The organism is Bacteroides sp. ET71 (assembly GCF_023336905.1).
GTDB lineage: Bacteria > Bacteroidota > Bacteroidia > Bacteroidales > Bacteroidaceae > Bacteroides.
The window spans coordinates 1-51,046 of sequence record NZ_JAMBLS010000024.1; the positions used below are offsets into that span (position 1 = coordinate 1).

31 protein-coding genes and 1 pseudogene are annotated in these 51,046 nt (G+C 48.6%); 23 read left to right on the forward strand and 9 right to left on the reverse strand.

Going from position 1 to position 51,046, the window contains the following annotated elements:
* The first annotated feature begins 1,002 nt into the window (after nt 1–1,002).
* From M3090_RS11670 to M3090_RS11730, 12 genes are all read left to right on the forward strand, one after another.
* Complete coding sequence (locus tag M3090_RS11670) at nt 1,003–2,214, forward strand: ROK family transcriptional regulator (protein WP_249056421.1); 1,212 nt, start codon at nt 1,003–1,005, stop codon at nt 2,212–2,214.
* Between the two features lie 345 nt (nt 2,215–2,559).
* Complete coding sequence (locus M3090_RS11675; protein ID WP_249056422.1) at nt 2,560–3,006, forward strand: YhcH/YjgK/YiaL family protein; 447 nt, start codon at nt 2,560–2,562, stop codon at nt 3,004–3,006.
* 20 nt (nt 3,007–3,026) lie between these two features.
* Nucleotides 3,027–4,265 carry an MFS transporter gene (locus M3090_RS11680; protein ID WP_249056424.1) on the forward strand — a complete coding sequence of 413 codons (1,239 nt, stop codon included), beginning with the start codon at nt 3,027–3,029 and terminating at the stop codon, nt 4,263–4,265.
* Between the two features lie 39 nt (nt 4,266–4,304).
* Nucleotides 4,305–5,222 carry a dihydrodipicolinate synthase family protein gene (locus M3090_RS11685; protein WP_249056427.1) on the forward strand — a complete coding sequence of 306 codons (918 nt, stop codon included), beginning with the start codon at nt 4,305–4,307 and terminating at the stop codon, nt 5,220–5,222.
* Between the two features lie 159 nt (nt 5,223–5,381).
* Nucleotides 5,382–6,563: an AGE family epimerase/isomerase gene (locus tag M3090_RS11690; RefSeq protein ID WP_249056430.1), complete on the forward strand. Its 1,182-nt coding sequence runs from the start codon at nt 5,382–5,384 to the stop codon at nt 6,561–6,563.
* A gap of 66 nt (nt 6,564–6,629) precedes the next feature.
* Complete coding sequence (locus tag M3090_RS11695) at nt 6,630–9,575, forward strand: SusC/RagA family TonB-linked outer membrane protein (protein ID WP_410553247.1); 2,946 nt, start codon at nt 6,630–6,632, stop codon at nt 9,573–9,575.
* Nucleotides 9,576–9,600: 25 nt separating this feature from the next.
* On the forward strand, nt 9,601–11,337 hold the full coding sequence (locus M3090_RS11700; protein ID WP_410553243.1) for a RagB/SusD family nutrient uptake outer membrane protein: 1,737 nt from the start codon (nt 9,601–9,603) through the stop codon (nt 11,335–11,337).
* Nucleotides 11,338–11,408: 71 nt separating this feature from the next.
* Complete coding sequence (locus M3090_RS11705; protein ID WP_249056481.1) at nt 11,409–13,034, forward strand: hypothetical protein; 1,626 nt, start codon at nt 11,409–11,411, stop codon at nt 13,032–13,034.
* A gap of 247 nt (nt 13,035–13,281) precedes the next feature.
* Nucleotides 13,282–14,136, forward strand: coding sequence for a DUF4469 domain-containing protein (locus tag M3090_RS11710; RefSeq protein ID WP_249056436.1), 855 nt, complete (start codon nt 13,282–13,284; stop codon nt 14,134–14,136).
* Nucleotides 14,137–14,470: 334 nt separating this feature from the next.
* Nucleotides 14,471–16,192 (forward strand): hypothetical protein, encoded by a 1,722-nt coding sequence (locus M3090_RS11715; protein WP_249056440.1) that lies wholly within the window; start codon nt 14,471–14,473, stop codon nt 16,190–16,192.
* A 21-nt stretch (nt 16,193–16,213) separates the two neighbouring features.
* Nucleotides 16,214–18,046: a PKD domain-containing protein gene (locus M3090_RS11725; protein ID WP_317239245.1), complete on the forward strand. Its 1,833-nt coding sequence runs from the start codon at nt 16,214–16,216 to the stop codon at nt 18,044–18,046.
* A gap of 106 nt (nt 18,047–18,152) precedes the next feature.
* Nucleotides 18,153–19,736 (forward strand): hypothetical protein, encoded by a 1,584-nt coding sequence (locus tag M3090_RS11730; RefSeq protein ID WP_249056443.1) that lies wholly within the window; start codon nt 18,153–18,155, stop codon nt 19,734–19,736.
* Between the two features lie 48 nt (nt 19,737–19,784).
* On the opposite strand, the gene M3090_RS11735 is transcribed toward M3090_RS11730, so the two are convergent.
* A complete protein-coding gene (locus tag M3090_RS11735; protein ID WP_249056445.1) occupies nt 19,785–21,620 on the reverse strand; it encodes a YgiQ family radical SAM protein in 1,836 nt (611 codons plus the stop codon).
* 250 nt (nt 21,621–21,870) lie between these two features.
* On the opposite strand from M3090_RS11735, the pseudogene M3090_RS11740 reads away from it, so the two are divergent.
* The 5 genes and pseudogenes from M3090_RS11740 (at nt 21,871) to M3090_RS11760 (ending at nt 24,846) form a co-directional block, all read left to right on the forward strand.
* Nucleotides 21,871–22,704 (forward strand): annotated as a pseudogene (locus M3090_RS11740) (helix-turn-helix domain-containing protein).
* A 104-nt stretch (nt 22,705–22,808) separates the two neighbouring features.
* Nucleotides 22,809–23,555 carry an SDR family NAD(P)-dependent oxidoreductase gene (locus M3090_RS11745; RefSeq protein ID WP_249056447.1) on the forward strand — a complete coding sequence of 249 codons (747 nt, stop codon included), beginning with the start codon at nt 22,809–22,811 and terminating at the stop codon, nt 23,553–23,555.
* A 38-nt stretch (nt 23,556–23,593) separates the two neighbouring features.
* Nucleotides 23,594–24,169: a DapH/DapD/GlmU-related protein gene (locus M3090_RS11750; RefSeq protein WP_249056449.1), complete on the forward strand. Its 576-nt coding sequence runs from the start codon at nt 23,594–23,596 to the stop codon at nt 24,167–24,169.
* Between the two features lie 126 nt (nt 24,170–24,295).
* A complete protein-coding gene (locus M3090_RS11755) occupies nt 24,296–24,631 on the forward strand; it encodes a hypothetical protein (protein WP_249056451.1) in 336 nt (111 codons plus the stop codon).
* The gene (locus tag M3090_RS11760; protein ID WP_249056453.1) at nt 24,628–24,846 is read left to right on the forward strand and encodes a sulfurtransferase TusA family protein; all 219 of its coding nucleotides are present in this window, start codon (nt 24,628–24,630) and stop codon (nt 24,844–24,846) included. Before M3090_RS11755 ends, M3090_RS11760 begins: the two co-directional genes overlap by 4 nt.
* Before the next feature lie 115 nt (nt 24,847–24,961).
* Here the strand turns inward: M3090_RS11760 and M3090_RS11765 are convergent, their stop codons facing one another.
* The 6 genes from M3090_RS11765 to M3090_RS11790 all read right to left on the reverse strand — a co-directional run bounded on the left by M3090_RS11765 (nt 24,962) and on the right by M3090_RS11790 (nt 36,868).
* Nucleotides 24,962–26,953 carry a glucosamine-6-phosphate deaminase gene (locus M3090_RS11765; RefSeq protein ID WP_249056455.1) on the reverse strand — a complete coding sequence of 664 codons (1,992 nt, stop codon included), beginning with the start codon at nt 26,951–26,953 and terminating at the stop codon, nt 24,962–24,964.
* 363 nt (nt 26,954–27,316) lie between these two features.
* Nucleotides 27,317–29,647: a penicillin-binding protein 1C gene (gene pbpC, locus M3090_RS11770; protein WP_249056458.1), complete on the reverse strand. Its 2,331-nt coding sequence runs from the start codon at nt 29,645–29,647 to the stop codon at nt 27,317–27,319.
* Nucleotides 29,648–29,684: 37 nt separating this feature from the next.
* A complete protein-coding gene (locus tag M3090_RS11775; protein WP_249056459.1) occupies nt 29,685–35,234 on the reverse strand; it encodes an alpha-2-macroglobulin family protein in 5,550 nt (1,849 codons plus the stop codon).
* Nucleotides 35,235–35,261: 27 nt separating this feature from the next.
* Nucleotides 35,262–36,047 carry an amidohydrolase gene (locus tag M3090_RS11780; RefSeq protein WP_249056461.1) on the reverse strand — a complete coding sequence of 262 codons (786 nt, stop codon included), beginning with the start codon at nt 36,045–36,047 and terminating at the stop codon, nt 35,262–35,264.
* Entirely contained in the window at nt 36,044–36,589 is a 546-nt protein-coding gene (locus M3090_RS11785) for a 1-acyl-sn-glycerol-3-phosphate acyltransferase (protein ID WP_249056463.1), read from the reverse strand. Before M3090_RS11785 ends, M3090_RS11780 begins: the two co-directional genes overlap by 4 nt.
* A gap of 9 nt (nt 36,590–36,598) precedes the next feature.
* On the reverse strand, nt 36,599–36,868 hold the full coding sequence (locus M3090_RS11790; RefSeq protein WP_249056465.1) for a hypothetical protein: 270 nt from the start codon (nt 36,866–36,868) through the stop codon (nt 36,599–36,601).
* Nucleotides 36,869–37,654: 786 nt separating this feature from the next.
* On the opposite strand from M3090_RS11790, the gene M3090_RS11795 reads away from it, so the two are divergent.
* From M3090_RS11795 to M3090_RS11820, 6 genes are all read left to right on the forward strand, one after another.
* Nucleotides 37,655–38,857: an efflux RND transporter periplasmic adaptor subunit gene (locus tag M3090_RS11795; protein ID WP_249056467.1), complete on the forward strand. Its 1,203-nt coding sequence runs from the start codon at nt 37,655–37,657 to the stop codon at nt 38,855–38,857.
* Nucleotides 38,854–41,964 carry an efflux RND transporter permease subunit gene (locus tag M3090_RS11800; RefSeq protein WP_249056469.1) on the forward strand — a complete coding sequence of 1,037 codons (3,111 nt, stop codon included), beginning with the start codon at nt 38,854–38,856 and terminating at the stop codon, nt 41,962–41,964. The genes M3090_RS11795 and M3090_RS11800 overlap by 4 nt, the downstream gene beginning before the upstream one ends.
* Before the next feature lie 11 nt (nt 41,965–41,975).
* Nucleotides 41,976–43,379, forward strand: coding sequence for an efflux transporter outer membrane subunit (locus M3090_RS11805; protein WP_410553245.1), 1,404 nt, complete (start codon nt 41,976–41,978; stop codon nt 43,377–43,379).
* Nucleotides 43,380–43,766: 387 nt separating this feature from the next.
* Nucleotides 43,767–44,456 (forward strand): HU family DNA-binding protein, encoded by a 690-nt coding sequence (locus M3090_RS11810; RefSeq protein ID WP_249056472.1) that lies wholly within the window; start codon nt 43,767–43,769, stop codon nt 44,454–44,456.
* A 97-nt stretch (nt 44,457–44,553) separates the two neighbouring features.
* On the forward strand, nt 44,554–46,200 hold the full coding sequence (locus M3090_RS11815) for a diphosphate--fructose-6-phosphate 1-phosphotransferase (RefSeq protein ID WP_249056474.1): 1,647 nt from the start codon (nt 44,554–44,556) through the stop codon (nt 46,198–46,200).
* A gap of 106 nt (nt 46,201–46,306) precedes the next feature.
* On the forward strand, nt 46,307–47,167 hold the full coding sequence (locus M3090_RS11820) for a glycoside hydrolase family 25 protein (RefSeq protein ID WP_410553246.1): 861 nt from the start codon (nt 46,307–46,309) through the stop codon (nt 47,165–47,167).
* A 3-nt stretch (nt 47,168–47,170) separates the two neighbouring features.
* Here the strand turns inward: M3090_RS11820 and M3090_RS11825 are convergent, their stop codons facing one another.
* Complete coding sequence (locus M3090_RS11825) at nt 47,171–48,070, reverse strand: helix-turn-helix domain-containing protein (protein ID WP_249056477.1); 900 nt, start codon at nt 48,068–48,070, stop codon at nt 47,171–47,173.
* Between the two features lie 179 nt (nt 48,071–48,249).
* A complete protein-coding gene (gene xyl3A / locus M3090_RS11830) occupies nt 48,250–50,847 on the reverse strand; it encodes a xylan 1,4-beta-xylosidase (RefSeq protein ID WP_249056479.1) in 2,598 nt (865 codons plus the stop codon).
* Nucleotides 50,848–51,046: the final 199 nt, after the last annotated feature.

Below are 51,046 nucleotides of genomic sequence, written 5' to 3' on the forward strand. Positions count from 1 at the left end.
TTCCTTATTTAACACCTCATCGGGCACTGCTTGATTCTTTTCTTTCATGAGCTTCTTCATTTTGCAAATGTATAAAATAAAAATACGAGACTCTAACTTGAATCCCGTATTTCCATTTACACAAAATATTTTATAGTGCCTTTGTAAAAAAAAACTTCCAACAAAATTGAGGCACTCTAAATGCCTAAAAAACGCCGATAATATGAAAAGGTACATTTTCTTATTTAGCCGTTTGGAACGCAACTCTCATGAACAATGGGAAGTAACTGCGCTGCGTATTATAAAGTTGTTTAGTTCCTTTTTTACCGTAAACTTTGCCGTTTATTGCTCTATCATACGTTAAACAAAGAAAGGAACATCTTTCACAGACATTCCTTTCGTGGCTCGTTCATTTTTCATACCTTTGCAATCGCAGAACCACCAATTTTGCAATCGTAAATGCCATCGTATTTTAATCAACTTAAAAACAAAGCGAATATGAAACAGAACGATTTGCAAGAACTGTCTTTACAGCATCTTTGAATAACCTTATAACTACTACTTTTAATTCAATCTTACTGGTATAGTCCAAGAAGATGACAAAAAACAGTATTATGTCCATTTAGCCAAAGAAGCAAGGATATGGAACAAATACTTTGCCATACTTCGGCATCACTATTCCTAATTTTGTTATGCTCAGGCATATTTATTTGAATTTTAGAGCCACGCCCACCGTTATCCTTATCACTTGAATACATAATCCATGCCCCGAAAAAAGCGTGGCATACCCAAACTCCGTCACGTAACTACTTCAGAGGAGGAAAGGTTTGCTGTGGCAAAATTTAGGGATTGTCGTATATAATCACCTAAAATTTTTATTAGTTACTGGTGGGCAAAGATAATGATTTAATGTTTTCGAAAAAAATCGCAGCTTCTTTCGGATGTAAATAAAGTTTTTCTCGGAAATATGTGTAGGTTCATAGATATTTTCCTAACTTTGTACAATATAACAAAACAGGATTTATGGCGCATGATTTTTTAAAGGAAATAGGACAAGGTGGCAAAAATGCTATTTTGAAGAAAAAAATCCTCACATATTATATTTATAATGGAGGCTCGACCATTGTAGATTTATCTAAAGTATTGAACCTGAGTGTGCCTACCGTTGCTAAATTTATTAATGAAATGTGTGCGGCCGGCTATATAAAAGACTATGGGAAGTTAGAGACAGATGGTGGACGTCACCCCATTTTATATGGCCTGAATCCAGAATCGGGATATTTTGTAGGTGTGGATATCAAGAAGTTTAGTGTTGACATAGGGCTTATCAATTTTAAAGGTGATATGGTTGATTTGAAAATGAGTCAGCCTTATAAGTTCGAAAATACACCAGAAGCTCTTGAGGCTTTGTGTGATTTGGTGAAGAACTTTATCCATCAAGTTAACTCGGAGGATGCAGAAAAAATCTTGAATATCTGTGTAAATATATCAGGTCGTGTAAATCCTGAGTCTGGTTATAGCTATAGTATCTTTAATTTTTCAGAAGAACCTTTGGCCGATGTCTTGAGTCGCAAGATTGGTTATCCGGTTTGCATTGATAATGATACAAGGGCTATGGCTTATGGAGAATACTTGCAGGGATGTGGCAAGGGTGAAAAAGATGTGTTGTTTATTAATCTTAGTTGGGGGCTTGGACTTGGCATTATTATTAATGGAAAGATGTATACAGGAAAATCAGGCTTTTCTGGTGAATTTGGGCACGTTAATGCTTTTGATAACGAGGTGATTTGTCATTGCGGTAAGAAAGGGTGTTTGGAGACAGAGGCATCTGGTTCTGCTTTACATCGAATCTTGATTGAACGTATTCGTCGCGGTGAACGCTCTATTCTTTCTGACCGAGTATTGAATGTGAAAAATCCTCTGACGTTGAATGAGATTATTGAAGCTGTCAATAAAGAAGATTTGTTGTGTATTGATATTTTAGAGGAAATAGGCCTTAAATTGGGGAAACATATTGCTGGATTAATCAATTTGTTTAATCCAGAATTAGTAATCATAGGAGGTACGTTGGCTCAGACTGATGAGTATATTTTGCAGCCTATTAAAATTTCAGTGCGGAAATATTCTCTCAATTTAGTTAGCAAAGATTCTATTATTGTTTTATCTAAGTTAAAAGGAAAAGCAGGTGTGATGGGGGCTTGCATGCTGGCTCGAAGTCACGTATTAGAGGGTTGATAGCAGCACTATTATATTATTTGTTTTAATAAAAGCGGGGAATCCATGTTAGAAGATGGATTCCCCGCTTTTTTTGTTCATTAATGTGAATCAGAAAAATATATTAATAATACATGATTCATAAGTATGTGATTTATTTCAAGTATACGATAAAGAATTAACATGGATGTTTGCTTTATAAATGATAGTATATAGTTACTCTTTTTGTTATCATAGCCTTATTTTGCAAGAAATATTTTATTATTTGAATTATAAAACATAAATAATTTATTATTTATTTGTTTGTTATTAAAATATAGAATATATTTGTGCCCATAAATGTATTACTTATAAAAATATGTAGAGATGGTAATTTCTGATTTGCTAAACAGTCAGCGGATAGAGTCACTTCATCCGTTATTTAAGGTCTTGTTTGACTATGTGAAGTCTCATGATTTGCTTCATATGGAACTTGGACGTGTGGTAATTGACGGGGATGACCTGTATGTGAACAATGTAGAGGCTGAAGGAGTAGATGCTGTTCGCCAGCCTTTGGAGGTACATCGGCAATATATTGATGTGCATATACTGTTGGAGGGTAAAGAGCGTATAGGCTGGAAAGCTTTGGAAGATGTAACAAATGAGACAAAGGCTTATGATGCTGAATCTGATTGCGCACTCTATGCCGAAATGGCTGATGTTTATGTAGATTTGAAGCCGGGCCAGTTTGTGATAGTTTATCCAGAAGATCCGCATGCACCGCTCATTGGACAAGGAAAAATTCGTAAACTGATAGCTAAGGTAAAATTGTAACGTTTTATAAAATATACATCATGAAAAACAGCAAGTTTTATCCTTGGGTTGTGGTGGGCCTTCTTTGGGTTGTGGCCCTATTGAATTACATGGATCGTCAAATGCTTTCTACCATGCAGGAGGCGATGAAAGCTGACATTGTCGAATTGAACAAGGCTGAGGCGTTTGGCGCGCTGATGGCCGTCTTTCTTTGGATTTACGGCTTCCTTAGTCCTGTGGCGGGTATGGTGGCCGATCGTATGAGCCGTAAGTGGCTTGTGGTGGGTAGTTTGTTCGTATGGTCATTTGTCACGTGGATGATGGGTTATGCCGATACCTTTCACCAACTCTATTGGCTTCGTGCCGTTATGGGGGTGAGCGAAGCTCTTTATATACCTTCTGCTCTTTCTTTAATTGCCGACTGGCATCCAGGTAAGTCCCGTTCACTGGCTATCGGTATCCATATGACCGGGCTTTATGTGGGGCAAGCGGTTGGCGGTTTTGGTGCAACAATTGCGGCCATGTTCTCCTGGCACTCCACCTTCCACTGGTTTGGTATTATTGGTGTGGTCTATTCATTGGTGTTGATGTTATTACTGCACGAGAATCCTAACCACGGCATCCGGGCTGAGAAACTGGCTGAAGGACCGAAAGAGAAGAAACCCTCGCTCTTTGCCGGTCTAGGCGTGTTGTTCTCCACGTGGGCTTTCTGGATAATCCTCTTTTACTTTGCCGCACCGAGTCTGCCAGGTTGGGCCATCAAAAACTGGTCGCCTACGTTGTTCTCCGAAAGCTTGGGTATTCCAATGTCACAAGCCGGTCCCATCTCTACGATTACCATTGCTGTATCTTCATTCATTGGTGTCATTATCGGCGGTATCATGAGCGACCGCTGGGTGCAGCGCAACTTGCGCGGTCGTGTCTACACGGGTGCCATTGGCTTAGGATTAATGATTCCCGCCCTGTTGTTGCTGGGTTTCGGTCATAGCTTGATAGCTGTGGTAGGCTCGGGCCTGCTGTTTGGCATCGGTTATGGCATGTTCGACACGAATAATATGCCTATCCTTTGCCAGTTTGTTTCAGCCAAATATCGTGGCACGGCCTATGGATTGATGAACATGACCGGGGTTTTTGCTGGCGCAGCGGTGACCCAGGTGCTGGGCAAATGGACCGACGGTGGCAATCTGGGCTTGGGTTTCGCCATGCTGAGCATCTTTGTGCTGGTGGCTGTGAGCTTGCAACTCTATTTCCTGCGGCCGAAAACAGATAATATGGTATAATACCAAATTTTAATAATTTACCTTTAAAAACAACTGATTATGGAAAAGATTCTTGGATTGATTGATGCGCCGTTCACCCCGTTTTACGAGAATGGCGAAGTGAATTATGAGCCTATCGAGGCCTATGCGAAAATGCTTCAGAAGAATGGTCTGAAGGGCGTTTTTATTAATGGTTCATCCGGCGAGGGCTACATGTTGACTGAAGAAGAGCGCATGAAGCTGGTCGAACGTTGGCTGGAGGTAGCTCCGGAAGGCTTCAAGGTTATTGTACATGTGGGTAGCTGCTGCGTGAAGTCCAGTCGCCTGCTGGCCGAACATGCCCAGAAGATGGGTGCCTGGGGTGTGGGTGCCATGGCTCCCCCTTTCCCGAAGATTGGCCGCATCGAGGAGTTGGTGAAGTACATCGAAGAGATTGCTGCCGGTGCTCCCGACTTACCTTTCTACTACTACCACATCCCCGCCTTCAACGGTGCCTATCTGTCGATGGTGAAGTTGCTTGAAGCTGTGGACGGACGTGTACCAAACTTCGCCGGCATCAAATATACCTTCGAAAGCATGTACGAGTACAATCAATGTCGCCTCTACAAGAATGGCAAGTATGATATGCTGCACGGTCAGGACGAGACTATCCTCCCCTGCCTGGCCATGGGCGGCGCACAAGGTGGTATCGGCGGCACGACCAATTATAATGGCCGTGAGCTGGTGGGTATCATCGAAGCTTGGAAGAGCGGCAACCTCGACCTGGCCCGCGAACGTCAGAACTTCTCGCAAGAGGTCATCAACGTCATCTGCAATTACCGCGGCAACATCGTCGCCGGCAAGCGTATCATGAAGCTCATCGGCCTGGACCTCGGCAAGAACCGCACGCCTTTCCAGAACATGACCGACGAAGAAGAGGCCTGCATGAAGGCGCAGCTCGATGCCATTGGCTTCTTCGACCGCTGCAATCGGTTCTGAGTATGAAAATGGGAGTTTAGTTGACGAGGAAACAAGTTAACGAGGCTACAAGAACAGAACTTATCCCTAGTCAATTTGTCAACCATAACGAAGCCTTGTTGACTTGTTAACTCGTTCCCTTGTCAACTATTAAATTATCAATTATAAATTCTACCCCTTATGGATATAAAGAATTACCTGCAAACCTGGGCCGCTTCCTACCGCGACGATCTGACCCGCAACATCCTGCCTTTCTGGATGGAGCATGGCTTGGACCGCGAGCATGGGGGAGTCTACACCTGTGTCAATCGCGACGGCAGCCTGATGGACGGCACCAAGTCCGTCTGGTTCCAAGGGCGCTTCGGCTTCATCGCCGCATACGCTTACAATCATATCGAGCGCAACCCCGAGTGGCTGGCCGCTTCGAAGAGTTGCATCGACTTCATCAAGCAGCACTGCACGGACACCGACGGGCGCATGTACTTCGAGGTCAGTGCCGAGGGCACGCCTCTGCGCAAGCGCCGCTACGTATTCTCCGAGACCTTCGCCGCCATCGCCATGTCCGAGTATGCCATCGCCTCGGGCGACAAGTCGTATGCCGAGAAGGCTTTGGACCTTTTCCGCAACATCCGCCGTTGGGTAGCCACGCCCGGCGTGCTGGAGCCCAAGTACCTGCCCGCAGTGCAGACCCGTGGACACTCGCTTACGATGATTCTCATTAACACCGCCTCACGCATCCGTGCCGCCATCTCCGATCCCGAGCTGGACGAGCAGATTGACCAGTCCATCCACGACCTGCGGACCTATCACGTACATCCCGAGTTCAAGGCTCTGCTGGAGACGGTAGGTGCCAACGGCGAGTTCATCGACACCTGCAACGGCCGCCTCATCAATCCCGGCCACTGCATCGAGACGTCATGGTTTCTGCTTGAAGAAGCCCGCTACCGGAACTGGGACAAGGACCTGACCGACCTGGCCCTCCAAATCCTCGATTGGTCGTGGGACTGGGGTTGGGACAAAGCCTACGGCGGCCTCATCAACTTCCGCGACTGTCGCAACCTGCCCGTGCAGGACTACTCGCAGGACATGAAGTTCTGGTGGCCCCAGTGCGAAGCCATCATTGCCTCCCTCTACGCCTACCTGGCCACGCGGGACGAGAAGTACATCCTCATGCACCGGATGGCCAGCGATTGGACCTACAGCCATTTCCCCGACCCGGACTATGGCGAATGGTACGGTTACCTACATCGCGACGGCACCGTGGCTCAACCGGCCAAGGGCAACCTCTTCAAAGGACCGTTCCATATCCCGCGGATGATGATGTACGGCTATGAACTTTGCCAAAAGATATGTTCTATTTAATTATTCACTCAAATCTTTTTTATCATGAAAAAGTATCTATTAATTATCTGTTGCCTTTGTACCTACATGCTGGCCTTTGCGCAACAACGGACTGTGACCGGAACAGTGGTCGATGATCTCGGCCAGCCATTGATTGGCGTTTCCATTCTTGAGAAGGGCACCACCAACGGTGTCATCACTGATATGGATGGCAATTTTAGCCTGAAGTTAACTTCCGAAAATCCTACGCTTGTGTTCAGTTACATTGGCTATAAAACGCAAGAAGTGTCTGTGGGCGGCAAAACTACTCTAAACGTTACAATGTCAGAAGACGCCGAACAGTTGGATGAAGTGGTTGTCGTAGGTTATGGTGTACAGAAAAAGTCTAGTATGACGGCTTCCGTATCATCGGTATCCAGTAAAGAAATCGTCAAGACCATGTCGTCTAATGTCGCTTCTACTTTGCAGGGCCGTATGCCAGGCGTAGATATTGTTCAACAAGCAGGTGTAGCTGGCGCTGATGTTAATATATTGGTGCGTGGTGCAGCTTCCTTTGGTGCAACAGAACCTTTGTATGTGATAGACGGTGCTTTCAGTAACAATGGGCTGACTTCTATCAATCCTAACGATATTGAATCGATTGAAATTTTGAAAGACGGTGCCGCTGCTGCTATTTATGGTTCTCGTGCAGCCAATGGTGTAGTGCTGATCACTACCAAGCGTGGTAAATCAGGGAAACCGGTAGTTGAGATAAATGGCTCGTTTGCTGTCCAGACTCCAACCAATATTCCTGATTTTCTGAATGCCAGTCAGTGGAGAGAGTTTGCCAATATGGTGGCAGACAATAGTGGTATGGCTCATGCACCGGAAAATGACAATCCTACTTATCCAAATGTAGACACAGATTGGGCTGATGAATGGCTCCAATTTGCTCCCATGTGGAATTTGAACGCTAGTATTTCAGGTGGTGGTGAAAATTCTACTTTCAGCACAAGTATTGGCTATTTGGATCAAACAGGTATGACTGTTTATTCAGATTACAAGCGTTATAACTTCCGTCTGAATTCTTCTTATAAGAAAGGTATATTTTCGTTGTCGGAGAACGTGGCTATTTCGCACAGAGACCAGACGCCTACAACAGCCTTCAACATCAAACTGCCTACTTTACCTATTTATGATAATGAAGGTCGATTGGTGTCCGGTGGACCGGATTACTATATAAATCCAGAAGATGGACAATCTAAAAACCCGTTTGCTTCATTGGAATATTCGGACAGATATAATAAAGTGACGGAAATCATCGGAGCATTGAATGCCGAACTTGATATCTGGAAGGGATTGAAATATAAATTGTCAGTTAGTGGCAATTATAGCGCAGGACATAATTATACACATACTCCGCAGTATGATACGAGATGGTTTGAAGATGGAACTGTGGATATAGATTATAGTAATACAGAGAACAGTGTTTCTGAATCAAGAAGTGAAGAATTTACCTATACTATTGATAACTTGTTGACTTACAATCAGACGTTTAACGGCCATCATGTGGATGCTCTGTTGGGTACAAGCTGGATGCGCGAATACAGCCGTAATATGTCTATTGCTACTATTGATGATTTGGGTGCAACAAACATTACTGGGTTTCAGGATATTGACGGACGCATATCGGCTGGCGATTCTAATGCCGCATTGTTGTCATTCTTCGCTCGTTTGAACTATGATTATGAAGGTAAATACCTGTTGTCTGCCAGTATCCGTCGCGATGAATCCTCTAAGTTCTACAAAGATAATCGTGTAGGTTATTTCCCCTCTATTTCGGCAGGCTGGAACTTGCATCAAGAAGAATGGTTCGAGAATCCGGTGATAAGCAAACTGAAGATACGTGGTAGTTATGGAGAGTTGGGAGCCAACTTCTTGGACCCGTACAACTTCGACCCCATAGCCTTCGGTCCTATCCCTTATACGTTGGGTGGAAACCGTTATGTGGATGGACGTGCTGCTTATCTAAAATCTCGCGATTTGACTTGGGAAACGGCTAAGACGACGGACATCGGTATTGAATTGGGCTTTTTGAATAATGACCTCACGGTGCAGGTGGATTACTTCATCAAGAAGAATGTAGACCTGTTGGCACAGATAGATTTGAATCTGTCTTCAGGCCAGGTATTTGAAATCAACAGTTCCAGTGAGAAACCTTATGTGAACTCGGCTTCGGTGAAGAATACTGGTTGGGAGTTCTTGATGAATTATCGCAAGCAACTGACGCGTGACTTCAGCATTGATGCTTCGTTCAACTTTTCTACTTTGAAGAACAAGGTGCTGGCTTTGGGTGATAATGTTCAGCCGATTACTTCGGGTGCTATGTCCAGCTATTTTAATGATTCTCCGTCTATTACCATGCCGGGGCATCCGATAGGCTCGTTCTATGGTTATCGTATCGACGGGTTCGATGCGAACGGTGACTTTATTTTCTCAGATACAGATAACAATGGCATTGTGAATGCAGAAGACAAGGTCATTTTGGGTAATCCTATTCCGGACTTCAGCTATGGATTGAACATCAACATGACATACAAGGATTTTGACCTGACAATGTTCTTCCAAGGAGTGGCAGGCAATGAAATCTTCAATCAAATGAAGTACACGTATTACTTCGACTACTCCAACAACTGCGTGACGGACGTGTTGAACGCTTGGAGCGAGACGAACAAAAATACGAACATTCCTATCATGAAAACTGAGAATACTAATGGAGGCAACTCTCTGCCGAGTGAGTTCTATATTGAGAACGGTGCTTATTTCCGTTGTAAGAACTTCCAGATTGGTTATACGTTGCCAAAGAAATGCCTGGACAAGATGGGCTTCAACAACCTCCGTTTCTATGTGGGTGTGCAGAACCTCTTTACGATTACGGATTACTCTGGATACGATCCTGAAGTTAGTTCGAACGTATTGTTCTCTCGCGGTATCGATAATTCGTCTTATCCGAACGCCCGCACTTATACCTTTGGTTTCAATGCTTCCTTCTAATTAAAACACCATGATTATGAAAAATATGACAAGATTAGCCGCTATTCTCCTGATTGGAGGAGGCATGGCGATGTCGAGCTGTGATGGCATTTTTGAAGATCTGGCCATCAATCCCAACCAGCCCAGTATGGATGCGTATTTTACGACGCCTGAGGCTGTAAACGATGCCGTGATGACATTATACGGCTACATTTCTACTCAACGTTGTCTGGGAGCTTCTGGTTCTAAGACTCAGATTATCCGTGGAGACGAGGCTTCATCCAACAGTGATTATGGAAAGCCCGGTATGTATGGCAGCGACCTTAATGCCAGTTATTATACCATCGAACAACCTTTTACGTTGATGTACACGACAGCATCACAAGCGTCATACGTTATTGAGACGATTGGAAACGTGGATTTCACGGGAGAGGAAGAATTGCGTGACGCTTATTTGGGTGAAGCCTATTTCTGGCGTGCTTTTGCCCACTACTACTTGCTGATTAACTTCCGTCAGGTATGTCCGATTCGTCAGATGCCGCGTAATTCTGCGGATTACGTGCGTGCACCGGAGGCACCTGAGGCTGTGTGGGACTTTATCCAAGAGGATTTGGCGAATGCCAAGACCTACTTGCCTAATAAGGGCTATTGGACAGGAGACCAAGCCGGACGCGTGACTCGCGGAGCTGCCGCTGCCCTTTCGGGCCTGTGCTACTTGTACCGCAGCGGCATTGAGACGCATTACGGCACGGATAAGACCACGTTCTACAATGAAGCCGTGCAAGAGTTCGATGAGATTATCAAGGGCACGTATGGTACTTATGATTTGGCAGATGACTATAGTGATAATTTCGACATTGCGCATGAGAACAACAACGATGAATCCATCTTGGAGATACAGTTCTTAGGTGATGTGGAGAACAATACGTTCAATCCCGGTACGGCTACTTCCGGCTTGGCTTTCGACAGCCGTGGTCTGATGTTCCCGGGTGCCGGTGTCGGTTACGAAGGAGTGGTTCATGACTGGCTGTACGAAGAGTTCGTCAACTCGATTGACAAGGACGGCTGCACGGATATCCGCATGTTCTCTACGCTGATGTTCGATGACCAGAAAGAGGAGATTCATCTGCATCAGGATGCCAACGGCGATCCTATCCGCCTGGAAGGCCCCGGAGGCTGGCACTGGGAAGATATGTATCCGCCGACGGATGAGGCCGAAGGTTTCGCTACGGTAGCCAATCAATTGGCACACCCCTTCAAGGCCGGTATCAAGAAAGGTCTGGATTTGTCCATGCCTACGCTGACCAACGGCGACGGCTCGCCCCGTATGACAGGTGTGGGTGCCGGTACTCAGGAATATGTCTACAATCAGCCGCGTGCCCATGGCGTCAACTGGCGTTACTTACGTTTTGCCGATGTGCTGCTGATGTATGCCGAGGCTGTGCTGAGCGGCGGACAACAGGGTTCGTTGACACCGACGCAAGCTGTCAATCGTGTGCGCGGAAGAGCGAACATGCCGGATCTGGATAATGTAACGATGGACGACGTGAAGCATGAGCGCATACTCGAGCTGTCGTTGGAAGGGCACCGTTTCTATGACCTGCTGCGTTGGGGTGAACTGGCCACACGCTTCCAGACGTTGACGCGTGAAGACCCGAATTTCAAGAAGTTCATTTCGGCCACGGACTACGAAGGCTTCACGACGAACAAGCATGAGTGGTTGCCCATTCCTATCAACGAAATCAATTCTAACCCGAATATCAAGCAAAATCCCGGTTATTAATCTTTATTGTTTGAATGAATATGAAACGATTGATATATGCTTTAGCTTGCCTGCTGGCATTTCCGTTGGGAATGACGGCCCAGACTACGTTGAGCAACGGTATCGAACTGCCTGCCCAGTGGCCGCCGCGCTACGAGGTACCGGCAGAGCGGAAAGAGATGCCCGTCCCTTATTTGCAGCAGAAACCTGAGGTGATTCCCGTCAACACGGGGCGGCAGTTGTTTGTGGACAGTTTTCTGATTGAGGAGACGACATTGGTGCCGGTCTATCACAAACCTAACTTCTATGCGGGCAATCCGGTGCTGGAGCCGACGGAGAAGTGGGAGGAGACGACCGAGGGAGCTCCGTATGCTTCGCCCTTCAGCGACGGTATCTGGTATGACGACCAGACGGGCAAGTTCCGTATGTGGTATCTGGCCGGGGCCGGGACGATTCACAAGCAATCGAACCAGACGTTCTACACTTGCTATGCCGAGTCGGAAGACGGGAAGCACTGGACGAAGCCTACGCTGGACTTGGTGCCGGGCACGAACATTGTGGATACGTGCAACCGCGACGCGGCCACTGTATGGCTGGACCGGATGGAGAAGGACCCTGCCAAGCGCTGGAAGTTCTTCAACGTAGAACGTCGTCCGCTGGACAGCCGCTGGTCGTGCATCTTGAAGTATAGCGCCGATGGCATCCATTGGTCGGAAGGCGTGGCGCAGAGCGGCGACTTGTATGACCGCACGTCGGCCTTCTACAATCCTTTCACCGGGAAGTGGGCGTTGAGCATGAGGTACAGTACGCCGGTGTCTTACCGCAGCCGTGCTTACCTGGAACACAGCGACCCGGAGATGCTGGTCAGCCTGGCGCACCGTATGCGTCGCGACGTGCCCGACAAGTTCGTGCACTTCTGGTTTACGCCGGACGACAAGGAGCTGCGTCACCCGAAGTATCCGGAGGTGGAGCCGGGCATCTATAACTTCGATGCCATTGCTTACGAGAGCATCATGTTGGGATTGTACAGCGCGTGGTGTGGCCCGGAGAATGACATCTGCAAGCGCGACGGCATCCAGAAGCGCAATGTGGTGTCGTTGGGTTACAGCCGCGACGGTTTCCACTTCTCGCGCCCCACGCACGAGGCGTTTATGGACGTGAACGAGACGGAGGGTGCGTGGAACTGGGGTAACATGCAGTCCATCAACGGTGTGCCCCTCATCGTGGGCGATTCGCTCTACTTTTACAGCAGCGGCCGGAGGTTGAACAAGATTATGTGGGACAGTTATACGTCTACCGGATTGGCTACGTTGCGCCGCGATGGTTTCGTGTCGATGCGTGCCGGACGGGAAGAGGGGACGCTGACCACGGAGAAGTTGTCGTTCGACGGCAAGTATTTCTTTGTCAATGCCGACGTGAAGGCGAAGAAGGCGCAGTTGGCCGTGGAGTTGCTGGACGAGCAGGGCACGCCTATCCCCGGATTTACGAAGAAGGATTGTGTGGTGATGAAGAAGGCCGACAGCACGAAGCAACTGGTGACGTGGAAGAACAACGCTGACCTCTCGTCGTTGAAGGGCAAGGTCATCCGCGCGAAGTTCTACCTGACGAACGGTGACTTGTATGCTTTCTGGATTTCGCCCTGGCAGTCGGGCGAGAGCCGTGGCTATACTGCCGGCGGAGGCCCGGGGCTGAATGCCTGCGGGGTAGACCGTCCGTGAGAAAAGGTACAGGGCGGGGACGCAGCACTAAATTTAAGTGATGGTTTCAAAACAGGTTATATTTGCCATGATATATCTCTGAAGTTTGCACCCCGCCCGCTTTTATAACAGCCCTTCCCAAGCCTCTCCCTAACCTTCCCCGGTGGGGAGGAAAGTGGGCATCGGAAGGGGAAGATTGAAATAATGTATGTACGCGTCCCCTCCCTCACGGGGGGAGGAGGGAGGGGGCTTTTAAAATTTAATAGCTATGTCAACCAAAGAACCAACTCAAAAAGCGAAGTTCCTGTTGAAAGCTCTGGAGCTGTCGCTGACCACCGATGTGAAAGACGACTACTACCTGCAGCCGAAGTTGCAGAAGTGCCTCTCGCTGGACGACCTGGCCGCCGAAGTGGCCGCGCTGAGCGCCCGCCAGGAAGATGCCGAAGACATTGCCCGCACGGGCCGCGACCTGATGAAGCGCATGATGTGGTTCCTCTCGGCCGGTTACAGCGTGAGCACCCCGCTGGGTTATTTCCGCCCCACGGCGCAGGGCGTGTTCATGGAGTCGGAGCTGAACGAAGCCATCGACCGTTCGCGCCTGACGCTGGGTGTGAAATATTCGATGAGCGACGAGATGCGCCAGGCCCTGGCCGACGCCGAGATTGACGTCGAGGTGCAGAAAGCGACTGCCGGGCCGCAGCTCTACGCCGTGGTCAGCGCGCACGATGCCGACCACCCCGACGCCGTCACCCGCGGCGAAGGCGTGCCCGTCAGCGCGGGCCAGGTCTGCGTCATCAAGGGTCGCAACATCAAGGTGGGCGGCGACGGGGCCGACATCGGCGTCACCATCACCCGCGTGGACGGTAGCGAGGGGACGACGTATTTCTTCCCCGTGAAGAAGCTCTATCCCAACACATCGGCACGTGTGGGTTTTGTGATGCCGTCTGATGCACCCGATGGCAGCGTGTGGAGCGTGAAACTGTGCACGCAATTGGGGAACAGCGGTAACCTGCTGAAAGTATCGCGTACGGTGACGATGGACGAGAATTTTGTCATTGGTGAAACAGGCACCTCTATTCCGGGTGAAGACGATGACGATTCCGGACAAGGAACCTTTGGATAAATAATCTGAAGCAATCTCAGATAGTAATCTGAAGTAACCTCAGATAGTAATCTGAAGTAACCTCAGATAGTAATCTGAAGTAATCTCAGATAGTAATCTGAAGTAATCTCAGATAGTAATCTGAAACACCCCTCGACAGTAATATTGACGTATTTGTAATGTATCTGTCATGTTGAGCGTTGTTCTCCCCCGATAACGGGGGAGTAAAGAGGGGGTGCGCAGCGGAGTCGAAACATCTCCTTCCGGCCCAGTCACAAGGACAAAGCCATAGAGAGATATCTCGACAGCGTTCAGAATGACAGATAGAAAAGAAAACTCTAAAACAGCGAATAATATGAAGAAACTTTGGATTTTTTCGATAGCCTCGTTGCTCTTCCTGCTTCCCGCCGGATGCAGCGACGACAACCCGGGCGGCTCCGGACCCACACCCGACCCGGACCCCGAGGTGCCCGTGACGCCCGAAGATCCGAACACGCTGTACAACGGCATCAAGCTGCCCGACCAGTGGCCGCCCCGCCGTTCGTACTCCTCGGACATACGCGCCGGCATGACACCCTACTACCTGACCACCTCCAAGCCAGCCGTGGTCAACATCGCCGTGGGTCGCCAGCTCTTCGTCGACGACTTCCTCGTCGAGAGCACCACGCTCGAACGCAAGTTCCACTACGCCACCTATTACGCCGGCAACCCCATCCTCGAACCCGACCAAGACTGGGAACGCATGGGCACCTCCGGGGCAGCCTTTGCAGCCCCCTTCAGCGACGGCGTGTGGTATGACGAAACCGACAGCAAGTACAAAATGTGGTACATGGCCGGCGGAGGCGACGACGGAGAAGGCGCCACCTGCTACGCCGAATCCACCGACGGCATCACCTGGACGAAACCCACGCTGAACGTCGTGGACGGCACCAACATCGTCGACCAGAACGACACCCAGCGCGACGCCACCGTCATCTGGCTGGACAAACAGGAAACCAACTCCTCGCGACGCTACAAGATGTTCCAAGTGGCCGGCGGCGCAGGCAACTGGCAGTACCACTACAAGACATCGGCCGACGGAAAGATATGGCGCGACATGTCGGCACCCTCCGGGTCCATCGCCGACCGTTCCACCGTCTACAAAAACCCCTTCCGCGACGTCTGGGTATGGTCCATGCGCCACAACGTACGCCTGAACCAGAGCGACCCCTACACCATCCGCGCACGCGACTACTACGAAGCCGCCGACCCGCTGTCCAACCGCAACGTCGAGGCCGACCTCCAATACTTCTGGTTCGGCCCCTGGCCGGATGAGCAGACGCACCCCTACTACCACAACAACGACGGCTCGCCCGGCATCTACAACCTCGACGCCACACCCTACGAAAGCATCATGCTCGGACTCTTCTCCGTATGGCAAGGCCCCGAGAACGATGTCTGCGCAGCGGACAACGTCATCAAACGCAACCAAATCATGCTCGGCTACAGCCGCGACGGTTACAGTTGGCTGCGCGAAGACATGAACCCCTTCCTGCCCGTCGACGAAAATCGCTCGGCCTGGAACAACGGAAACCTCCAGTCCGTCGTCGGCTCACCCCTCATCGTAGGCGACGAACTATACTTCTACCTCAGCGGCCGGCGCCTGCAAGGCACCCAGGAAATCACCACCACCGGACTGGCCACGCTCCGTCGCGACGGATTCGCCTCGATGAGCGGTTCGGGTGAACTGACCACCCCCGTGCTGAAATTCGACGGAGAATACTTCTTCGTCAACGCCGACCTGACGGGCGAACTGCGCGTCGAACTCCTGGACGAAGACGGCAACGTCCTCTCCGGATTCTCGAAAGACGACTGCACCCCCCTCACGGGCGACGGCACAATGCTGCCCGTCCGCTGGGCCGCCAACACCACGCTGGCCTCCCTGCAAGGGCAGAACATCAAAGTCCGCTTCTACCTGGAAGGGGGCGACCTCTACGCTTTCTGGATTTCGCCCGATGCCGACGGAGCCAGCCACGGCTACACCGGCGGCGGAGGCCCCGGCCTGGACGCATCCGGATTAGACATCAGCAACAATTAATCATTTTAAAATCTAACGAATATGAGAACTCTGACATTCCTCCTGTTAGCCCTCGCGCTAACCTTCGTCACCTCCTGCAAGGACGATGACACCGTCTACAACACAGCCGCCGATGCCGGCTTCAGCGTAGGCAACGAATACGAAGTGGGCGAACCCATCACCTTCACCGACAACACCGTGCCCGAAGAAGGCACCACCATTGTCTCCTGGCTCTGGAAGTTCGGCGACGAAGCAGGCTCCACCTCCAACGAGCAGAACCCCACCTTCACCTACATGAAAGACGGCAACTACACCGTGAGCCTGACCGTGACCGACAGCAACGGCCTCAAGGCCCGCCACGAACAGGTGGTGACCATCATCAACCCCACCACACCCGACTTTACGACCGATAAAGAAGAGTACGAGATGGGAGAGACCGTGCAATTCACCGACGCCACCACGACGAAAGCAGGCACGACCATCACCGCCTGGCATTGGTCCTTCGGCGATGCCGACGGCAACACGTCCGACGAGCAGAACCCCGTCTTCGTCTATACCGAACCCGGCTCGTACGCCGTCACGCTGACCGTGACCGACAGCTACGACCTGGAAGCATCTGTCACCAAGAACATCACCGTCTACGACCCCGCCGCTGCCGCTTCCCTGGAATGGAGCGCCCTGCTGGGCGGCAAAGTGCAGGCCGGCTCTTCTGCCGCCCTCTCGCCCGACGGCTCCACCGTCTACATGATGCGTAGCCTCAGTGGCAGCGATGTGGCAGCCCTCGTAGCCTATGATGCCGCTAGCGGCAGCCAGAAATGGATGGTAGACCTCAGTGTTGCCATGTCAGGTGTGTCGTCCACGGCCCAGGCCAAAGACATCTTCAGCAGCCCATCGGTAGACGACAACGGCAATGTTTACATGATTGTCCGCGACCTCCAGTCGGAAAACGACCGCAACCTGTATACCATCAGCGTTGCCTCCGACGGCAGCCTGCGCTGGGCAGTTCCCGTGGCTACCCCGAGTTCTAACCTCTACGCCACGACTCCCGCCATCGCTGCAGACGGCAACATCTTCGTCGCACACCGCGACGGCAAGGTAGTCAGCCTGACGCCCGACGGCCAGTACACGGAATACGCCTCTACCGGATTGAGCAACATCACCAGCGGCGTAGCTATCTCCCGCAGCGGAATGGTTTACGTGACCGGCGGCAACTCACTCGGCCTGTTCGGCTATAACCCCTCTACCGATGCTTCGTGGACATACAACACGAACTTCGGCGGAGCCAGCAGCGCACTGATTGGCGCACTGAAGAGCACCACGGTAGCTATTGGCACCGACGGCACCGTTTATTCCGTGTCCGACGCTGCTGACGGCACAGGCATCATCTTCGCCGTAGACGGCACTACCGGCACCGAGAAATGGGCATACAGCACGGTGAGCGCCATTCCCGACGGTGGTGTGGCATTGGGCGCCGACGGCACCATCTATGCATCGGGCGGCGAACACCTGGCCAGCACGTCATCGGCCGGCATCTATGCCCTCAATCCCGACGGAACGTTGAAGTGGCACTATCCTTCCGGCGCATCTGTACAGACTTCACCCGTGGTCGACAGCCGTGGCTACATCCACTTCGTCGATGCAGAAGCCACCTATTATGTACTGACAGCCGAAGGCGAATTGTACTCATCCATTTCTCTGGGTGATGCTTGCGCCTCTTCGCCGGTGATGGACGCTCAAGGCAACCTCTATGTGGCAGTAAATGCCAATGGCCAGTATCAGGTTGTCTGCGCTTCGTCGAAAGGCGACAGCTATGCAACGGATTCTCCGTGGCCCATGCGAGGCGGTAATCCTCAGCGTACCGGATTGCAAAAGTAAAAGTATGTTGAAGAGTAGATAGATAGGCTTCCTGTATTATGATGCTTATTTTAAGGCGTTGTAATACAGGAAGCTTTTTTATAGATTTTAGCCTGTTTGTATGCTTATGAAAAAGAAAAAAATAGCTGTTATCTTGCTTTCCTTTATCTTGTGTGGCAGCGGCGGACAACTGTTTGCTCAAAGGACAGAACCGGCAGCCACCCTCTTACCCGGCCGGCAATTGATGGCCGACACCACTTGGGTAGCTGAAACCTCGGGACTGGAATCTGTCTTCCACGTCCCAACCTATTATCCTTGTAATCCCGTCGTCAAGGCTGACCGCCCGTGGGAACTCAATGTAAACGGCGATCCCTATGCCGCCCCTTTCAGTGGTGGTGTGTGGTTCGATGAGACGGACGGAAAGTACAAAATGTGGTATTCCGCCGGCGGTGGTAAACGGCTGGGATTGATTACGTGTTATGCAGAATCTGAGGATGGGAAATCATGGCTGAAGCCTGTACTGGACGTTGTGCCCGGCACGAATATTGTCGATACCTTGGAGCATGACTGTATGTCCGTCCTGCTGGACAAACACGAGACTGATGCTTCGAAGCGTTTCAAGATGTTCATCGTGGAGTTCAACAGCCGGTTCACTGTCAGTATGAAGTTGAAGTATTCGCCCGACGGCATCCATTGGAGCGGTCCGCAGGCTTTGTCCGGCGAACTCTACGACCGTTGTGCGGCTTATTATGACCCTTTCCGGGGAAAATACGTGCTATCGCTGAAAACGATTGACGGGCCATATGGACGTGCGCGTAATTACTTGGCGCACCAAGATCCCGAGATGCTGGTCAGTCTGGCCCATCGTGTGTATGATAACCAGGCCGATAAGTTCATCCGTTATTGGTTTCATGCTGATGAAGATGACCCGCGTAACCCGCACTTTCCTGCTATTCGTCCACAGATATATAATCATGAAGCCATGCCTTATGAGAACCTGATGTTGGGCTACTTTACTGTCTGGCAAGGTCCTGAGAACGATGCTTGCGATAGCTTGATGGTGCAGAAGCGTAACGAAGTGCTTGTCGGCTTCAGTCGCGACGGCTTCCATTGGGACAGAAGGTTCAAACAACCTTTCTTGCCGGTCTGCGAGGACTTTCATGCCTGGAACGCAGGCAATGTACAGTCGGTGGCCGGTTGTCCGTTGATAGTGGGCGATTCGCTTTATTTCTACATGAGCGGGCGTTACAACAGCAAGCCGAAGCATGATTCCAATTTCGCCACCGGCCTGGCCATGCTCCGCAAGGACGGATTCGTGTCTGTTCGTGCTGGGCAGGAGGAAGGCACGTTGTTGACGAAGCCTTTTCGGCTAGACGGTGCTTATCTCTTTGTCAATGCCGACGTGTGCGGCAAGAAGAGCTCACTTCGCGTGGAACTGTTGGACGAATCAGGACAGCCAGTCCCCGGTTTCACCCGCCGGGACTGTGTGGTGATGAAGAAAGTGGACAGCACGAAATTCTTAATCACCTGGAAAGGTCATTCGGATGTATCTTCTTTAAAGGGAAAAACTGTCCGGGTGAAATTCTATCTGAAGGAAGCAGATTTGTACTCCTTTTGGTTTTCTCCGTGGAAGACGGGCGAAAGCAATGGATATACCGCCGGAGGAGGGCCCGGGCTGAGCCGAACAGGAAGGGATACTCTTGTTCGGTAGAGGCATTGTTCCTGTTCGGATGAGGTATTGGTGTGCTTCTGTCCCACTTTAGCGTTTCCCTTTTCCGTATAGCTTGTCTATCAGGTCGGGACGTTTTAAGCGGCGCAACTCGTTGATGATGTTGCGTCGCTCTTCTGTTTTGTACCAGAAGAAGAACTGGCGTTGGGCCAGTTTCTCGCGTTGTGTTTTGGCACTGAACACCGGTTCCAATGTATAAGGGTGAAATCCGGTGTACCACGTTTCCGTAGACACAGTCATAGGGGTGGGGGTGAAGTCTTGCACTTGTTCGAGGTGGAAATCCAACTGTTTGGTAATGGCTGCCAGCTCGGCCATGTCTTCTTCATGGCATCCCGGGTGGCTGGAGATGAAATAAGGGATGAGTTGCTGATTCAGGCCAGATTCACGATTGATACGGTCGAATATGTTCTTGAAAGACTTGAACAGACTGAACGACGGCTTGCGCATGATGTGAAGCACGCGTTCGGAAGTATGCTCTGGGGCGACTTTCAGACGGCCGCTTACGTGGTTGACAATAAGCTGCCTGGTATATTCTTGGGCTGCTTTATTGATTTGCTCATCCTTACTGTGATGGAGCAACAGGTCGTATCGTACGCCGCTTCCTATGAACGATTTCTTGATGCCCGGCAATGCGTCTACGGAGCGGTAGATATCCAGCAGCGCACGGTGGTCTGTATTCAGGTTGGGGCATATGGCAGGATGGATGCACGAAGGACGTTTGCACTTCTTACACAAATCGGTGCGATAACCTTTCATGCGATACATATTGGCGCTGGGGCCTCCGAGGTCACTCAGATATCCTTTGAAGTCGGGCAGTTCCATAATGGCTTTTACTTCCCGTAAGATGCTTTCTTTCGAGCGGCTGACTATGAACTTGCCTTGGTGGGCGGAGATGGTACAGAATGCGCATCCACCGAAGCAGCCCCGGTGGATGTTGACGGAGAACTTAATCATGTCATAGGCAGGGATGCGCTTGCCTTTGTATTTGGGATGGGGCAGCCGGGTGTAAGGCAGGTCATATGAGTAGTCCAGTTCTTCTTCAGTCATGGGAGGATAAGGCGGGTTGACAACTACTGTCCGTTCGCCCGTTTGCTGCAGTATCCGGCAAGCAGCGTATTTGTTGCTCTCTTCCTCGATGTGGCGGAAATTTGAAGCCTGTTTCTTCTTGTCTTGCAGGCACTCTTCGTGGGAATAGAGCCAAATGTCATCTTGGAGAGGCTGGGTATGATGAGACAAATAAGCGACCTGAGGCACATCAGCTATCCGGGGTAACAGGTTGGAAGCGGATGTGCCGGGGGCGATTCTTCGGGCTAATTCTATGATAGGCTTTTCTCCCATTCCATATACCAAGATATCTGCGCCGCTGTCTACCAATATGCTGGGGCGCAAGCGGTCTTGCCAATAATCATAATGAGTCAGGCGTCGCATACTTGCTTCAATGCCCCCCAATATGACCGGTACGTCCGGGAAAAGCTGTTTCAGTATTTGTGTGTAGATGATGGATGGATATTCCGGACGCATGTCCGTCCGCCCGTCAGGAGTATAAGCATCGTTGCTGCGCAGGCGTTTGTTGGCAGTGTATCGGTTGACCATTGAATCCATGCAACCGGCAGTGATGCCGAAGAAAAGTCTCGGGCGTCCCAACTTCTTGAAATCGCGTAAGTCATCGCGCCAGTTTGGTTGGGGCACTAAGGCGATTCGCAGGCCTTCTGCTTCGAGGATGCGTCCGATGACTGCCGCCCCGAAGGAGGGGTGGTCGACGTAAGCATCGCCGCTGAATAAGATAACGTCCAGTTCTTCCCATCCACGCAATTCTATTTCTTTCTTGGTCGTGGGTAACCAATCGGTCAATTTGTACTGTTTCATGTCGCAAACTTATGGAAAAACTATGAGATATTGGTAAGGAATGGGTAGATTTTCGCTTTTCATTGCTTTCCCGACAATTAAAGTATGATTCGGATGCTGTACTGTTTCTATACTTGCCATGTGGCAGTATCTTCCGAGGCTTTGCGTATTCTTGTGTAGAGTGGGGTTGTTTATATCCTTTATATTTGAGCTTTATGGCAAATTGATTATCGGCATTTATGTGTAACTTTGCTCGTAAAAATAGTGAATGATGGAAACTGATAGTTTAAAAGGTATCAACACACTGCGTTATTCGGATATTTTTTTGGCGATGTATTTTGATAATGGGAAAAGTTGCTTGCACCGCAACCATTCGCATGTGCTGGCCTACATGTATTCTGGGGAACTGGAAATAAAGGAAAATGAGAAAATTACCAAACTGCATAAGGGGGATTGTGCTTTTATCCGCAAAGATTTCAGTGTACAATTAATCAAACAAGGGTATAATGGAGAACAATTCAAGGCTATATTCTTGATGTTTACCGGTAAATTCCTGCGTGAGTTTTATGGCAGATTGGACAAGGAGGGATTGCCAGCAAACGCTCGCCGTAGTAAAGCCAGTTTATACAAACTACCTTCAAAGCGCCCGGATATCGTAAGTCTGTTTGAATCGATGACTCCTTATTTCAAATCCGGTATCCAGCCCACAAAGGAATTATAGACTTTGAAAATGACCGAAGGCTTATATGTGCTCTTGAATACAGATAAAAGCCTTTATGCTTCGTTGTTTGATTTTACCGATCCTTGGAAGATAGATATTTTGAACTTTATGGAACAGAACTACATGAACGACCTTACGCTGGAAGAAATGGCAAATTATACAGGAAGAAGTCTTGCTACTTTCAAACGTGACTTTAGCAAGATAAGTGACTTGTCTCCGCAGAAGTGGGTAGTACGTCGTAGGTTGGAAGCCGCACATGCGCTTATACAGTCTGGTAAACAGAAAGTGACCGATGTTTGCTTTCGTGTGGGATTTAAGAACCTCTCTCATTTTTCAAAAGCATACAAAAGGTTGTATGGTTGTTCTCCCATTCACAGCATTTGATGTATTTTGAGCTTTCAGACAAATTCTTTTGAGCTGTCAGGCAAAATTCTCCCCGATAATATCTGTTACCTTTGCGACAAAATCTTAAATAAACAGTTTGTACAATGACAGTACAGAAAATAGCATTGGTAACAGGTGCTGGAATGGGCATCGGACTGGCATGTGCCGAAGCATTTGCACGTGCCGGATATATGACGGTATTGGCAGATATCAACGAACCCAAAGAGCAGGTAGCAAAGATAGTGGCAGGAGGGTATCGTGCAGTGGCTTATCGGATAGATGTAGCAGATACGCAGGCTGTGAACGAAATGATAGCATGGATTGTATCGACCTACGGACGTTTGGATGCCGCCCATAACAATGCGGGCATACAGACACCGCAACGTCCAATGGCAGAGATTACTGACGATGAGTTTGAACGTACCGTAGCAGTTGACTTGAAAGGAGTCTGGAATTGTATGCGTTATGAGATACTTCAGATGCAGAAGCAAGGTTATGGAGCAATCGTTAATACTTCGTCTGCTGGAGGAGTGGTGGGATTTCCTGGACAGGCTGCTTATATTGCTTGCAAGCATGTCATCCTTGGCTTGACAAAGACGGCTGCCATAGATTACGCTGCACAAGGTATTCGTATCAATGCAGTATGCCCGGGTGTTATCCGCACACCAATGGCTGAAGAGCTGATACGTCGTAATCCACAATTGGAGGAGATGTTCACAAAAGAGATTCCTGCTGGACGCTTGGGTAAATCCGAAGAAATTGCTGATGCCGTATTGTGGCTGTGCAGTCCACAAGCGTCCTATATAAACGGGCATGCTTTGGTAGTGGACGGTGGCATTACCATTAAATAAGTGATGATTAATTGACGATTGAATTAAACGATAATACAATGGAAGATATTTTTAAGAAAGATCTGTCGGGTGCAATGGTATCGCCTGACGAACCTGGCCACGACCAATTGATTAACTCTATTTTCGATACCATGAAATTGGCTTATGAATTGAACGAGGGTTACCATACACCCGGTGAGGTGCGTGACTATTTGTCACGTATCACCGGGCAAGAAATTGATCCTTCTGTCACTTTATTGCCACCTTTTTATGTGGACTTCGGTAAAAACATTCGCATGGGCAAACGCTGTTGGATTCAACAAGGCTGCACGTTCTTCGATCGTGGTGGCATTACGTTGGGTAACGATGTATTTATTGCTCCGAAAGTGAACCTTATCACTATCAATCACGACCCGAGTCCCGATAACCGTAGTGCAACGTATGGGCGTCCTATTATCATTGAAGATAAAGTATGGATTGGCATAGGTTCAACCATATTGCCTGGTGTGCGGATAGGTTACGGTGCGATAGTGGGAGCCAACAGTGTGGTGACGCACGATGTGCCACCCATGACGATAGTAGGGGGCAATCCGGCGAGGATTATCAAAAAAATTGAGGCTAAAGAAAAAAAGTAACCGGTATATTCATAAGATTTAAATGGATATTTTTGCCGGTGATTACACAGATTAACACACTAAACTGTGTATCCTGTAATAAAAACACTTATCTTTGCTTTAGACAATTGTAATTTTTATATTCAAATGAAAACATATACCATACAAGCAAATTTAAGTGGTACGCGCCGCATTACGGTGTCAGAAACAAATCTGGTGACTATTGAAAAATATGGTTTGTTCCGCCATCTGATTGATAGTAACGGTATTGTGGATGAGTCTGTGTTGGATAAACTAAAACTGAACGTCCGTTCTCTGATTGCTTCGAAAGAAGAGGATACCAAGGATTTGTTAGATTTATGTATTGATGTAGTCTATCATAAGAATATGAAGGCTTTTGGGCTGCAACAACTTATCCGGCTTTATTTGGAATGGTTGTCCCAAGAGGATGATGATGACGAGACCGAGGAGGGACCATCATGAAGACAATCGATACGACATGTAACGGAAGGCGACGATACAGCCCTTTGATTCCAGCCATTCAGGCTTTTTGCGATTCACATGAGGGGGAACAAATGGAAATCGTATTGGACGATGTGTGGGCATTTAATGAATTGAAGGAGTTTTTGATAGAACAGGGAATCGGCTTTCGTGAAATATATGATGGAGATAAAATGGTGCTGCAATTCACTCGGTGAGTGGTTGCAGCACCATTCATTTATTGGCAATTTCTAAATAGGCATTTCAAACGTCTAAAGAGGGATTTTAGAAAGCTAAAATCCCTCTTTAGTGTGTTCAACTTGCTACATTATTTTACAAGGGAATGTATTCAACAAAAGCTTCCATAGCTTCGTAAGAAGCCAATCCTAAGCTGTCATACAAGACTGCTGTCGCACGGTTACGGTCCTCACTGCGTTGCCAGAACAAGCGCTCGTCATTGCCAAGGAAAGGTGCGCTTTCCATCTGGCTTTGATGCTTCAAAATGGCGTTGCGCTTAGCACGCAATTCTTCAGGACTGATGGGCACGGCCATTTCGATATTCTCTATTTCCCATTCTGCCCATGCTCCGCGGTACATCCAGATACGGCAATCTTTCAACCATTCTGCACCTTCTTCTTTCTCCAAATCAATAGCTGCCAATACGGCATCCGTACAAACTCTGTGTGTGCCGTGCGGGTCGGCCAAATCACCTGCTACGAAAATCTGATGAGGCTGGACTTCACGTAACAAGTTGCGTATGATTTCGACGTCTGCTTCTCCTAACGGGTTCTTTTGGATTTTTCCTGTTTCATAGAAGGGTAAGTCCAAGAAGTGGCAATGATCTAATGGGATATTATTGTATGTACATGCTGTCCGTGCTTCTCCGCGTCGGATAAGGCCTTTGATAGTCAGGATGTCGCGAGTGTCCATGTCTCCATCTTTCTTTTCACGCAGGTATTTGCGGATTTCGGCATACTTTTGGTTAATGGTCTGGTCTTCGCTGTTATTGAACAGTTGGTTGAAGCCATTTATGAAATGGAGGAAACGGACTACTTCTTCATCGCCGACAGCGATGTTGCCAGATGTTTCATATGCGATATGTACATCATGTTTCTGCTCGACCAAACGGCGAATGGTACCACCCATGGAAATTACATCGTCGTCCGGATGCGGTGAGAAGACAATGACTCGTTTGGGATATGGTTTTGCACGTTCTGGACGGTACGTGTCATCTGCATTTGGCTTGCCGCCCGGCCATCCGGTGATGGTGTGTTGTAAATCATTAAATATTTTGATGTTTACGTTGTAAGCTGAACCATAGAGAGCTAATAGTTCGCTTAAGCCGTTTTCATTATAATCCTTGTTGGTTAACTTCAGAATCGGTTTCCCCGTCAGTTGGCATAGCCATACGATGGCACTGCGGATAAGTTTATCGTTCCATTCGCAAGAAGTGACAAGCCATGGACGTTGGATGCGCGTCAGGTTGGAAGCTGCAGACAGGTCAGTGACTACGTGTGTATTGTTGTGGGTTTGCAAATAAGATGCAGGGATTGTATCTGTCACCGGGCCTTCTACGCACTCTTTGATTTTGGCAGCTTTTTCTTCTCCCCAAGCAATCAGGTATACTTTTCTGGCTGACAGGATCGTCGAAACGCCCATGGTGATGGCACTGATAGGTGTGTTGTCTAAAGTGCCGAAGATTTTGGCAGCTTCATTGCGTGAATCATTGTCCATCAGAATCAGGCGGGTTGTTGAGTTCAGGCGAGAACCTGGTTCGTTGAATCCGATGTTTCCCACGCGTCCGATGCCGACTAATGCAAAGTCGAGGCCGCCGAAACTTTCTATGCGTTGTTCGTACAAACGGCAATATTCAAAGATGGTGTCTTTGGCGATGGTGCTGTCCGGGCTGAAGATATTCTGCTTGTCGATGTCTATATGGTCCAGCAGCATTTCCTTGAGTGCATTGAGGTTGCTGGTTACGGCGTCCGGAGCCAAGGGATAATACTCATATAGGTTGAAGATGACTACGTTGCGGAAGCTCAGTCCTTCTTCCTTGTGCATGCGTACCAGGGAAGCATATACATTGCGGGGTGAGTTCCCGCCGGCCAATGCCAACACGCAGAAGCGTCCGGCTTTTTGTTTCTCACGAATCAGTTGTGCTATCTCGAGGGCTATATAGTTGGCACCCTCTTCGGCTGTTTCATAGATGTCTGTCGGGATTTTCTCCAGACGGGTGAGCACTGAACGTTCAAACGCGTTCTCTGGACGGTAATACCGGGTTGATACACGGTTAAGTGTAATTTGAGAACTTAAGTTGGTTTTCATAATGAAAGGTATTAATGTATATATATAATAAGGAATTTTATTCTTATGTCACAAATGTACTAACTTTTTTGCCAATAAACCTATTTCATGGCAGATATTTTTCATAAAAACATAAAAACAGGGATATTCCTGTGATGAATGTCCGCCGGAAGGGATGTTCTTCCCCAGGTTCAGCCTTGTCACATCCGGAGATGATTGAGGCATCATGCACGATGATGGTAGGAATCATGTACGATGATGGTAGGCATCATATACGATGATGGGAGGAATCATGCATGATGATGGCATGATGATGCAACGCATGTGTGCAATCAGGGTACGGGAAGAGCAAGGTTATTCCAGGCTTTGGTTGCAGGCGGATGGTTATGGTTCTACGTAGAAGGTGACGGAAACGCTGTTGCCTTCTCCGTCCACGGCCGTCAGCGAATGTTTGCCGGCAGAAGGGCGCAGGGAGATTTTATGAAAGTCTTGTGTTGCGGTCAGATAATCGCTGTCCAGATGCCAATAGACAGTGCTTTGCGGATGGCTGTGCGCCAGTTCTGCCGTGACGAAGCCCAAGTCTCCGTTCATTTGGCGGGGGAGGGTGATGTGGGCATTCATGGTAGGATAAATGAACTGCAAAGGCTGCAGACCGCTTTCATCGTAACCTGATTTGAATGGAGGGAGTGGTTTATATTCAGGATGATACTGTTTGTAATACCATTCCCATACGGGTGGAAGTGTGAACCAAGACTTCCGGATGGTTTCTTCCCTGTTCCTGCCGCTTTGATAAACGCGGTAACGTTCATCGGCGGTCAGGAGGACAGAGTGGTGGTAAGGGCAAACTTCAGTCCTACGCCCGGCGGGCAGGATAAGAACCGTATCTGTTTCATCGCAAAAACGGTTCTTCAAATGGCCGGATTTCCGGCATATTTCTGCATCTACAAAAATCCCTTTGGGGGAGGCGAACCAATGGGGACTGGCAGGAAGCAGACTGAGGACTTCAAATAATACCGGGCCAGCCGTGCGGGCACCTACCAGGCCCGGAGCTCCTTCGCCTGTGGCATTGCCTACCCATACGCCTACGGCATAATAAGGAGTGACCCCTACGGCCCATGCGTCTCGGAAGCCATAGCTGGTGCCGGTTTTCCAGGCTACCGGGTGCATGGATGGGATGGAACGCCAATCAATCTCTTCAGGACGATTTACTTGGGTAAGGGCATTGAATATTTGCCAAACACCGCCGGGATGAAAAGAACTTATCGTCCGGGACTGTTCCGGGGAGAGGCATAATGTACTTTCTGTTTGAGGAAGATTTAATAAACTGCGCCCCATCATGGCATACAGGGCAGTGACATCCCAAAGCGTGGCCTCTGCTCCTCCAAGGATAAGTGATAGTCCATAGTATGAGGCCGGCCGGCTGAGTGTGCTTATACCAGATTCACGGAGCAGGTTGTAAAATTTGGGTACACCATAGCGTTGCAGCAGGTTGACGGCCGGAATATTAAGTGAACAGGCTAAGGCTTCATCAGCAGGTACAGCTCCTTCAAATCGGTGGTCAAAATTTTGTGGGGCAAAACCGTTGATGTTGATTGGAACATCAGGCAATAGCGTATGTGGAAGTATCAGTCCTTCCTCAAGGGCAGCATAATAGAGCACCGGTTTCAGTATGCTTCCTGTACTGCGGGGGGATGTGATGACGTCTACTTGGTTGCCACTGACCTTTCCACCGAAATCTATATTACCGCAATAAGCAACAACCTGGTTACTACGAAGGTCTATGACAAGAATGGCAAGGTTTCGGATATTGCTTTGCTGAAAATCTTTGCTCCGGCGTTCGGCAAGATGTTCGATTTGCTGTTGCAAATCTTTATCTATGGTTGAGACAATTCGTTGTCCGGTGTTTTCTTGGGAAAAATGATCTACCAGATGTGGAGCAATAGAGGGTAGGGGACGTGGTGCTTCTGGTAAAGGCTCATCTAAAGCGAGTTGATAAGATACGCTGTCTATGTCTCCTCGTTTCAGAAGATGTTGCAGTACACGGTTGCGTTTACGGCGCAATGCCTCCCGTCCTTTACCGGGATAGATAGAAGACGGTGCGTTAGGCAAAACAGCTAAGGTAGCAGCTTCGGCCCATGATAATTCTGAAGCTGGATGTGAAAAATACCTCCATGCGGCAGCATCCAATCCTATAACATTGCCTCCAAATGGAGCATGTGAGGCATAGAGGGTTAATATTTCATTTTTTGAATAACGTAGTTCTAAACGAGTTGCTAAAATAATTTCCAGAATCTTTTCGTAGACCGTACGTGGGCGATTGCGAGACAAACGGATGGTTTGCATGGTGAGCGTACTTCCTCCACTTACTATGCGGCCACTGGAAATGTTTTGCCATGTGGCTCTTAAGATTGCCAGCGGGTTAACGCCCGGATGGTAATAAAAATATTGGTCTTCAAAAGCTAAAAGGCAACGGGCGAATTTAACAGGTATGGTATCACACAAAGGAAAACGCCATTGTCCGTCTGCCGCAATGCGGGCTCCCAGCAATTCTCCATGACGGTCGGTTACTATGGTGGAATAGGGCACGCGAAATAAGGTTTTAGGCAAACAACAACTATATGCTATTAAAAGAATGATGATACATGATAGCCCGGCTTTCTTAAGAAGAGAAAGCTGGGCTATGTATCGTTTGATAGAGGAGAATAGGTGTACCATTCGCTTGATTGAAAAACGGCCTCTTATGTAACCGTTTTTACTGTCGGTTTACTATAACTTTTCCAGCATGAGTTCGTGCCTGTATGTGAGTGTCATACATGGCCTCACATTGTATGGCTGGTAAAATGAAATGCCCTGCATAGGTAGCTTGCAGACGAACATTGAATTGTTTACGTTCGCCTTTTTTCAAGTTGAAATAAGTTAAAATACGGTCATCACGCAAATCTTGATACGTGTAGCTTTCGGCTGTTGGCTTGGCATTTAACCGCTCGTTAAAGATTTCCCAACCCGAAGGAAGTATATGCGTTAAAGCCAAGTTCACTATATCTGACGTACTGACATTTGCCACGGTAACAACTGCTATAAAATCTGTGCCTTGCTGAAGATTAGTGACAGATAAAGGCTTACCGTTCATATCAGTATAAGTTACGTTAAGTTGCAATCCGTTAGCTTGTGCCGGTTGGTTGTCCTCGATAGGTTGCAAACGAGTAACTAATTCCACTCCCAATGCACCATCTCCTTGGTTTTTCACACGGATACTTCCTTTATCGGTTGTGGGGAGGGCATGTAAATATACGGCTTTGGCAGAATTAACTTCAGGCTGAGTTTTCCCATTCAAGCTCCAAGTATAATGCAACGAACCAGAAACTTCTTCTGCCAATTTCCCCATTGCCATTAAGGCAAAAGCAGTAGATTGGGTACTAAAGGAAGTTTCATTACGCAAGGCCTCTGATATGCGGCGAGCCTGTTGCATAGCTTGTTCTTTTCGGTGCGTAAGCAAGAGTGTTTCTAATACGAGAGCCTCGTCACGTAAAGGTGAACCGTAGACTGTGCTCCATGTGGTATTTGTAGAGGTTATGGTCGGGAGGTTGAATATCAATTCTCCTGCAGCCTCCTCTTTTCCTGACAGAGCGTAGGCAGCGGCTAATGTCCAACGAGCTTGTATTGGCAGGTCGTTTTGTTCTTTCAGGCGATTCATGGCTCCCAATTCGGCTGTTCCGGCCAATGCTAGCGTATAAAGGCGAAAAGCTTGTTGAATACTAGAGGCTACATTCAGATTGGTGGAAGTATAGTCGTTTTGTCGCCAATTTTGTGCGTTAGAACGTTGGAAGCGTTTCCATTTTTCTAACGTACTTTGATTTACGGCATATCCTTTTTCTGTGGCGAGAGTGAGAAACATTCCAGCATAAGAAGTTATCCATTCATCGGCCGTAGCATTTCCTGGCCAATAGGCAAAACCACCGTTAGGCAATTGGCGGGCATAGAGTTGCCTAATGCTTTCTTGCACGTTCGTTTGTATACGTGTAGTTTCTGTTTTGTCTATCGTTTTAAATAAATTGATGAATAATAATGGTAGAGCCTTTGACGTAATTTGTTCTGTACACAAGTGCGTATAACTATATAGAAAATCGAGTCGGCGGGTTAGATCTGGTAAAGGAATACGTGACGTCTCGAGATAGGCAGTTGCATTTTCACCCACAGGATTATAACTTATCTCGGTTTCTTGTCCGGGAGCTATCCAACGGGTTTCATGTTGAGTAATAGAAGGATTGGGGTTGCGTACATCGATTTCGATGCTTTCTTGTGTTTTGTGTGCACCTCCGATAGCTGTAAAATGAAGATTAACCTTACCTGTTTGTTTGCCGGTCTTGATAGTGAAATAAGCCAATTGATCACCCGGTTCTTTAAAATGGAGAACCTGTTGATTCATTCCTTGCAGGCTGATATTTGTTCCTTTTTCTGTTTGAAGAGAAAGCGTTACATCTTTTACATCTTTTTCCATTGCAAAGACATTAACAGGTATGGAGATTTCTTCACCTGTGGAAAGTACTCTGGGTAAGCTAGGAAGTAGCATTAGTGGGGTACGAACAGGAACCGTTTTTTCTGTGCATCCATAAGCCGTACCTTCTCTGGCCACTACCATTACACGTACTGATCCTACATATTGAGGTAAGTGTAGTGTGTGGACTTTTTTTGCTCCTTTGTTAATATAGAAAGGGCCGATAAATCTTACTACTGGCTTAAAACGGTTAGCTTTAGCATCGGCAGGCTTTAGCATTTCATCACCTCCAGTACTAAAAATAGCTGCATATTGGCCAGCATATGCTCCCAATATATTATCGTAGATATCCCACGTTGAAATGCCTAAAGCTTCGCGTGCATAAAACTCGTTCCAAGGATCGGGAGTCTTGAAGTTTGTTAGATCTAATAATCCTTCATCTACGATAGCTAAAATATAAGTCATTGGCTTATCATTCTTTTCACTTATAGTGATGTGGAAATCTGTTTCGGGACGTAACGAGGATACCATTTCTATTTGTGGGTGTAATACAGTAGTCGGATCTGTAACCATTACCGGTGTGACACCATACATACGGATAGGTAAGTCGTTTACCGTTTGTGCATGAGGTTGCAGAAGAGTGATGTGCAGATAGGCGTTGGGAGCCATTTCTGGTGTGATATCGAAGGTGTATTTGGTGTCCTCTTTATCACTTATGGCTATCCATTCCCGTTTCAGCACGGTAGAACCGTTTTCAATGGCTACTAAGGCACGTCCGCCTGCGGCAACAGGGATGAATGCTGTGGCTTTATCTCCTGGTTTATAGCTTTTTTTATCTAAAGAGAATGTTAGCATCTTCAGGTTACTAGGATCTGCTTTTGTGGAACGGCCTCGCCATTCCGGCCAGTCTATATAGACGGTGCCGCCAGTAGCGTGTCCGCTTTCCTTGTCTTTAACATAAACTAAATAGCGTCCCCATTCAGGATAGTTGACACGGAATGTAAAACTTGCTTTACCATCATGAGTCTGTAAGTTCCCGCTGGATATGGGAGTAATCGTGCTGTTATTCACGTATGTACCAAAAGATTCTTGGCGATTCTCCCACCACCAACTCCAGTCTATACGATATATTCTGTATTCAATATCTTTCCGGTCAATGGGTTTACCCTCTGGAGTCAATGTGACGATGTCGAAGCGGTGTTCTTTATCTGTCTCTATGCATTTATTTTCTGATTGATTTAAGTTGAGGCCCACATAAGCAGTAAAAGGTGAAAAGGGGAGTGTTTGTGTATAAATGCTGGCATCTCCTCCCGGTTCATAAACACGTGTGACAAGGGTTGCATTCAGCATACCTGGAGCTGTTGATGCGTCTGGTAGTTTGAGCGTAAAGGATGTTTTGCCATTTGCATCCAGTTGACCATCGAATACGTCTATTTTTTGTGTAGTAAATTCGGTAGCTGGGTTATTAAAGATATAGTGCTCGTATCGCGAGAACTGAGTTTTCACTTTCGAAAGACTCATTTCCATTTTTGCTTTTAGATAAGAAGCCGTTGCACCAGTCAGCCAAGCTGAGGTTAGAGTGACGGGAGTTTGTTGGGAGGCACTTTGCAGAATGTTTTGAGGCATTTTGACATTAATTTTAAGCCGGTTTGGCTTAACTGTTTCAATGCGTAGGCTTTTGTGGAAGGTACTGCCTCCTATTTTTACATAAGCATTCCATAGACCTGTTGGGTCGTCAGAATGGGTGGCTACGGCAAATGTATAGAAACCGTTGAGACCCTGGGTAGAAACTTGTTTACTGTGGAATTGACCACGTGGATTGTACATTTCTAAAGTAACGGGATGTGTGTCTGGAATCCGTTTGGCTTTATCTTCCAATATAAACGATAAGTGTAAAGTATCTCCCGGACGCCATACTCCTCTTTCTCCAAAGACAAAGCCCTTAAGTCCTTTTTCTATTTTTTTGCCTCCTGTGTCGAAACGGCTGGTTGACTGATTTTCTCCAGCTACCACACGGAGATAGGCATTTTCGTTGTTTTTGCTGGCTTTGACTATGAAAGGCACACCATTCGGGTTGATTTCGGCAAATCCGTCTTTATTGCTTTGACTTGTACCGATTACTTGCAGTTGGAAATTGTAGACGGTTATGTCTGCTCCTTCTATGGGTTGGGTGGTCAGTATGTTGTTTACGGTTATCCATAATTTGTTCATTGAATTGCCTTTGACAATCAATCCCAGATTGGAAGCAAAAACATTGCAGGCTGCCACCAAGCTACTGTTCATGTAATAGGACGGGTGGCATGGATTTTCTCGTTGCTTCCAATCGTAGAGATTCCAATCGTATTCAGTTCCACCATTGTAATAGAAATAGCTTTGCGGAATGTCCCATTCTGAATTGTCTGATTCACTCACTTGGTTTTCCGTTAATTTTGTCAGTTCAAAAGACGGATGTGGTGTTTCGCCTCCACACGGATAGGCGGAATATTCTTCTTTGAACGAAAGATAAATACGGTAGATGGCTCCTGGTTCTTGCTTAATTAGTTTGCTTAGGTCGACAGAATAACTGTTCCATTTGTGAATGTCTTTCGAACCATCTTGATTCAGATGAAGGGTTTTCTTGTAGACTAAACGCCCAGCTCGTCGTAATTCGTTGGACGATTCCAATGTATTGTTCTGTAAAAAGGTGAGTATGTTGTTTTCGAAGATACGTATCACACTCAGCTCTACGGCATAGAGGTTGACTGCGCGGAAGGGGATAAGCAAGTTTTTTGAATCAGGTAGAATTGCTGCTTCTGTAAGTAATTCTACTTGTGGCTTGATGTTTAATTCTCCGAAAGAAAGTGACTGTGATGCTTCCAATTGTTTGCCTTTTATATCTTTCAGGCCTTTGTGTACGTTCAGGGTCAGTTTTTCATTGAATTGCCCGGATGTATTTTCATCAAAATAGGCATATATTTTATTCTTTTTTATTTGAAATACAGTCGATGGCACTTCTTTTATTTCTACCAATCCTGTCAGCTCTTGGGTAATGTCCAACGGAGAGGAAAATGCAATTTCGATGCCGTTCTCTGGTTGGTCGATACGTTTGGCTGAGAGGAGACGGAATTCATTTAAAGCGGGAACAGTGATTTCTATATTTTCTTCTTGGTTGATGTCGACATCTTTACCTTGGATTTTGATTGTTGCTTGATAGTCTTGTTCTTTGCGAGGAACACTGTCTAATGCGAAGAAGTAATGTAAGACATTATCGGTAGGTATGATGCGGATATTCTGTTTTTCTGTGCCGCTGACAGAAAATATTTCTTTTACTTTATCCGGCTCGATAATATTACTGAAATATATTGTTCCTTCTATGGATAAATAGGTCGTATCTACAAGTGGGGTGCTTGTTTGTATGGAATAATTGTCCGGTTGTACGCGGAATGAAAATTCGAATGTTTCCAGTTCCTTTTTTACTTTTATGAAGTCTCCCAATCGGAAGGTTGCATTGTACAATGTACCAGGACGAAGTTCGTCTTTGTTTGGCACGAACTCAATGGTGTTGTTGTTAATCCAATGTGATTTTCCGTTTAGGGAAGGAGAAAACTTGAATGGATTATCTTTTAAATCATTCAGGTCTACCAGAGGCAAGTCTTGTGCCAGCTCGATACGGATAACACTTTGGTTGGAAATGACCCCGCCCGTGTAGGCTTTGATGTATGAAGAAAACTCGGCAGAAGGAGTGATGTCTTTGCGTTGGGCACAAGCGTTCAGCAACACGATGGCCAATAGGGAAAAGAATACTTTGAGGGCTGTTCCTTGTTTCATAACAACAACGTATTTAAGGATTTATATTCAAAGTTTGATGGAAAAATCATCCGCATCTTTCCAAACGGGGAATTTCTGACGAAATTCTTGCAGAAGGTTGTAGTCCAATGTTACTGTGGCTATGCCTTCGGTATTGTCCGGCACAAGCGCCAGTTGTGTACCTTTATATGAATAAACGGCACTTCCTCCGTCGTGGGCGATGTCCTGGGGAGTTTTTCCTATACGATTAACACCGCAGACATAAGAAATGTTTTCCAGAGCACGGGCTTGTAACAACGTGTCCCATACTTTTCGTCGTGCAGCAGGCCAGTTGGCTACATAGATCAGCAGATCATATTCATTGTTTCGGTTGCGGCTCCATACAGGAAAACGAAGGTCGTAACATATTAGAAGCAGGATGTTCCATCCACGAAAGTTGATGATTGGACGTTCGTTGCCGGGAGAGTAGTGCTCTGTTTCGTGTCCTATTCGGAAAAGGTGATGTTTGTCATAGTAATGAGCTTCTCCTTCCGGTGTCAGGAAAAATGCTCGATTGCAGTGCTCTGAAGAAGGAGTGCAGGCTATGTAGCTTCCGGCTAAGGCAATGCCGTATGTGCTGGCCCATTGTTTCAAGGTACTGATGGTTTCTCCGTCGATAGGTTCGGCTACTGAAGCCGGGTTCATGCTGAAACCGGTGGTAAAGGTTTCTGGCAAGATGGCAAGCTCTGTCTTTCCGCGTAATGTCTCAAGCATTTCGCGAAGCCGGCAAAGGTTCTTGGGCTTTTCTTCCCAAGCGATGTCGGTCTGCAACAGGCTGATGCGTAAGGGGGTCATATCGCAAAGTTTTGAGGTTTTTTACCTCTGAAATGTATGAAATATTGTTTGATTTTCTGTATGTCTTGGTCATAATTACCGCTGGGCATGATGCTTTGCGTACATGCAATGGTTTTGGTCGGGTAATCGATGCCAATCAGCAAAATGGGTACTTTTGCTTTGAGTGCAATGTAGTAAAAACCCTTTTTCCAGTCTGGGTTAGGACGGCGGGTCGCTTCTGGGGTGATGGCCAGGTGGAGAGTGTGGCTTCGGGAAAAACGTGTAGCCAATTGGTCTGTCAGTGAAGTCTTTCGCGAGCGGTCTACCGGGATACCTCCCATGAGCTTGAACAGAGGGCCGAGAGGGAAAAAGAACCATTCTTTTTTCATCAGAAAATTGACTTTGCGGTTCAATGTCCCATAGAACAGCTTACCAAACAGCAGGTCCCAGTTGGAAGTATGGGGGGCGCCGACGATGACGCATTTGTCATATTCCGGCACCTCCCATTGAGTCTTCCAGCCCAGCAGGCGGTGGTATATGAATTTATACAAGCCTTGCTTCATGTTTACGTCTTATTTCAGTTGGCCGATGGCTGTGACGATTCCATCTACTTGAGTGCTGAAATCTTCGCGTAGTTTTTTGTAGAAACCTTTTACATTGCCGGGTTCGGTGTGACTGATGCGGCTGATGAATTCGTTCTGCATATTCAGGATGTCCGTCATGACCTTGTCTGCTTTCTGTTTTCCTTCTTCCGAGAGGTTCAAACTGCAGATGATACATTCGGTAAATAATTCGCCAGCAATATAATTGATTGCTTTCTTCAGGTCTTTTCTATTAGCCATAATCTTTACTTTTGGGGTGAATAAATTATAATTGTCTCCGTAAAGATAATGCTAATTCTGTAGTCTTCATCCTCAATCTGTAACTTTTTTTGCAATGTCGTAAGAATTTCTATCTTTTTGTAGAAAGAATGAACTGACGTTTCGTTATCCAATTCTTGCGATATAAGAACAAAAAGTTTGGAAAAGAAAGAATTTACTGACGATGCATTTCTCGTAAATCTGGAAAGTAGCCGAGCCTTTGCGAATGTTTTGCATAAATATGTGTATCTTTACTGAAAGATAATCATTGTTTTGCATGATTATACATTCTATTTTGCTTCTCAGATGTCGGTTTACAGAACAATGGGGCTGTTTCTTCCGAAGTGTAGCCTCGTTTGAAGCACGTCATAAGCTTTTGTCTTCCAAAAGAGAAGCCCTAAGGTAGTTCAGAGCAGAATTTTTTCTTCTTCTTTTTTCTCTTTTATTTGTCTTCTTTTTTGTATTTATCTGTTGTGCAGTGATATGGCTTCTTTCTCTTGGCCTCTTTACTTTTCTTCTATTGTTTGCTTGGAAACAAACGATTCTCAGTAGGTCTGGCATGCAATATGTCAAAATGAAAACCGATGATGATGTGGAATTTTTCTACAACTTGTGGCGCATTTCTACATTTTCAGGGAGTATCCAGATGCTTGATGAAGTCTTTCCGCAGCTTTGGGGTTGGAAATCTGGGCACTTGTGGCTGAATCTCGGAAATTGGCATTATCTTTGCACATAAGATTGGGTATAACTAATAACAACAAACATAACATGAAGCTGTTTTTTACAAAAAAAGAATTACATTTGCGCAGAAAGAGGCTCATCATCATGGTGGCTTGTCTGCTAGTGTTATTGCTCGTTTATCTTATCTTGACATGGCCTAAAAAAGTAGAACCGGAAGCACCATTGGTGATTGTAGAGCCGGTGGGGGTAGAAGATGTTGAAATCTATGGAGAATACGTAGGACGTATCCGCGCACAGCAATTTGTAGAAGTCCGTGCACGTGTAGAGGGCTTTCTTGAGAGCATGGAGTTTGAGGAAGGTACATACGTGAACAAGAATCAAGTGCTTTTCTTGATTGACCAGCGCCAGTACCGTGCCAAAGCCGACAAAGCCCGTGCACAACTTCGCAAAGACTCGGCCAACGTATTGAAGACACAGCGTGACCTGAATCGTATCCGCCCTTTGTATGAACAAAATGCCGCCAGCCAGTTGGACCTGGACAATGCTATTGCTGCTTACGAAACCGCCGTGGCCAGCATGGGTATGAGCCAGGCTGATTTGGATCAGGCCGAACAGGAGTTGGGATACACCATGGTGCGTTCTCCGCTTTCGGGCTACATTAGCGAACGTTATGTCGATTTAGGAGCTTTGGTCGGACCGGGCGGGCAGTCGTTGCTGGCAACGGTGGTCAAGAGTGATACGGTGCTGGTGGATTACAGCATGACTGCCCTCGATTATTTGAAGAGCCGCGAGCGGAATGTCGTTATCGGACAGAAAGATTCCACCCGTTCCTGGCAGCCCTATGTGACCATTACGCTGGCTGATAACAGTGAATATCCCTATAAAGGAATCGTCGACTTTGCCGATCCGCAAGTAGATCCGAAGACCGGAACATTCTCTGTACGTGCTGAGATGCCTAACCCCGATCGTGTGTTGCTTCCGGGACAGTTTACCAAAGTGAAAGCCTTGCTTGATGTTCGTGAACACGCTACTGTAGTGCCTCAAAAAGCCTTGATTATAGAGAAAGGTGGAGCTTATGTCTTTATTATGCGCCGTGACTCGATAGCCGAGCGCCGTTTCATCGAACTTGGTCCGGAGTTTGGCAATAACGTGGTGGTAGAACGCGGCCTTATTCCCGGCGAGATGATTGTGACCGAAGGTTATCATAAACTGACACCGGGCATCAAGATGCGTGTGGCTGATAAGAAAAAAGATGAAGATGAATCTCAACCTTCAACGACAAAAGAATGAAAGTTAGCTTTTTTATAGACAGGCCGGTCTTTTCGGCTGTCATATCCATATTGATAGTCATCGTGGGGCTTATCGGTTTGACGATGCTGCCCATTGACCAGTATCCTCAGATAACGCCGCCGGTAGTAAAAATCAGTGCTTCCTATCCGGGAGCCAGTGCGCTGACAGTGTCGCAGGCTGTGGCCACTCCTATTGAACAAGAATTGAACGGTACGCCGGGTATGCTTTATATGGAGTCCAACAGCTCCAACTCGGGCGGTTTCTCGGCTACCATCACTTTCGATATTTCTTCTGACCCCGATTTGTCGGCTGTGGAGATACAAAACCGTGTGAAGTTGGCCGAATCGCGACTGCCGGCAGAAGTGGTGCAGAATGGTATCGAGATAGAAAAACAGGCAGCCAGCCAGTTGATGACTATCTGCTTGACGTCGAATGACCCTAAGTTCGACGAAATCTATCTGAGTAACTTTGCTACGCTGAACGTGTTGGACTTGCTGCGACGTATCCCCGGTGTGGGGCGTGTGTCTAACATCGGCAGCCGTTATTATGCCATGCAGATTTGGGTAGACCCTGCCCGTTTGGCCAACTATGGTTTGACGGTTCAAGACGTGCAAAACGCTTTGAAGGATCAGAACCGTGAGTCGGCGGCAGGTGTGCTGGGGCAGCAACCTGTGACGGGCTTGGACTTTACTATCCCCATCACGGCGCAAGGGCGTTTGTCCAGTGCGGCCGAGTTTGAGGAAATCGTCTTGCGTGCCAATGCCGACGGTTCGATGATTCGGATGCGTGATGTGGCTCGTGTTTCGTTGGAAGCTCAGTCTTATAATACCGAGAGTGGCATTAACAGTGGAAATGCTGCTATCTTGGGCATTTACCTGTTGCCGGGTGCCAATGCCATGGAAGTGGCCGAAAGTGTGAAGGCTGCCATGGAGGAAATCAGTCGTACTTTCCCCGAAGGAATGAAGTACGAGATTCCTTTCGATATGACCACTTACATTTCAGAATCCATCCACGAGGTGTATAAGACGTTGTTCGAAGCTCTGTTTCTGGTGATTGTTGTGGTGTTCCTTTTCTTGCAAAGTTGGCGTGCCACGCTCATCCCTTTGGTGGCTGTGCCTATTTCGTTGATAGGCACCTTTGGCTTCATGTTGATATTCGGCTTCTCGCTCAATATCCTGACTTTGTTGGGATTGGTGTTGGCCATTGGCTTGGTGGTGGATGATGCCATTGTAGTGGTGGAAAATGTGGAACGTATTATGGAAGAAGAGCATCTCAGTGCCTACGAAGCCACGAAAAAGGCAATGAATGGTTTGACCGGTGCCCTGGTGGCTACCTCGATGGTATTGGCGGCTGTGTTCGTGCCGGTGAGCTTCCTGTCCGGCATCACGGGACAACTGTACCGGCAGTTCAGTGTGACGATTGCCATATCGGTGTTGCTTTCTACGGTGGTGGCTCTGACATTGAGCCCGGTGATGTGTTCGCTCATTCTGAAACCCGTCAACCCGAACAAGCCCAAGAACCGTGTGTTCCGTGTCATCAATCGCTGGCTGGATTTCGGCAATAGTAAGTATTTGAGTGGCATTAAGTCGGTTATCAAGCATCCGAAACGGGTGGGAGTGGGCTTTAGCATGGTGTTGATTGCCATCTTTGTCTTGTACCGGTTGATTCCGACCAGCTTCCTTCCGACGGAAGACCAAGGTTACTTCACCGTGGAGCTGGAGATGCCCGAAGGGACAACGTTGGAGCGTACGCGTGCAGTGACCAATCGGGCTATTGCTTTCTTGATGGAAGACCCGTCGGTGGAGTATGTGCAAAATGTCACTGGTACCAGTCCCCGTGTGGGTACCAGTCAGGCCCGGTCGCAACTGACGGTCATCCTGAAAGAGTGGAAGGAGCGGGACGATACGACCATCGACGAAATCATGGCCAACGTGAGCCGTGAACTGACGGAGTATCCTGAATGTAAGTTCTACCTGTCCACGCCGCCTGTCATTCCCGGTCTGGGTACGTCGGGTGGATTTGAGATGCAGTTGGAGGCGCGCGGAGATGCCACTTACGAGAACTTGGTGCAGGCAGCGGACACGCTGATGCACTATGCCGCGCAATGCAAGGAGCTGAGCAACCTGTCGTCGTCGTTGCAGGCGGAGATACCGCAGTTGTATTTCGATGTGGACCGCGACAAGGTGAAGATGCTGGGCGTGCCGATGGCCGATGTGTTCAATACGATGAAAGCCTATACGGGTTCGGTCTATGTGAATGACTTCAACATGTTCAACCGCATCTACCGTGTCTACCTGCAGGCCGAGGCTCCTTACCGCGAGCACCGGGATAATATCAGCCTTTTCTTTGTGCGCGGGGCGGACGGAGCCATGATTCCGCTGACGGCATTGGGTAACACGGAGTACACCACGGGGCCGGGCAGTATCAAGCGCTTCAATATGTTCAACACGGCGGTCATCCGTGGAGAGGCGGCGCAGGGTTACAGCTCGGGCCAGGCGATGGAGGTCATTGAGCGGGTGGCACGCACGCACTTGCCTGACAACATCGGCGTGGAATGGAGTGGCTTGTCGTATCAGGAGAAGCAGGCCGGCGGGCAGACGGGCGTCATCCTGGCGCTGGTGTTCCTGTTCGTGTTCTTGTTCCTGGCGGCGTTGTACGAGAGTTGGAGCATACCGGTGGCCGTGCTGCTGTCGTTGCCCGTGGCGGCGCTGGGGGCGTACATAGGTATCTCGTTGTGCGGACTGGAGAATGATACGTATTTCCAGATTGGCCTGGTGACGCTGATGGGGCTGGCGGCCAAGAATGCCATCCTCATCGTGGAGTTTGCCAAGGACGAGGCCGACCGGGGGGAGAATGTGTTCAAGGCGGCGCTTCATGCGGCGCATCTGCGTTTCCGACCCATCCTGATGACGTCGCTGGCGTTCATCCTGGGCATCTTGCCGATGGTGATTGCCAGCGGGCCGGGTGCTGCCAGCCGTCAGTCTATCGGCACGGGGTTGTTCTTCGGCATGATTATGGCGGTGGTGGTGGGCATTGTGCTCATACCCTTCTTCTTTGTGATGATATATAAGGTGCAGACTAAATTTCAGAGTAAGAGAGTGAGATGAACAAGAGTGACATGACAGTAATGATGAGATATGTATGCCGCCCGGCCTTGTGTTTGTGTGCTGCGGCGGTGCTGCTGAGCGGGTGCAAGATTGGGAAGCATTACACGCGGCCCGACCTGGAGCTGCCGCAGACGCTGACGATGGACGGTATGGTGGAAGATTCGGCTTCGATGGCCGATTATCCTTGGGAGCGGATTTATCCGGACACGCTCCTGCAGGGGCTTATCCGCCAGATGTTGGACTATAACAAGGATTTACTGATGGCCGATGCCACGGTGAGGGAGCAGGCGGCGTTGAAGCGCATCGACCTGGCCAACTTGTTGCCGCAGATTGGCCTGCGTGTGTATGCCGAGCGCGAGCGCGAGAATTATGGGGGCGATAGTTATAGCAACAGCGACCAGTTCGACCTGAAGGGCACGGTGCAGTGGGAGCTGGACTTGTGGGGCAAGCTGCGTTGGGCGCGCGAGGCGAGCCTGGCCGACTTCCTGGGTTCGGTGGAGAATCGCCGGGCGTTGCAGATGAGCTTGGTGGCGCAGGTGGCGCAGACGTATTTCGAGCTGGTGGCGCTGGACAACGAGCTGAACATCGTGCGCCAGACGGTGGACGCGCGGCGTGAGAGCCTGCGGCTGGCGCGCCTGAGGAACGAGGGCGGGCTGACGTCGGAGGTGCCCGTGCGCCAGGCACAGGTGGAGCTGGCGCGCACGGAGACGCTGGTGCCCGACCTGGAACGGCAGATTACGCTGAAGGAGAATGACCTGGCACTGCTGACGGGCGGCTATCCGCACCACATCCGCCGGGCCAAGCTGCCGCAGGAGGTCGACTTCCCCGCCGCGCTGCCCGTGGGCCTGCCCAGCAAGCTGCTGGAGCGCCGCCCCGATGTCCGCCAGGCCGAGCAGGCGCTCATCGCCGCCAATGCCGAGGCGGGCGTGGCGCTGACCAGCCTGTTTCCGAGCCTGACGCTGAACGCGCAGGTGGGGGCGGAGAGTGACCTGCTGAGCGAGCTGCTCAAGTCGCCCTACCACTTGTTGCAGGCCACGGTCATCCAGCCCATCTTCGGGTGGGGACGGAACCATGCGCGGCTGAAGGCCCGGCGTGCGGCGTTGGAGCGGGCGGGCCACGCCTACGAGAAGGCGGTGCTGACGGCCTTCCGCGACGCCTACAACGCCATCGCCACGTTCAACAAGATGAAGGACGTCTACCAGACCCGCCTGCAGTTGGAACGCTCCTCGCGCTCGTCGCTCGAACTGTCGCAGGCACAGTACGTGCAGGGCACCATCGGCTACATGGACCTGCTCGACGCGCAGCGTACGTACCTGTCGGCGCAAATCAGCCTGAGCAACGCCCTGCGCGACCGCCAGTTGGCGCTGGTCAACGTCTACAAGGCACTGGGCGGGGGCTGGAGCGACGAGCGATGACGCGGCACGCCCCACCCGGCCCGGAGAAAAATATTCCTTCCCATCGGCAAGAAACCTTGCACGGATGGGGAGGATTTTTTATATTTGCACCGGTGAAGAGTTTATATCACGCCGTGCGATAAATATATCACGGCGTGCGATGAATATATCACGCCGTGCGATGAATATAGCGCGGCGTGATATAAAAATCGAACAGGCTGCCTGTTAAGTCTTTTCCCCGATAAACAGTAATTTCCTGCACTGTCGGCAACAGACTTCCGGCATCGCTCTTTGGCGAACCTCTTCACCTGTCATGTTGAGCGGAACGCAGTGGAGTCGAAACATCTCCCTAACCCCTCGTCACATTCTCATAGGGAGATTCTTCGATTCCGCTTCGCTCCACTCAGAATGACAGTTACCCGGCATTTTCATCTTTTAAACGATACCGATATGGCAGAATATGACATGCAAGAAACCACCCTCGCCCAAGGCACCGGCGAAATGACCGTCCGTTACCCCCGTATGCGCCTCTACGGCCGCCTGGACACCGACGCCTTCCTGCGCCAGGTCGCCAGCCACACCACCTTCAGCCCCGCCGAACTGCGCGCGGCCGTCCAACTGCTGGCCTCCGGGCTGGCCGACACCCTTGCCCAAGGCTACTCCGTCCACCTCGACGGCCTCGGCTCGTTCACCCCCACACTCGGCCTCCGCCCCGGTGCCGAACCCGAGACCGGAACGCCCGGCGAGACACGCCGCAACGCCACAAGCATCTGCGTGGACGGCATCGCCTTCAAGCCCGACAGGCAACTGGTGCGCCTCACCGACGCATCCTGCCGCCTGAAACGCACCGCCGTCAAGGCACGCCGCAGCAGCACCCGCTACACCCCCGACCAACGCCTCCAACTGGCCCGCCAATACCTGGCCCAGCACGCCGAAATGTCACTCATCTGCTATTGCGCCCTCACCGGACTGCTGAAAGACAAAGCCTCGCGCGAGCTGCGCCGCTGGGAACAATCCCCCCACGAGACCGGCATCCGAGCCCTCGGACGCGGGCCCGCCAAACGCTGGACCGCCGCCGACATCCACACCGAAGGCTAAAAATATCCCTTCCCCCCTTGCATTTCTCTCGGAAAAGAGCGAAATTTGCAACGCTTTAGCGAGCAACTTTCTAATCACCTTTAAATAATAAAGACAAATGACCAAGAGTGCATTGCAAATCGCAAGGGCTGCCTACCAGCCCAAACTTCCGAAAGCGCTGAAAGGCAACGTACGTGCCGGCGAAGGCGCACCCACACAATCCGTGGCCGACCAGGAAGAAATCAAACGACTGTTCCCCAACACCTACGGCATGCCCCTCATCCGCTTCGAAGCGGCCGACCAGGCAGCACAGTTCCCCGCCATGAACGTAGGCGTCATCCTCTCCGGCGGACAAGCACCCGGCGGACACAACGTCATCTCCGGACTCTTCGACGGCATCAAACGCATCCACCCCGAAAGCAAGCTCTACGGCTTCCTCATGGGACCCGGCGGACTCGTTGACCACAACTACATCGAACTCACCGCCGACATCATCGACGAATACCGCAACACCGGAGGCTTCGACATCATTGGCTCCGGACGCACCAAGCTGGAGAAAGAAGACCAGTTTGAAAAAGGCTACGAGATACTGAAGCAGCTCGGCATCAAAGCCCTCGTCATCATCGGCGGCGACGACTCCAACACCAACGCCTGCGTCCTGGCCGAATACTACGCTGCGAAGAACTACGGCATCCAAGTCATCGGCTGCCCCAAGACCATCGACGGCGACCTGAAGAACGACATGATTGAAACCTCCTTCGGCTTCGACACCGCCGTGAAGACCTACGCCGAAGTCATCGGCAACATCGAGCGTGACTGTAACTCTGCCCGCAAGTATTGGCACTTCATCAAGCTGATGGGCCGCTCGGCTTCGCACATCGCCTTGGAATGTGCCCTCCAGACGCAGCCTAATGTCTGCATTGTCTCCGAGGAGGTGGAAGCCAAGGACCAGTCACTGGATGACATTGTCACCTACATCGCACAGGTAGTGGCCGACCGCGCCGCAGCAGGCAACAACTTCGGCACCGTGCTCATCCCCGAAGGCCTGATTGAATTCATCCCTGCGATGAAGCGCCTGATTGCCGAACTGAACGACTTCCTTGCTGCCAACGCCGAGGAGTTCGCCCAGGTGGACAAGGCCGAACAGCGTCAGTATATCATCAGCCGCCTCACGCCCGAGAACGCCGCCATCTACGCCAGCCTGCCCGAAGGCGTGGCACGTCAGCTCTCCCTCGACCGCGACCCGCACGGCAATGTGCAGGTATCTCTCATCGAAACGGAGAAACTGTTGTCCGAGATGGTAGGTAACAAGCTGGCCCAGTGGAAGAAGGAAGGCAAGTACGTGGGTAAATTTGCCGCACAGCACCACTTCTTCGGTTACGAAGGCCGCTGCGCCGCTCCGTCCAACTTCGACGCTGACTACTGCTACTCCCTCGGCTTTGCCGCCGCCGCCCTGATAGCCAACGGCAAGACGGGATACATGTCCTCCATCCGTAACCTGACGGCTCCCGCCGAGGAGTGGATTGCCGGCGGTGTGCCTATCACGATGATGATGAACATGGAGCGTCGCCACGGTGAGATGAAGCCCGTTATCCAGAAAGCGCTCGTTCGTCTGGACGGCGCGCCTTTCCAGGCCTTTGCCGCACAACGCGAGCAGTGGGCCAAGGAGACGGCTTACGTCTATCCCGGCCCCATCCAGTACTTCGGGCCTACGGAAGTCTGCGACCAGCCGACCAAGACCTTGCAGTTGGAACACCAGAAGTGATAAGTTGCTGACCGCAATGTTTATATGTGATAAATAAAGAGAGAAAGGGCGGAGTGAATCTGCCCTTTCTTTTGCCCTTTTACCCCCCCTTTTCATACCCAGCTTTATGCCTGCTCGAACAGCCAGACCCTCTCGTGGTAAAACACCTGCCCGCCGTTCCTCTTCGAAAAAAACACGGCGGAAGAAAGGCACTGCACCGGAACGTGCGATGCCCGTTTGGTTGCGCAATGTCCTGGCCGTGGGGTTAGCCCTGGTCTTATGTGCCGGGTTCTATTGGTTCTTCATCCGCCCATATGCCTACCGCTGGAAACCCTGTTACGGCCTGAAAGGCTACGGAGTCTGCCTGCCTTGCCGTTATGACGTGCATGGCATCGACATCTCGCATTACCAGGGCGACATCGACTGGTCTTTGCTGGCTCGACAACGGGCCGGAGAGTTTCCCCTCCGTTTCGTCTTCATGAAAGCCACCGAGGGCGGCGACCACGGCGACGAAGCGTTTGCCCGCAACTTCGATGCAGCCCGTCGGCACGGCTTCATTCGCGGTGCCTATCACTATTTCATTCCCCGCACCGATGCCCGCCGCCAGGCCGATTTCTTCATCCGCACAGCTCCGCTCGATTCGGGTGACTTGCCCCCCGTGCTCGACGTGGAGACGGCCTCGGGCAAGAACAAAAAAGAACTGCAAAGGGCTGTTAAGGCCTGGCTGGATAGGGTAGAGCAGCACTATGGCGTGAAGCCTATCCTTTATACTTCTTACAAATTCAAATTGCGTTATCTGAACGATTCTCTCTTCAATACTTATCCTTATTGGATTGCACACTATTACGTAGATTCCGTACGCTATGACGGGCGTTGGGATTTCTGGCAACATACGGATGCCGGCATCGTACCGGGCATTGAAGGCAATGTGGACCTGAACGTGTTCAATGGCACCCCGGAAGCCTTGGATTCGTTACTCCTGAAATGACACTTACACTTGCGTCTTCCGATATTCATTAGGCGTGCAGCCTACGTTTTTCTTGAACATGCGGTTGAAATGCTGCGAATATTGGAATCCCAGTTCAAAGGCTATTTGGCTGACAGTCTTGTTGGTTCCCAGTATCATTTCCTTAGCTATGTCTATCAGTTTGTGTTGAATATATTCTTGGGCACTCTTGCCTGTCTCTTTCTTGATTAAATCCCCGAAATAATTGGGTGACAAGCAGACCTTATCCGCAAAATATTTGACGGTCGGCAGTCCTTCAAGTTGCGGTTGTTCCCCATGAAAATAATCGTCGAGCAATCCTTCAAATCGGGTCAGGATGTCTTTATTAACGACCGAACGGGTTGTGAATTGCCGTTCGTAAAACCGCATGCAGTAGTCTAACAGCAGTTCAATGTTGCGAGATATCAACCGCTTGCTATGCTTGTCAATAGGATGTTGCAACTCTGCTTGAGTCTTTTCCAAGCAATTCAGGAAGATTCCTTTTTCTTCGTCAGACAGATGCAGAGCTTCGTTGGAAGCATAGGAAAAGAAAGAGTATTGCTTGATGTCTTTTCCGAGCGATGTTCCTTTAATGAGGTCGGGATGGAATAATATGCCTTGGGCGGTAGGCCGTGCGTTATCTTTCATGGTTACTTCGGCCACTTGTCCTGGAGCAAAGCTGGTGACGGTCCCCTCTTGATAATCATAAATTTGCTTCCCATAGCGAATGTCTCCACAGAGCGTTTGCTTCAGAAATAAAGCATACACGCCATAGTTGATGGTGAAATGCCTGGGAACTTGTGTCGCTTGTTTGAGGTCTATGACGCTTACCATAGGATGTAAGGTCTCTAATCCAAAAAGCTGGTTGTATTGCTCTACATTGTTGATTTTAATGATGTCTTCCATATTCCATATTTTTACCGGAAGGCAAAAATATGGATAATTTAGCAGATTTTCTTTGTAAGTGAATGAAAACTTTTTGTTTTGTACGAGAATCTGTAACAAGATGCTCTGAAAACAAAAATCCGCAAGTGCAAATGATAGTTTGACAAACTTGCGGATGAGAATGCTAATGATATTAGAAACTAAATTAATTTTATCTGGATGGATTTAAGCTTTCGGGCATCTGAGGTACCTCCATATAATATTTCGTATTCTCCTTTTAAGGGGTGCATAGTGTTTGTTTCTGTATCAAACCATTCAAAGCTTTCTCCACTCAGTTGGAAGCTAACTTGTCGGGTTTCCCCTTGCTTTAATGCAATGCGTTTGAAGGCGCGGAGGGTATGATGTGGCCCTTCTTTGTCTGTAGGACGGCGTAAGTATATTTGAATGACTTCTTCTCCATCCCGGTTCCCGGTATTGGTAACAGGGATGGTGAGTGTGCAACTTTCTTCACTTTTCATTTCATTGGTAGACAGTTTTGCATTGCCATAGTCAAAGGTTGTATAGCTCAAACCGTGACCGAATGGGAACAGAGGTTTTTCTGTCATATAACGGTAGGTACGTCCTTTCATATCGTAGTCCTCAAAATCAGGCAATTGTTCGGTACTTTTATAAAAAGTGACTGGCAATCGTCCTGCCGGATTGTAATCGCCAAATAATACGGATGTAATAGCGTCTCCTCCTGCCTGCCCTGGATACCAAGCTTGTATAATGGCATCACATAATTGTGCTTCACGGGTTAAAGCTATGGCTGAACCTGAGAAGTTAACAAATACAATTTGCTTGCCTGCTTTTTTCAATTCCTTTAGTAAGTCCGTTTGTACAGCAGGTAACTCAATATTTTCACGATCTCCTCCTCGGAATCCTGGTATTTTGACCGGCATTTCTTCCCCTTCTAATCCTGGAGAAATGCCGCCTGCAAAAATCACAACATCGGCATCTTTTACACGTTCCACAGATTTTTTCAAATCAAGAGGAACTTCACGGCCAAAGTCGAAATTTAGGGTTGCGCAATCGCCTTCAGTAGCAGCAAACGTTACTTTTAGATTATACGATTTCCCTTTTTCTGCCTTTAATGTATAAACTCGGTTGCTTTTCATGTTGGCTGCCGATGCTACTTGTTTTCCGTCTATCAGCAAATGTGCACTTCCTTGCGTATGGAAACTGAATACTATATCTTCGCTTTTTTGAGGATGAAAAGTCGTTTCATATACAGCGTAGAATCCTCCCAATGGTACACCTGGTGCAAATACCGTGGCACCAGTCGTTGTGAAGTGAAAAGGATTGGGAACTTGTGTTACGATGTCCGGTTCACCTTCGGCTTCCATCGTATTCCAATATGAAGCTTTAAATCCTTTTTGTCCGTCTTCAGTGGTACAGTTGCCGAAAAGACTTTGCAATGCTACTGCTGCAGTGTGATCGCAACCATGTTCATATATCAGTTGTGAGGCCGGCAATTGTTTTTGCAAACTTTCTAATAAAGTCGTAGTATGTGACGGGAACCCATTGTAATTTCCCCATTGCATGATACTATCGTTGGCATTAGGACCTATTAAGGCGATTTTTAAGCCTTCTTTTTTCAAGGGAAGCAAGCTGTTTTTATTTTGTAATAGAACAATGCTTTCTTGTGCCATTCTTAAGGCTAATTTACGATGCTCTTTGCTATCTACTACATCGTAAGGTATTTGATGCCAAGGCACATTCTCATCCAATTCTCCGAGTTCGATACGTGCTTTTAATAATCGGTGTAGAGATGTATCTACAGTTGCTTCGTCAATCAATCCTTGTTGTACAGCTTCCACTAATGAGCCGTAACTTTCGCCACATTCTAGATCGGTACCACTTGATACTGCTTTGGCAGTGGCATGTGGTATATCAGGTTCTGTATGATGATGCCCTTCGGTGAAGAAATCATTGATGGCCCAACAGTCAGATACTACAATACCTTGATAACCCCATTCGTCTCGCAATATCTGATGGAGTAGGCGATTGCTTCCGCAGCAAGGTTCTCCTTCATAACGATTGTAAGCACACATGACTTCTTTTACATTTGCTTGCTGCACTAATGCTTTGAAAGCAGGGAGGTAGGTCTCCCACAAATCGCGTGGAGCGATGTTTTCTGCATTAAATATGTGGCGGTTCCATTCCGGACCAGAATGAACAGCGAAATGTTTGGCGCAAGCATGTAGCTTATCATATTTTTCATTCTCTGGCCCTTGCAATCCCCGTACTACATTGATACCCATTTGTGCAGTTAAATAGGGATCTTCTCCATAGGTCTCTTGCCCTCTTCCCCATCTTGGATCACGGAAAATATTGACATTAGGAGTCCAGAATGTTAAGCCCTGGTAGCGTTTTAAACCTTCTTGAGTTCTGGCAAACTCATTGCTTTTAGCTCGAGCTTCATCGCTTACTGCTGTAAATACCTCAAATAGTAAACTGTCATTGAATGATGCAGCCATGCCTATGCATTGTGGGAAAACAGTGGCCACACCAGCACGTCCAACTCCATGTAATGCTTCGTTCCACCAATCATATTCCTTAATGCCTAGTCGGGGAATGGCAGGTGATGTGTTTTGCATAAGAGATACTTTTTCTTCTAAGGTTAACCGCTTTACCAAATCCATAGCTCGTTCATCGGCTGATAAGGTGGGGTCTTCATACGGTAATTTAGAATTGCATGATAGTAGACAGGATCCAATAATGCTTGTTCCTATCAGAAGCTTCCATACATTTTTCATATTCGATGAGATTTTAATTAATAAATTGGTGTGTGCAAAGATAAGAATTTTTTATTTAGATTACATGTTGTGGTAGTGGCAAAATTGTAAAGATTTTCTATTGATTACCACTGCTGTCCACTAAAAAATGGACAAGGTTTAAGAATTAAATAAAGGGGATTATACGCATTAGTACCTAGCAAAACTTTGGCGGGAAAAC

Coding starts and splice junctions, on each gene's coding strand:
- M3090_RS11670 (WP_249056421.1), top strand. CDS start 1,003: ATGGCGCATGATTTTTTAAAGGAAATAGGACAAGGTGGCAAAAATGCT.
- M3090_RS11675 (WP_249056422.1), top strand. CDS start 2,560: ATGGTAATTTCTGATTTGCTAAACAGTCAGCGGATAGAGTCACTTCAT.
- M3090_RS11680 (WP_249056424.1), top strand. CDS start 3,027: ATGAAAAACAGCAAGTTTTATCCTTGGGTTGTGGTGGGCCTTCTTTGG.
- M3090_RS11685 (WP_249056427.1), top strand. CDS start 4,305: ATGGAAAAGATTCTTGGATTGATTGATGCGCCGTTCACCCCGTTTTAC.
- M3090_RS11690 (WP_249056430.1), top strand. CDS start 5,382: ATGGATATAAAGAATTACCTGCAAACCTGGGCCGCTTCCTACCGCGAC.
- M3090_RS11695 (WP_410553247.1), top strand. CDS start 6,630: ATGCTGGCCTTTGCGCAACAACGGACTGTGACCGGAACAGTGGTCGAT.
- M3090_RS11700 (WP_410553243.1), top strand. CDS start 9,601: ATGACAAGATTAGCCGCTATTCTCCTGATTGGAGGAGGCATGGCGATG.
- M3090_RS11705 (WP_249056481.1), top strand. CDS start 11,409: ATGACGGCCCAGACTACGTTGAGCAACGGTATCGAACTGCCTGCCCAG.
- M3090_RS11710 (WP_249056436.1), top strand. CDS start 13,282: ATGTCAACCAAAGAACCAACTCAAAAAGCGAAGTTCCTGTTGAAAGCT.
- M3090_RS11715 (WP_249056440.1), top strand. CDS start 14,471: ATGAAGAAACTTTGGATTTTTTCGATAGCCTCGTTGCTCTTCCTGCTT.
- M3090_RS11725 (WP_317239245.1), top strand. CDS start 16,214: ATGAGAACTCTGACATTCCTCCTGTTAGCCCTCGCGCTAACCTTCGTC.
- M3090_RS11730 (WP_249056443.1), top strand. CDS start 18,153: ATGAAAAAGAAAAAAATAGCTGTTATCTTGCTTTCCTTTATCTTGTGT.
- M3090_RS11735 (WP_249056445.1), bottom strand. CDS start 21,620: ATGAAACAGTACAAATTGACCGATTGGTTACCCACGACCAAGAAAGAA.
- M3090_RS11745 (WP_249056447.1), top strand. CDS start 22,809: ATGACAGTACAGAAAATAGCATTGGTAACAGGTGCTGGAATGGGCATC.
- M3090_RS11750 (WP_249056449.1), top strand. CDS start 23,594: ATGGAAGATATTTTTAAGAAAGATCTGTCGGGTGCAATGGTATCGCCT.
- M3090_RS11755 (WP_249056451.1), top strand. CDS start 24,296: ATGAAAACATATACCATACAAGCAAATTTAAGTGGTACGCGCCGCATT.
- M3090_RS11760 (WP_249056453.1), top strand. CDS start 24,628: ATGAAGACAATCGATACGACATGTAACGGAAGGCGACGATACAGCCCT.
- M3090_RS11765 (WP_249056455.1), bottom strand. CDS start 26,953: ATGAAAACCAACTTAAGTTCTCAAATTACACTTAACCGTGTATCAACC.
- pbpC (WP_249056458.1), bottom strand. CDS start 29,647: ATGGTACACCTATTCTCCTCTATCAAACGATACATAGCCCAGCTTTCT.
- M3090_RS11775 (WP_249056459.1), bottom strand. CDS start 35,234: ATGAAACAAGGAACAGCCCTCAAAGTATTCTTTTCCCTATTGGCCATC.
- M3090_RS11780 (WP_249056461.1), bottom strand. CDS start 36,047: ATGACCCCCTTACGCATCAGCCTGTTGCAGACCGACATCGCTTGGGAA.
- M3090_RS11785 (WP_249056463.1), bottom strand. CDS start 36,589: ATGAAGCAAGGCTTGTATAAATTCATATACCACCGCCTGCTGGGCTGG.
- M3090_RS11790 (WP_249056465.1), bottom strand. CDS start 36,868: ATGGCTAATAGAAAAGACCTGAAGAAAGCAATCAATTATATTGCTGGC.
- M3090_RS11795 (WP_249056467.1), top strand. CDS start 37,655: ATGAAGCTGTTTTTTACAAAAAAAGAATTACATTTGCGCAGAAAGAGG.
- M3090_RS11800 (WP_249056469.1), top strand. CDS start 38,854: ATGAAAGTTAGCTTTTTTATAGACAGGCCGGTCTTTTCGGCTGTCATA.
- M3090_RS11805 (WP_410553245.1), top strand. CDS start 41,976: ATGACAGTAATGATGAGATATGTATGCCGCCCGGCCTTGTGTTTGTGT.
- M3090_RS11810 (WP_249056472.1), top strand. CDS start 43,767: ATGACAGTTACCCGGCATTTTCATCTTTTAAACGATACCGATATGGCA.
- M3090_RS11815 (WP_249056474.1), top strand. CDS start 44,554: ATGACCAAGAGTGCATTGCAAATCGCAAGGGCTGCCTACCAGCCCAAA.
- M3090_RS11820 (WP_410553246.1), top strand. CDS start 46,307: ATGCCTGCTCGAACAGCCAGACCCTCTCGTGGTAAAACACCTGCCCGC.
- M3090_RS11825 (WP_249056477.1), bottom strand. CDS start 48,070: ATGGAAGACATCATTAAAATCAACAATGTAGAGCAATACAACCAGCTT.
- xyl3A (WP_249056479.1), bottom strand. CDS start 50,847: ATGAAAAATGTATGGAAGCTTCTGATAGGAACAAGCATTATTGGATCC.